This is a genomic window from Teichococcus aerofrigidensis, from assembly GCF_054073225.1.
The window spans coordinates 1-45,896 of sequence record NZ_JBSXMU010000021.1 but is presented as its reverse complement, the minus strand read 5'-3'; the positions used below and the strand labels follow the sequence as shown (position 1 = coordinate 45,896).

34 protein-coding genes are annotated in these 45,896 nt (G+C 72.0%); 26 read left to right on the top strand and 8 right to left on the bottom strand.

What is annotated here, in order from left to right; all coding sequences use genetic code 11:
• Positions 1-172 precede the first annotated feature (172 nt).
• The 14 genes from ACVMLK_RS07270 to ACVMLK_RS07205 all read left to right on the top strand — a co-directional run bounded on the left by ACVMLK_RS07270 (position 173) and on the right by ACVMLK_RS07205 (position 21,084).
• A complete protein-coding gene (locus ACVMLK_RS07270) occupies positions 173-628 on the top strand; it encodes a periplasmic heavy metal sensor (protein ID WP_457486013.1) in 456 nt (151 codons plus the stop codon).
• 3 nt (positions 629-631) lie between these two features.
• Positions 632-2,026: an efflux transporter outer membrane subunit gene (locus ACVMLK_RS07265; RefSeq protein ID WP_457486012.1), complete on the top strand. Its 1,395-nt coding sequence runs from the start codon at positions 632-634 to the stop codon at positions 2,024-2,026.
• A 22-nt stretch (positions 2,027-2,048) separates the two neighbouring features.
• Positions 2,049-3,311 (top strand): efflux RND transporter periplasmic adaptor subunit, encoded by a 1,263-nt coding sequence (locus tag ACVMLK_RS07260; RefSeq protein WP_457486011.1) that lies wholly within the window; start codon positions 2,049-2,051, stop codon positions 3,309-3,311.
• Positions 3,308-6,400 carry an efflux RND transporter permease subunit gene (locus tag ACVMLK_RS07255; protein ID WP_457486010.1) on the top strand — a complete coding sequence of 1,031 codons (3,093 nt, stop codon included), beginning with the start codon at positions 3,308-3,310 and terminating at the stop codon, positions 6,398-6,400. The genes ACVMLK_RS07260 and ACVMLK_RS07255 overlap by 4 nt, the downstream gene beginning before the upstream one ends.
• Before the next feature lie 9 nt (positions 6,401-6,409).
• Positions 6,410-9,505: an efflux RND transporter permease subunit gene (locus tag ACVMLK_RS07250; RefSeq protein WP_457486009.1), complete on the top strand. Its 3,096-nt coding sequence runs from the start codon at positions 6,410-6,412 to the stop codon at positions 9,503-9,505.
• A 58-nt stretch (positions 9,506-9,563) separates the two neighbouring features.
• Positions 9,564-10,448, top strand: coding sequence for an alpha/beta hydrolase (locus ACVMLK_RS07245; protein WP_457486008.1), 885 nt, complete (start codon positions 9,564-9,566; stop codon positions 10,446-10,448).
• Between the two features lie 198 nt (positions 10,449-10,646).
• Entirely contained in the window at positions 10,647-11,717 is a 1,071-nt protein-coding gene (locus ACVMLK_RS07240; protein ID WP_457486007.1) for a YncE family protein, read from the top strand.
• A gap of 4 nt (positions 11,718-11,721) precedes the next feature.
• Positions 11,722-12,948, top strand: a complete 1,227-nt coding sequence (locus ACVMLK_RS07235) for an isochorismate synthase (RefSeq protein ID WP_457486006.1) — start codon at positions 11,722-11,724, stop codon at positions 12,946-12,948.
• Complete coding sequence (locus ACVMLK_RS07230) at positions 12,945-14,603, top strand: (2,3-dihydroxybenzoyl)adenylate synthase (protein ID WP_457486005.1); 1,659 nt, start codon at positions 12,945-12,947, stop codon at positions 14,601-14,603. Before ACVMLK_RS07235 ends, ACVMLK_RS07230 begins: the two co-directional genes overlap by 4 nt.
• Positions 14,600-15,241 carry an isochorismatase family protein gene (locus ACVMLK_RS07225; protein WP_457486004.1) on the top strand — a complete coding sequence of 214 codons (642 nt, stop codon included), beginning with the start codon at positions 14,600-14,602 and terminating at the stop codon, positions 15,239-15,241. Before ACVMLK_RS07230 ends, ACVMLK_RS07225 begins: the two co-directional genes overlap by 4 nt.
• A complete protein-coding gene (locus ACVMLK_RS07220; RefSeq protein ID WP_370591999.1) occupies positions 15,238-15,516 on the top strand; it encodes a phosphopantetheine-binding protein in 279 nt (92 codons plus the stop codon). Before ACVMLK_RS07225 ends, ACVMLK_RS07220 begins: the two co-directional genes overlap by 4 nt.
• Positions 15,503-19,480, top strand: coding sequence for an amino acid adenylation domain-containing protein (locus ACVMLK_RS07215; RefSeq protein WP_457486003.1), 3,978 nt, complete (start codon positions 15,503-15,505; stop codon positions 19,478-19,480). Before ACVMLK_RS07220 ends, ACVMLK_RS07215 begins: the two co-directional genes overlap by 14 nt.
• 4 nt (positions 19,481-19,484) lie before the next feature.
• Complete coding sequence (locus ACVMLK_RS07210) at positions 19,485-20,246, top strand: 2,3-dihydro-2,3-dihydroxybenzoate dehydrogenase (protein WP_457486002.1); 762 nt, start codon at positions 19,485-19,487, stop codon at positions 20,244-20,246.
• Positions 20,239-21,084, top strand: a complete 846-nt coding sequence (locus ACVMLK_RS07205; RefSeq protein ID WP_422925322.1) for an alpha/beta hydrolase — start codon at positions 20,239-20,241, stop codon at positions 21,082-21,084. The genes ACVMLK_RS07210 and ACVMLK_RS07205 overlap by 8 nt, the downstream gene beginning before the upstream one ends.
• Before the next feature lie 23 nt (positions 21,085-21,107).
• Here ACVMLK_RS07205 and ACVMLK_RS07200 read toward each other — a convergent pair whose 3' ends face one another.
• Positions 21,108-22,400, bottom strand: a complete 1,293-nt coding sequence (locus tag ACVMLK_RS07200; RefSeq protein WP_198366695.1) for an MFS transporter — start codon at positions 22,398-22,400, stop codon at positions 21,108-21,110.
• A 318-nt stretch (positions 22,401-22,718) separates the two neighbouring features.
• On the opposite strand from ACVMLK_RS07200, the gene cyoA reads away from it, so the two are divergent.
• The 7 genes from cyoA to ACVMLK_RS07165 all read left to right on the top strand — a co-directional run bounded on the left by cyoA (position 22,719) and on the right by ACVMLK_RS07165 (position 29,559).
• A complete protein-coding gene (gene cyoA, locus ACVMLK_RS07195) occupies positions 22,719-23,801 on the top strand; it encodes a ubiquinol oxidase subunit II (protein WP_457486001.1) in 1,083 nt (360 codons plus the stop codon).
• A gap of 95 nt (positions 23,802-23,896) precedes the next feature.
• The gene (cyoB, locus tag ACVMLK_RS07190; RefSeq protein ID WP_198366697.1) at positions 23,897-25,897 is read left to right on the top strand and encodes a cytochrome o ubiquinol oxidase subunit I; all 2,001 of its coding nucleotides are present in this window, start codon (positions 23,897-23,899) and stop codon (positions 25,895-25,897) included.
• A gap of 5 nt (positions 25,898-25,902) precedes the next feature.
• A complete protein-coding gene (cyoC, locus tag ACVMLK_RS07185) occupies positions 25,903-26,532 on the top strand; it encodes a cytochrome o ubiquinol oxidase subunit III (RefSeq protein ID WP_198366698.1) in 630 nt (209 codons plus the stop codon).
• Positions 26,529-26,930 carry a cytochrome o ubiquinol oxidase subunit IV gene (cyoD, locus tag ACVMLK_RS07180; RefSeq protein ID WP_457486000.1) on the top strand — a complete coding sequence of 134 codons (402 nt, stop codon included), beginning with the start codon at positions 26,529-26,531 and terminating at the stop codon, positions 26,928-26,930. The genes cyoC and cyoD overlap by 4 nt, the downstream gene beginning before the upstream one ends.
• Positions 26,927-27,682, top strand: a complete 756-nt coding sequence (locus ACVMLK_RS07175) for an SURF1 family protein (protein WP_422925360.1) — start codon at positions 26,927-26,929, stop codon at positions 27,680-27,682. The genes cyoD and ACVMLK_RS07175 overlap by 4 nt, the downstream gene beginning before the upstream one ends.
• A 22-nt stretch (positions 27,683-27,704) precedes the next feature.
• The gene (locus ACVMLK_RS07170; RefSeq protein WP_198366700.1) at positions 27,705-29,036 is read left to right on the top strand and encodes an ATP-binding protein; all 1,332 of its coding nucleotides are present in this window, start codon (positions 27,705-27,707) and stop codon (positions 29,034-29,036) included.
• Entirely contained in the window at positions 29,026-29,559 is a 534-nt protein-coding gene (locus ACVMLK_RS07165) for a response regulator transcription factor (RefSeq protein WP_198366701.1), read from the top strand. The genes ACVMLK_RS07170 and ACVMLK_RS07165 overlap by 11 nt, the downstream gene beginning before the upstream one ends.
• A 24-nt stretch (positions 29,560-29,583) precedes the next feature.
• On the opposite strand, the gene dinB is transcribed toward ACVMLK_RS07165, so the two are convergent.
• The 5 genes from dinB to ACVMLK_RS07140 form a co-directional block, all read right to left on the bottom strand.
• Entirely contained in the window at positions 29,584-30,678 is a 1,095-nt protein-coding gene (gene dinB / locus ACVMLK_RS07160) for a DNA polymerase IV (RefSeq protein WP_422925326.1), read from the bottom strand.
• Between the two features lie 56 nt (positions 30,679-30,734).
• On the bottom strand, positions 30,735-31,790 hold the full coding sequence (locus ACVMLK_RS07155; RefSeq protein ID WP_457485999.1) for a DUF2332 domain-containing protein: 1,056 nt from the start codon (positions 31,788-31,790) through the stop codon (positions 30,735-30,737).
• Between the two features lie 69 nt (positions 31,791-31,859).
• Positions 31,860-33,485, bottom strand: a complete 1,626-nt coding sequence (locus ACVMLK_RS07150; protein WP_457485998.1) for an ABC transporter substrate-binding protein — start codon at positions 33,483-33,485, stop codon at positions 31,860-31,862.
• 89 nt (positions 33,486-33,574) lie between these two features.
• A complete protein-coding gene (locus ACVMLK_RS07145) occupies positions 33,575-35,338 on the bottom strand; it encodes a GMC family oxidoreductase (RefSeq protein ID WP_457485997.1) in 1,764 nt (587 codons plus the stop codon).
• A complete protein-coding gene (locus tag ACVMLK_RS07140) occupies positions 35,335-36,891 on the bottom strand; it encodes an ABC transporter substrate-binding protein (protein ID WP_457486014.1) in 1,557 nt (518 codons plus the stop codon). The genes ACVMLK_RS07145 and ACVMLK_RS07140 overlap by 4 nt, the downstream gene beginning before the upstream one ends.
• Positions 36,892-37,083: 192 nt before the next feature.
• Here ACVMLK_RS07140 and ACVMLK_RS07135 point away from each other — a divergent pair, with 192 nt between their 5' ends.
• A complete protein-coding gene (locus tag ACVMLK_RS07135; protein WP_457485996.1) occupies positions 37,084-37,974 on the top strand; it encodes a LysR family transcriptional regulator in 891 nt (296 codons plus the stop codon).
• Here the strand turns inward: ACVMLK_RS07135 and ACVMLK_RS07130 are convergent, their stop codons facing one another.
• Positions 37,975-39,672 carry an acyl-CoA dehydrogenase family protein gene (locus tag ACVMLK_RS07130; protein WP_457485995.1) on the bottom strand — a complete coding sequence of 566 codons (1,698 nt, stop codon included), beginning with the start codon at positions 39,670-39,672 and terminating at the stop codon, positions 37,975-37,977. It abuts the gene before it with no gap.
• Between the two features lie 125 nt (positions 39,673-39,797).
• Between ACVMLK_RS07130 and ACVMLK_RS07125 the strand changes: the two genes are divergently transcribed.
• The gene (locus ACVMLK_RS07125) at positions 39,798-40,682 is read left to right on the top strand and encodes a LysR substrate-binding domain-containing protein (RefSeq protein ID WP_457485994.1); all 885 of its coding nucleotides are present in this window, start codon (positions 39,798-39,800) and stop codon (positions 40,680-40,682) included.
• Positions 40,683-40,711: 29 nt separating this feature from the next.
• On the opposite strand, the gene ACVMLK_RS07120 is transcribed toward ACVMLK_RS07125, so the two are convergent.
• Entirely contained in the window at positions 40,712-41,794 is a 1,083-nt protein-coding gene (locus tag ACVMLK_RS07120) for a PDDEXK nuclease domain-containing protein (RefSeq protein WP_457485993.1), read from the bottom strand.
• A gap of 248 nt (positions 41,795-42,042) precedes the next feature.
• Between ACVMLK_RS07120 and dctP the strand changes: the two genes are divergently transcribed.
• The 3 genes from dctP to ACVMLK_RS07105 all read left to right on the top strand — a co-directional run.
• Positions 42,043-43,722: a TRAP transporter substrate-binding protein DctP gene (gene dctP, locus ACVMLK_RS07115; protein ID WP_457485992.1), complete on the top strand. Its 1,680-nt coding sequence runs from the start codon at positions 42,043-42,045 to the stop codon at positions 43,720-43,722.
• Positions 43,719-45,083, top strand: coding sequence for a TRAP transporter large permease (locus ACVMLK_RS07110; protein ID WP_198366712.1), 1,365 nt, complete (start codon positions 43,719-43,721; stop codon positions 45,081-45,083). Before dctP ends, ACVMLK_RS07110 begins: the two co-directional genes overlap by 4 nt.
• 33 nt (positions 45,084-45,116) lie before the next feature.
• Positions 45,117-45,896: hydantoinase/oxoprolinase N-terminal domain-containing protein (locus tag ACVMLK_RS07105; protein WP_457485991.1), on the top strand; the 780-nt coding region annotated here is incomplete at its 3' end.

The following is a 45,896-nucleotide window of genomic DNA, read 5'->3' as shown; positions in this document are numbered from 1 at the left end:
GCCCGCCGGTGCTGCGCTGGCTGCGGCCGCTGGTGCCGGCGGGCTGCGGCGCGCTGGCGGCGCTGGCCACCTGCCTGCTGCTCATGGGCCTCTCCTCCTGGCCGCGCGGCCCGGCGCCGGAGGAGGTGCTGGGCGCGCCGCGCCTGCTGGCGATGATGATGGAGAGCGGGGAATGAGGCCGTCCCGCTCCTGGCTGCTGCGGGGCGCCCTGGGTGCTTCCCTGGGCGCCTCCCTGGCGCTGAACCTGGTGCTCGGCTACCTGCTGCAGGCCGGGCCGCAGCGCGGGCCGGATGTCGATCGGGCGCAGGCCCGCATCGAGCGCGTCCTGTCCGAGCCCGACCGTCTCGTCTTCCACCGCGCCATGGAGGCCGGCCGGCCGGAATTCCAGGCCGCGCTGCGCGAGCACCGCCAGGGCCGGCCCGCCGTGGCCGAGGCGCTGGCGGCGGAACCTTTCGACCCCGAGGCGTTGCGCGCCGCCATGGCGCAATCCCGGGCACGCTGGCAATCCTTCAGCACATCGTTCGAGAACAGCATGATACAAGGCTTTGCCGCCATGTCGCCCGAGGGACGCAGGCGGGTCGCGGAGGATATGCGCGGGCGCGGCGGCCAGCGGAGTGGGCAGAAGTAAGGCATGCCCCTGTTGCCGGTACCGGGCCGTTTTCCGGCCATCCCGCTGCTGCTCAGCCTGCTCGCCGCCTGCGGCCCACGCCCCGAGCCGGTGCTCTCCGGCCTCGGCCCCGCGCCGGCCTTCCGGGCGGCCGATCCCGCCGCGCCGGTGCATTGGCCCGATCCCGAATGGTGGCGCGGTTTCCGCGCGCCGGAGCTGGACCGGCTGATGGCGCTCGCCATGCAGGGCAATTTCGATCTCGCCGCCGCCGCGGCGCGGGTGCGGCAGGCCGATGCCCAGCTCCGCATCACCGGCGCCGCCCTGCTGCCCACCGTGGGCGTCGATGCCGGCGTGACGCAGGCCCGCTCTGTGGCCAGCGGCGCCGCGCGCGACCGCAACTCGACGCGCTACGACGCCACGCTCTCGGCCAGCTACGAGGTCGATTTCTGGGGCCGCAACCGCTCCCTCGCCGAGGCGGCGGCGGCGGATGCGCGGGCCAGCCGCTTCGACGTCGGCACCGTGCTGCTGACCACGGAGGCTTCCGTCGCCAACACCTACTTCCAGGTCCTGGCGGCGCGCGAGGAATTGCGCACGCAGCAGGAGAACCTGGCGGCGGCCCGGCGCATCCTGGGCATCATCCGCCAGCAGGTGAACTTCGGCACCGCGACCGGCCTCGACCTGGCGCAGCAGGAGACCGTGGTGGCGCAGCTGGAGGCCAGCATACCGGGACTGCGGCAGACCGCCGACCAGGGGATCAATGCCCTGGCGCTGCTGACCGGGCAGCCGCCCGCCGCGCTGCGGGTGACGCCGGATGCCTTCGACCGGCTCGCGGTGCCGGCGGCGGCGCCCGGACAGCCGGCGGAGCTGCTGGCGCGGCGGCCGGACGTGCTCGCCGCCGAGGCCGCCCTGGCCGCCGCCAATGCCAATGTCGCCGCCGCCCGCGCCGCGCTGCTGCCGAACCTGACGCTCAGCGCCTCCGGCGGCGTGCAGTCGGCCGCTCTCGGAACGCTGCTGCGGCCCGAGGCGCAGTTCTTCTCCCTGGTGGCCGGGCTGGCGCAGACCGTCTTCGACGGTGGGGCGCTGCGCGGCCAGGTCGCGCTCAGCCGCGCCCAGGCCGAGGCGCTGCTGGTGGAGTACCGGCGCGCCATCGTCACCGCCCTGTCGGACACGGAGGACGCGCTGGTGGCGCTGCGCGACACCGCCGAGCAGGAACGGCTGCGCGGCGAGGCCAATGCGCGGGCGCAGCGCGCCTACGACATCGCCGAGGCGCAGCTGCGCGCCGGCACCATCGACCTGATCACCCTGCTCAACACCCAGCAGACCCTGTTCTCCACCCGCGTCAGCCTGGTGCAGGCGCGGCTCGCCCGGCTGCAGGCCGCCGTCGCGCTGTTCCGCGCGCTCGGCGGCGGCTGGCGGTGAGGACAGCGCCGCGGATGTCCCGATGACACGCTCCCGTATCCTCATCCTCCTCCTGCTGGTGCTCGGCCTCGCGGCGGGCGGCTGGTACTTCTGGCAGCAGCGGCAGGCGGCCTCGCCGGCGAGCCGCACGGCGGCGGGGACGGCGCCGGGACGGCCCGGCCAGGCCGGCAGCGGCCGCGGCGCCGCCATGGGGGGCATCCCGATCCCCGTCGCCGTCGCGGCCGCCGAACGGCGCGACCTACGGCTGACCCTCGATGTGCTGGGCACGGTCCAGGCGCTGAACGCCATCACCGTGCGCTCCCAGGTCAGCGGCATCCTGACGGAGGTGCCGTTCCACGAGGGGCAGGAGGTCGAGGCCGGGGCGGTGCTGGCCCGCATCGACGACCGCACCTACGCCGCCGCCCTGGCCCAGGCCGTCGCCAAGAAAGCCTACGACCAGGCGCAGCTCGAGAATGCGCGCACCGACCTGCGGCGCTACCAGGGACTGCTCGCCGCCAATGGCGTGACCCGCCAGCAGGTGGACACGCAGCGCGCCCAGGTGGCGATGTACGAGGCGCAGGTGGCGCAGGACCAGGCCGCCATCGACACCGCCCGCACCCAGCTCGACTACACGGTCATCCGCGCCCCCATCGCCGGGCGCGTCGGGCTGCGGCAGGTCGATCCGGGCAACCTCGTCGGCGCCGGCGACAGCACCGGCATCGTCTCGGTGACGCAGATGCGGCCGATCGGCGTGAACTTCACCATCCCGCAGGGCGAGCTGCCGCGCCTGCGCCGCGCCATGGCGGCGGGGCCGGTGACGGTGGAGACCATCCCGGAGGCGGGGCCAGGCCGGAGCGCCGCGCCGCTGCGCGGCACGGTGCAGACGGTGGACAACCAGGTCGACGCGGCGACCGGCACGGTGAAGGTCAAGGCGGTCTTCCCCAACGAGGAGACGAGCCTCTGGCCCGGCGCCTTCGTCAGCCTCCGCCTCGCCGTCGAGACCGTGCCGGACGCCGTGGTGGTGCCGCTGGTGGCCGTGCAGCAAGGGCCGAGCGGCCCCTATGCCTTCGTCGTCTCGCCCGAGGGCGACAGGGTGGGGCAACGCCCGCTGGTGCTCGGCGCCGTGACGCAGACGGAGGCGGCGATCCGCGACGGGTTGCAGGCCGGCGAGCGGGTGGTGATCTCGGGCGGGCTCCGGCTGAACGATGGCAGCAGCGTCGTCCTGGCTGACCCGGCCGCGCCGGCCGCGCCCACCGCCGGCGGCAGCCAGCCCCGCCGCCAGCGCCGCGCCGAAGCCGCGCCGTGAACATCTCCGCCCCCTTCATCGCCCGCCCCGTGGCCACCACGCTGCTGGCCGTCGCGGTGCTGCTAGCCGGCCTGTTCGGCTATCTCCGGCTGCCCGTGTCCTCGCTGCCGGAGGTGGATTTCCCGACCATCGAGGTGACCACCCAGCTGCCCGGCGCCTCGCCGGACACCGCCGCCGTGCTGATCACCGCGCCGCTCGAACGGCAGTTCGCGCAGATCGCCGGGCTGCAGGTGATGTCCTCCGTCAGCGGGCCGGGGGTCAGCCGCATCACCCTCCAGTTCCGCCTCGACAAGGATCTGGACGAGGCCGCGCAGGACGTGCAGGCGGCGCTGGACGCGGCGCGTGGCACGCTGCCCTCCACCCTGCCCTACCCGCCGGTCTACTCCAAGGTGAACCCGGCGGACCCGCCGGTCATCACCCTGGCCCTGACCTCCGACAGCCTGCCGATCATGCGACTGTCGGACCTCGCGGACACGCTGCTGGCGCAGAAGCTTTCCCAAGCGAGCGGCGTCGGCCGGGTGACGGTGCAGGGCAATATGCGCCCGGCGGTGCGATTGCAGGTCGATCCGCTGCGGCTCGCCGCCTATGGCATCAGCCTGGAGACGGTCCGCGCCGCCATCGCGGCCGCCAACCAGAATTCGCCGAAAGGCTCGCTGGACGGGCCGCGCCAGGCCTCGCAGATCCTGGCCAACGACCAGATCGCCAGCGCGGCCGAGTTCGCCGAGGTCATCATCGCCTGGCAGAACGGCGCCCCCGTGCGGCTGCGTGACGTGGGCGAGGCGGTGGAATCGCTTGAGAACGAGCGCAACGGCGCCTGGTTCAACGGCCGCCCCGCCGTGCTGATCGACGTGCAGCGCCAGCCCGGCGCTAATATCGTGCAGACCGTGGAGCGCATCCAGGCGGTGCTGCCGGAGCTCACCGCCGCCATGCCGGCCGGCGCGCGGCTGGCCGTCGTCTCGGACCGGACCGAGACCATCCGCGCCTCGGTGCACGAGGTGCAGTTCACCCTGGTGCTCTCGGTCGCGCTCGTCGTCGGCGTGGTCTGGCTGTTCCTCGGCAGCGGGCGCGCCACGCTGGTGCCGGCGGTCTCGCTGCCGCTCTCCATCATCGGCACCTTCGGCGTCATGGCCATGATGGGCTACTCGCTCGACAACCTGTCGCTGATGGCGCTGACCATCGCGACCGGCTTCGTCGTCGATGACGCCATCGTCATGATCGAGAACATCGTCCGGCTGATCGAGAAGGGCGAGCATCCGCTGGCCGCCGCCTATGCCGGCTCGAAGCAGATCGCCTTCACCATCGTCTCGCTGACGCTGTCGCTGATCGCCGTCTTCATCCCGCTGCTGTTCATGGAAGGCGTCGTCGGCCGGCTGTTCCGCGAGTTCGCCGAGACGCTGACCGCCGCTGTACTGGTCTCCATGGTGGTCTCGCTGACGCTGACGCCGATGATGTGCGCCCTGCTGCTGCGTCCCGGCCACCATCCGGGCTGGCTGTCGCGCCGCTTCGAGGCCGGCTTCGAGCGGCTGCGTCTGGCCTACGGGAAGGCGCTGGACCTGACCCTGCGGCACCAGGGGCTGACCCTGCTGGTGGCGGCGCTGACGGTCGCGCTGACCGCCTGGCTCTACGTCGTCATGCCCAAGGGCTTCCTGCCGCTGCAGGACACCGGGCTGATCACCATCACGACGGAAGCGCCGCAGGATGCCTCCTTCGCCCGCGCCGCCGAGATCCAGTCGCGCATGGCGGAGGTGGTGCGGGCCGACCCCGCGGTCGCCGCCGTCACCGCCGTGGCCGGGGCCAGCACCGTCAACCCGGCGCAGAACAGCGGGCGCATCACCGCCGTGCTCAGGCCGCGCGCCGAGCGCGACCTCGATGCCCAGGGCATCATCGCCCGCCTGCAGCCGCAGCTCGACGCCATCCCCGGCGGCACCGCCTGGCCGCAGGCCGCGCAGGACATCCAGATCAGCCCGCGCGTCAGCACCACCCAGTACCAGTACACCCTGACGGATTCCGATGCCGCCACCCTCTCGCTCTGGGCGCCGCGGGTCCTGGAGCGGCTGCGCGACATTCCGGGCCTGCGCGATGTCGCGACCGACCAGCGCCAGAACGGGCTGCGCCTCGTCGTCGAGGTCGATCGCGACCGCGCGGCGCGGCTCGGCATCAGCATGCAGGACGTCGACAACGTCCTCTACAACGCCTATGGCCAGCGGCAGATCTCGACCATCTATGGTCAGAGCAACCAGTACCGCGTGGTGCTGGAGATTGCCGACCGGCTGCGCGGGGATCCGACCGCGATCGGCCAGCTGCGCGTGCCGGGCACCGACAACGCCCAGGTGCCGCTGGCCGAGATCGCCCGCTTCGACCGCGCCAGCGGGCCACTGGTGGTCACGCGGGAGAACCAGTTCCCCGCCGTGACCATCAGCTTCAACCTGGCCGAGGGCGTGTCGCTCGGGCAGGCGGTGAGCGCCATCGCCGCCGCCGAGCGCGAGATCGGCCTGCCCGACAGCGTCACCGGACGCTTCGCCGGGGATGCCGCCGAGTTCAACACCAGCCTGGCCGGCCAGCCCTGGCTGATCCTGGCCGCGGTGGTGGTGATCTACATCGTGCTCGGCGTGCTCTACGAGAGCCTGATCCATCCGGTCACCATCCTCTCGACCCTTCCCTCGGCCGGAATCGGCGCGCTGCTGGCGCTGGAGTTCGCGGGGCTGGATCTCTCGGTGGTCGGGCTGATCGGCATCATCCTGCTGATGGGCATCGTCAAGAAGAACGCCATCATGATGATCGACTTCGCGCTCGAGGTGCAGCGGGATCATGGCATGGCGCCGCGCGAGGCGATCCGCGAGGCGGCGCTGCTGCGCTTCCGCCCGATCATGATGACCACCGCCGCCGCGCTGCTCGGCGCCCTGCCGCTGGTGCTGCAATCCGGCACGGGCTCCGAGCTGCGCCTGCCGCTCGGCGTCTCCATCGTCGGCGGGCTGCTGCTGTCGCAGCTGGTCACGCTTTTCACCACTCCGGCGGTCTATCTCGCCATGGAGGCGGTGCATGCTTCGGTGATGCGGCGCTGGCGCGGCGCGCCGGCGGCGGCGGAATAGGACGGGGCGGTGTTCTCCATCTCGGGGCCCTTCCTGCGCCGGCCCATCGCCACCCTGCTGCTGGCGCTCGGCCTGGCGCTGGCCGGGCTGGTGGCGCTGCGGGAGCTGCCGGTCTCGGCCATGCCGCGCGTCGATATCCCGACCATCTTCGTCAGCGTCAGCCAGCCCGGCGCCAATCCGGAGACGCTGGCGGCCACGGTGATCGCGCCGCTGGAGCGGCGCATCGGCGAGATCGCCGGCATCACCGAGATGACCTCCAACGCCAGCAGCGGCAGCGGCAACATCATCATCCAGTTCGATCTCTCGCGCCGGCAGGCCGATGCGGCGCGGGACGTGCAGGCGGCGGTCAACGCCGCGCGCCAGGACCTGCCCTCCGGCCTGCCCAATCCGCCGCAGGTGCGCAAGGTGAACCCGGCCGACGCGCCGGTGCTGATCCTGGCCATGACCTCCGACACGCTGCGGCCCACCGCGCTCTACGATGTGGCCGACAGCATCGTCGCCACGCGGCTGTCGCAGGTGAAGGGCGTGGCGCAGGTGCAGGTGGGGGGCGCCGACCAGCCGGCGGTGCGCGTCGCGGTCGATCCAGCCGCCGCCGCCGCCGCCGGCGTCTCCTTCGAGGAGATCCGCACCGCCATCAACGAGGCCAATGTCACCCAGCCGCTCGGCCATATCGAGGGGCCGGCGCAGTCGATGAGCCTCGCCGCCAACGACCGCATGAGCCGTGCCGCGGAATACGCGACGGTGGTGGTCAAGACCGCGGACGGCGGCATCCTGCGCCTGTCGCAGATCGCCTCGGTGACGGACGCCACGCGCTCGCGCCGCCAGGCCGCCTGGTTCAACGAGCGGCCGGCCATCCTGATGATGGTCTTCAAGCAGGCGGATGCCAATGTGCTGGAGGTGGTGGACGGCATCCTCGACCAGCTGCCGCGGCTGCGGAGCTGGGTGCCCGGCGGCATCGACGTCGAGATCATGAGCGACCGTTCCGGCACCATCCGCGCCAGCGTGGAGGAGGTCGAGCTGACGCTGCTGCTCACCGTGGCGCTGGTGATCGCCGTCGTCGCCCTTTTCCTGCGCCGGACGGGCCCCGTTCTGGCGGCCAGCGCCACGGTGCCGCTCTCCTTGCTCGGCACGCTCTTCATCATCTGGCTGATGGGCTACTCGCTCAACAACTTCTCGCTGATGGCGCTGATCGTGTCGGTGGGCTTCGTGGTGGACGACGCCATCGTCATGATCGAGAACATGGCCCGGCTGCGCGAGCGCGGCATGCCGCCGATGCAGGCGGCGCTCGAGGGGGCGCGGCAGATCGGCTTCACCATCGTCTCGATCACCCTCTCGCTGGTCGCCGTCTTCATCCCCCTGCTGGCCATGGACGGCATCGTCGGGCGGCTGTTCCGCGAGTTCTCGGCCACGCTGGCGATCGCCGTCGGCATCTCCGCCGTCCTCGCCCTGACCCTGACGCCGGTGATCGCGGCCTTCCTGGAGCGGCCCGGCCACCAGCGGCCGCCCGACCGGCTCTCACGCGGCTTCGAGCGGCTGCTGGCGGGCGTGGTGCGCGGCTACCTGCGCTCGCTCGCCGTGGCACTGCGCTGGCGGCGCAGCATGTTGCTGCTGAGCCTGGGCCTGGTGGTCCTGACGGTCTGGCTCTACGTGGTGGTACCCAAGGGCTTCTTCCCCGAGCAGGACACGGGATTGCTGGCGGGCACCGCCCAGGCGGCGCCGGACACCTCCTATGCCGCCATGACGGCGCTGCAGCAGGAGGTGACGCGGATCATCCTGCGCGATCCGGCCGTGGCGACGGTCGGCGCCTCCGTCGGCGGCAGCAGCTTCAACGCCGGCACCAACTCCGGCCAGCTCTACATCTCCCTGAAGCCGCGCGAGGACCGCGACGCCTCGGCCACCCAGGTCATCGACCGACTGCGCGCGCCGCTCTCCCGGATCCCGGGGGTGAACGTCTTCCTGCGCTCGCAGCAGGATCTCTTCGTCGGCGGCCGGCCGGGCAATGCCGCCTATTCCTATGTCCTGCTCGGGACCGACCTCGAGGAGCTGCGGCGCTGGACCAATGTCATGGTCGAGAAGCTGCGCACCGTCCCCGGGATCAACGATGTCTCCAGCGATCAGGAGCGGTCCGGCCTGGTGAACCGCCTGGTGATCGACCGCGATGCGGCGGCGCGGCTCGGCGTCTCCATCACCGATATCAGCGCGGCGCTCAACAACGCCTTCTCGCAGCGGCAGGTCTCCACCATCTACGGTGCGCGCAACCAGTACAAGGTCGTGCTGGAGATCGATCCGGGGCTGCAGCGGGACGCCACCCAGCTGCAGCGCATCTTCCTCCCCGGCACGGACGGCGCGCAGGTGCCGCTCGGCGCCGTGGCCCGCGTGGAGCGCGATGTGGCGCCGCTCCGGGTCACGCATCGCGGCCAGTTCCCGGCGACCACGATCAGCTTCAACCTCGGCCCCGGCCTGGCGCTCAGCGACGCGACGGCGCTGGTGCAGCAGGCCGAACGGGAGGCGCTGCTGCCCGGCTCGATCCGCTCGCAGTACGGCGGCAATGCCGCGGCCTTCCAGGACTTCACGCGCTCCCAGCCGCTGCTGATCCTGGGCGCCATCCTGGCCATCTACATCGTGCTCGGCGTGCTCTACGAGAGCTACATCCATCCGCTGACCATCATCTCCACCCTGCCCACGGCCGGGCTTGGCGCGCTGCTGGCCCTGTTGCTGACCGGCCTACCCTTCTCGGTCATGGCGCTGATCGGCGTCATCCTGCTGATGGGCATCGTCAAGAAGAACGCCATCATGCTGGTCGATTTCGCCCTGGAGCACGAACGGGAGGAAGGCCGCGGCAGCGAGGCCGCGATCCTCGCCGCCTGCCAGGATCGCTTCCGGCCGATCCTGATGACCACCCTGGCGGCGCTGCTGGGCGCCGTGCCGCTGGCCATCGGCATCGGCACCGGCGCCGAGATGCGCCAGCCGCTCGGCGTGACCATCATCGGCGGCCTGATCGTCTCGCAGCTGCTGACGCTCTACACCACCCCGGTGATCTTCCTGGCGCTCGACCGCTGGCGCCGCCGCCCGGTGATGGCGCCGCAACCGGCGGCGGGCGAATGAACCGGCCTCCCGTGAAGGTGAGATGCCACCCAGGCCGGATCGGGCGATAGGCGCGCGCATGATCCCGATCCGCCGCTCCCCTCTCCTGCCGTCCCGCCGCGCCCTGCTGTCCGGTGCGGCAGGGCTTGCCCTGGCGCAGCGCGCGGCGCTCGCAGGGCCGGCCTCGCCGCCGCGCCCCTATGCGCCTCCGCGCGCCGAGGAATGGGCCGTGTCCAGCCGGGCCGGGCGCGACTACCGCATCCTGCTCTCCTGGCCCGAGGGGCCGCCGCCCGCCGCCGGCTTCCCCGTCCTCTACGCCCTGGACGGCGCGGCCTTCTTCGACGTGCTGACAGCGAGCATGCGCTGGCGGCCGGCGGCGGCCCAGGGCATCGTCGCCGCCATCGATTTTCCCGAGGACGAAGCCGACCGGCGCCGTCGGGACCGAGAGTTCCTGCCCGGAGGCCCGCAGAACGCGGCGGCCCTGCTGGACTTCATCGCCACGGAGCTGGAGGCCGCCCTCGCCGCGCGGCTGCCGCTCGATGCCGCGCGGCGCGGCCTGTTCGGCCATTCCTATGGCGGCCTCTTCGCCCTGCACGCGCTGTTCACGCGGCCCGCGCTGTTCCGCACCGTCCTGGCCGCCAGCCCTTCGGTCTGGTGGAAGGACCGCGCCATCGAGCACGAGGCGGAGGCCTATCTGCGCGCACCTCCGCCGCCCGTGCCGCCCCGCCTGCTGCTGACCTATGGCAGCGAGGAGCGGCGGCGCGGCGACACCACGCGGCTCGGCATGGGCGAGGGCGTGGAAGGGCTCGCCGCCCTGTTGCGGGATCATCCCGCGCATCTGGAGACGTTGTCGGTTCAGGCTTTCCCGGGTGAGGGGCATGGCAGCGTGCGCGCGGCCGCGGCCAACCGCGCCATCGATTTCTGCTTCCCCGCCACAGGCGTTCCGCGCCGGCCGGCGCCTTGACTTGCGGAGCGAAAGGACTAGCCTGGGCATTATTAAGAACGATTGTCATTTGCATGCTCTGAAGCGCGTCCCCGCGGCGCGCTGCCCCTCATCCGATCTCTCGGGTAAGCGGTGCGGCCTTCGCGGACACGCTTGAGCACTCCTTCCCGCGTGAAGCGGGCCTGTGCTTCAGGCCCCACAACCAGGAGCTTCGCTTTCGTGACCCATTCGCCGCGCCTCTCGCGCCGACACGCCCTCGCCCTCTTCGCCGGTGCCTTCTGCGCCACGCGCCTGACGGCCGCGCGGGCCCAGGCACAGGGCCAGGCGGCTGTCGAGCAGAACGCCAGGTTCGCCGCCGGCCTCTACGAGATCGTCTTCAGCGCGTCACAGAACCGCCTCTATGTCGCCGCCGCCGGCGTGCGCGGCGCCGATGACGCGCGTCTCTTCGCCGTCGATCCGGGCACGCTGGAGGCGAAGAGCTTCCTCGAGCTGGGCGACGAGCCGGCCTTCGGCCTCGGGCTGGACGACCGCCGGCACCGGCTCTACACCACCAACACGCGCAGCGGCAGCGTCTCGGTGATCGACACGCAAAGCGGCAAGCTGCTCGGCAAGCTGGCCGAGGGCGAGAAGGCGCATGTCCGCCAGGTGGTCGTGGATGACGAGAAGGACGCCGTCTATGTCTCGGTCTTTGGCGCGCGCGGGGCGCCGAGCCAGGTCTGGGTGATCGACGGCGCCACGCAGAAGATCGCGCATGTGCTGCAGGATGGCCTGGACGGCGGCATCACCGGCCTGGCGCTGGACCGCGCCGGCAACCGCCTCTTCGCGACGGCGCTGCAGAGCAACGAGATCGTCGAGATCGATCTGGGCAGCCGCGCGGTGAAGCGCCGCTTCGCCTCCGGCGGCGAGGGCGCGGTCAACCTCGCCTACGACCCCGCCGGCCGGCGTCTCTTCGTCACCAACCAGAAGAGCGGCACGCTGACGGTGCTGGACGCCGGCAGCGGCGCGCTGGTGAAGAGCATCGAGACCGGCGCGGGCGCCCTCAGCCTGGCGCTGAACCCGCCCCGGGGCCTGGTCCTGGTCGCCAACCGCCAGGCCGGCACGGTGAGCCTGGTCGATGCCGCCTCGCTGACGGTGCGCGACAGCCTGGTGACGGGGACGCATCCGCAGACCATCGCCGTCGATCCGGCGGGCGGCCGGGCCTGGGTGACCAACAAGGCGCGCTCGGCGCCGCGCGGCCAGCCGCCGGTCGAGGACCCGCAGGGCGACACCGTCAGCCTGATCCGCCTCTGAGGTGATGATGATGGGAGGCTTCTCCATGCCGGAGGCGGACGGGCGGACCGCTGGCCCTGTCCCGGCGCCCGAGCCGCCTCCCCTGGCCTTCCTCTCGGGCGAGAGCAGCCTGCTCGGCTGGGGTTGCCGGCGCCGTCTGCCGCCCGGGGGCGCCGACAGCCTGGGCGAGCGGGTGGCGCGGTTCTTCGCCGCCGCGCCGGACGGCCCGGCGGTGGTGGCCGGCGCCTTGCCCTTCGACCGCGCGGCACCGGACCACCTGCTGCAACCCGACCGGCTGGAGCGTGGCGGGCGCGTGGCCGGTCTCGCCACCCCCGCTCCCGCCGCATCCGGCGGAGCCTGGCGCCTGGTGCCGCGGCCCTCGGCCGCCGCCTATGCGGATGCGGTGCGCCAGGCGCTGGCCCGGATGGCGGCCGAGATGGAGCGGCCCGGGACGCTGGCCGAGGGGGCGCTGACCAAGATCGTGCTCTCCCGCGGGCTGCTGGCCCGCTCCGAGGGCCCGATCGATACCGTGGCGCTGCTGGACCGGCTGGCCGCCGACCCCGCCGTGACCGGCTTCCGCCTGCCTCTGCCCGCGGGGCCCGGCGGCGCGCCGCGCTGGCTGATGGGCGCCACCCCGGAGCTGCTGCTGCGCAAGCGGGGCGGCGCCATCCTCTCGCATCCCCTGGCCGGCTCCGCGCGGCGCCACGCGGATGCGGCGGCCGACCGCGCCGCCGGGGAAGCCCTGCTGCGCTCCGAGAAGGACCGCCGCGAGCATCGCATCGTGTCCGACTACATCCTGGACACCCTGTCCCCCTGGTGCCGCCGCCTCGCCGCGCCGGACGGCATCACGCTGAGCCGCACCCGCACCCTGTGGCACCTCGGGACCCGGATCGAGGGGGAGCTCAGGGACCCGGCCGTGCTCTCGGCCACCCTGGCGGCGGCGCTGCACCCGACACCCGCCGTCTGCGGCCAGCCGCGCGCCCGCGCCGCGGCGCTGATCCGCGAGATCGAGCCGGAGGATCGCGGCTTCTATGCCGGCGCGGTCGGCTGGTGCGACGCCTCGGGCGATGGCGACTGGTTCGTCACCATCCGCTGCGCCGAGATTGCCGGCGACACCGCGCGGCTCTATGCCGGGGCCGGCATCGTCCCCGGCTCCAGCCCGGAGGGCGAGGCTGACGAGACCGCCGCCAAGTTCGGCGCCCTGCTCGATGCGCTGGGCGCTGGCGATGCCGCCAGGGAGTGCCCACTGTGAATCCGCCCGGCCCGCCCCCCACCGGACTGCGCCCTCTGCGCCAGGACTGGCCCGCTGAATTCGCCGAACGCTACCGCGCCGCCGGCTACTGGCGCGGCGAGACCTTCCCGGGCTTCCTGCGGCAGCGCGCCGCGGAGCGGCCGGAGGCCATCGCCATCGTCGACCGCGAGCGGCGCTGGAGCTATGCCGAGCTGTGGCGGCGCGCCGAGGCGCATGCGGCGGGCTTCCTGGCCCGCGGCCTGCGGCCCGGGGAGCGGGTGGTGGTGCAGCTGGGCAATATCGCCGAGTTCTTCTCGGTGGTCTTCGGCCTGTTCCGCGCCGGCCTCGTGCCGGTCTATGCCCTGCCGGCGCACCGCATCACCGAGATCGCTCATTTCGCCCGCCGCGCCGAGGCCAGCGCCTATGTCGTCGCCGACCGTCAGGACGGCTTCGACTACCGCGACCTCGCCCGCGCCCTCCAGGCGGAGGTGCCGGCGGTCCGGCACGTCGTCGTGGTCGGCGAGCCGGGGGAATTCACCGCGCTGGAGGATTGCGTCGCCGCGCCCGAGGGCCTGCCGCCCGACCCCGACCCGCAATCCGTCGCCTTCCTGCAGATCTCCGGCGGCAGCACCGGCCTGTCGAAACTGATCCCGCGCACGCATGACGACTATATCTACAGCTTCCGCGCCAGCAACGAGATCTGCGGCGTCACGGCGGACAGCGTCTTCCTCGTGGCCCTGCCGGCGGCGCACAACTTCCCGATGAGCTCGCCCGGCCATATGGGCGCGCTCCATGCGGGCGCGCGCGTGGTTCTCAGCCCGGCCCCCGACCCTGCCACCGCCTTCCCCCTGATCGAGCGCGAGCGCGTCACCATCACCGGGCTGGTGCCACCCCTCGCCCTGCTCTGGCTGCAGGCGGCGCCGGCGCGGCGGCACGACATCTCCAGCCTGCAGGTGCTGCTGGTCGGCGGCGCCAAGTTCACGCCCGAGGGCGCGAAGCGCGTCCGCCCGGTGCTGGGCTGCACCCTGCAGCAGGTCTTCGGCATGGCGGAGGGGCTGGTGAACTACACCCGGCTGGACGACCCCGAGGAGATCATCGTCAACACCCAGGGCCGGCCGATCAGCCCGGATGACGAGGTGCTGGTCGTCGACGACCTCGGCAACCCCGTCGCGGAGGGCGAGGCCGGGCATCTTCTGGCGCGCGGACCCTATACCATCCGCGCCTACCACAATGACGACGCGGCCAATGCCCGCTCCTTCACGGCGGATGGCTACTACCGCACGGGCGACATCGTGAAGCGGCTGCCCGGCGGCTATCTCGTCGTGCAGGGCCGCGCCGGCGATCACATCAACCGCGCCGGCGAGAAGATCTCCGCCGAGGAGATCGAGGATCACCTGCTGGCGCATCCGGATGTCTTCGATGTCGCCATCGTCTCCATCCCGGACGACTTCCTCGGCGAACGGAGCTGCGCCTTCGTGATCGCGCAGGGCAGTGAGCGGCCGCGGCCGGCGGCGCTGAAGGCCTGGATGCGGCAGCGCGGCATCGCCGACTTCAAGGTGCCGGACCAGATCATCTTCGTCGAGCGCTTCGCCACCACGGCGGCGCTGAAGATCAGCCGCAAGGAGCTGCGCGCCCGGCTGCGCGCCGAATTCCTGCAGGCGGGAGGCGCGGCATGAGCCGGCCCGGACTGCCGCAGATCGCGCCCTATCCCCTGCCCGATGCCGCGGAGATTCCCGCCGCCCGCGCCTCCTGGTCGCTGCAACGCGACCGCGCGGCGCTGCTGGTGCACGACATGCAGCACTACTTCCTGCGCCCCTACGCCCAGGAGGCCGATCCGATCGCGACGGTGATCCGCAACATCGCGCGCCTCGCCGGGGCCTGCCGCGCCGCGGGCATCCCGATCTTCTACACCGCGCAGCAGGGCGACCAGGACCAGCGCGACCGCGGCCTGCAGGCCGATCTCTGGGGGCCGGGCATGAGCGGCGCGCCGGAGCATCAGCCGATCCTGCCCGCCCTGGCGCCGCAGCCGGGCGACTTCGTTCTGGTGAAGCACCGCTACAGCGCCTTCCAGCGCAGCAACCTCGAGACGCTGATGCGCGCGCGGGGCCGCGATCAGTTGGTCATCTGCGGGATCTACGCCCATATCGGCTGCCTGCTGACCGCTGCCGAGGCCTTCATGCGCGACATCGAACCTTTCTTCGCCGCCGACGCGGTGGCTGATTTCTCGCGAGACAAGCACGACATGGCCCTGTCCTACATCGCCGGAGTCTGCGGCGTGCCGCGCAGCACCGACCAGCTGGTGGCCGCGCTGTGAGCGCGCCGCCCCTGACGCGCGAGGCGATGCGCGCCGATATCGCCCGTCTGCTGCACGAGGAGCCGGAGGCCATCGCCGGCGACGACAACCTGCTCGACCTCGGCCTGGATTCCATGCGGGCGATGAACCTGCTGACGCGCTGGAACGAGGGCGGCCTCGACCTCGACTTCAGCGAGTTCGCCGAGACGCTGACGCTCGACGCCTGGTGGGCCATCGTGCAGCGCCGCGTCGCCCAGCGGGACGTTCAGCGGAACGTGCAGCATGGATGCGGCTGACCAGCGCGGGATCGCACCGGCCGCCGGACCCGTCGCCGCGCCGCTGACCGAGGCCCAGGCCGGCCTCTGGTACGCGCAGCGGCTGGATCCCGCCAACCCGATCTTCAACACCGGCCACTACCATGACATCCGCGGGCCGCTGGATGTCGCCGCCTTCCGGCGGGCGGTGGATACCACCGTGGCCGAGGCCGACGCCCTGGCGCTGCGCATCGGCGAGGAGGCCGAGGGCCCGGTGCAGAGCCTGGACGAGAGCCTGCGGCCCTGGCTCGAGGTCATCGACCTCACCACCCTGCCCGACCCCGAGGCGGCCGCCCGTGCCTCCATGGCGCGTGACATGGCGGCCGCCGGCGGCGAGCGCCTGGCGGCGATGCGGCTCTACCGCCTGGGACCGCAGCGCTTCTTCTGGTACCAGCGCGTGCATCACCTGGCGGTGGACGCCTTCGGCGCGGCGCTGCTGGCCCGCCGCGTGGCCCGGCTCTACGCCGAGGCGTCGCGTCAGGGACCGGCGGGCGTGGAGGCGGGCGCCGATCCTCCGCTGCCCGGCTTCGCCCTGGCGCTGGAGGAGGACGCCGCCTATCGCGCCTCGCCCCGCCGGGCGCAGGACGCGGCCTATTGGCGTGACGCCCTGCGGGGGCTCGGCGAGGTGGTCAGCCTCTCGCCCCTGCCGCCCGCCGCGCAGGCCGGCGCCTCGGCCCACTTCGTCCATCGCCATGCGATGCCGATCGGGCAGGAGGTCGAAGCCCGCCTGCAGCAGGTGGCGGCGGAGGCCGATGTCCCCTGGCCGGACGTGCTGGCGGCGCTGATCGGCGCCTATTGCCAGCGCCATGCCGGGGCGGAGGAGAGCGTCGTCGGCATCGCCTTCATGGCCCGGCTGGGCAGCCGCGCGGCGCGCGTCCCGGCCATGCTGATGAACGTCCTGCCCCTGCGCCTGCGACTGGACGAGACGGCGCCGCTCGGCACCGTCCTGGCGGAAGTGGCGCGCCAGCTCACGCGGCTGCGGCGCCACGGTCGCTACCGCGGCGAGCAGATCCGGCGCGATCTCGGCCGGCTGGGTGGCGGCCGGCGGCTGCACGGCCCCATCATCAACCTGCTTCCCTTCGAGGAAAGACTGGTGCTGCCCGGCCTCGCCGCCGAGCTGCACATCCTCGGCACCGGGCCGGTGGAGGACATCACCTTCAACATCCGCGGCGGGGCGGCGGGGCTGCGGCTGGAGATCGAGGCCAACCCGACGCTCTACGAGGCGGCCGATCTCGCCGGTCATGCCGCGCGGCTGCGGCACTTCCTCGGCGCCGCCCTGGCCGCCCCCTCCCTGGCCGCCCCCTTCCTGGCCGAGGTGCCGACCGTCACGCCCGGGGAGGCGGAATGGCTGGTGCACGGCCTGAACGCCACGGCGCACCCGCTGCCGGAAACCACGCTCGCGGCCCTCATCGAGGGCCGCATGGCGGACAGTCCGGAAGCCGTGGCGGTCGTCGAGCCGGGCGGCCGGCGGCTGAGCTATGCCGCGCTCCAGGAACGCTCGGCCGGCCTCGCCGAGGCGCTGCGCCGCCGGGGCATCGGGCGGGGCGACCTGGTGGCGGTGATGCTGGACCGCTCCCTGGAGCTGATGATCGCGCTGGTGGCGGTCCTGCGCGCCGGTGCCGCCTATCTGCCGCTCGACGCCGGGCACCCGCCGGAGCGGGTGGCGCGGGTGCTGGCCTCGGCCCGGCCGGCCCTGGCGCTGGCGCCGGCCGCCGCGCCGCATCTCGCCGGCCACATGCCGCTGGTGCCGCCGGAGGACTGGCCGCGTTTCCCCACCCGCCCCCTGCCGCCCGGCCCGGCGCCGCAGGACGCGGCCTATGCCATCTTCACCTCCGGCTCCACCGGCGAGCCGAAGGGCGCGGTGATCGGCCACCGCGCCATCGTCAACCGCCTGGAATGGATGCGGGCGCAGTACGGCATCGGCGCCGCCGACCGCATCCTGCAGAAGACGCCGGCCACCTTCGACGTCTCGGTCTGGGAGTTCTTCCTGCCGCTGCTCAGCGGCGCCACCCTGGTGATGGCGCCCCCCGGGGCGCATCGCGACCCGGCGGCGATGGCGGCGCTGATCCGGTCCGAGGGCATCACCACGGCGCATTTCGTGCCGTCCATGCTGGCGGCCTTCCTGGCCGAGCCCGCCTCGCGCGGGCTGTCCCTGGCGCGCGTCTTCTGCAGCGGCGAGGAGCTGACGGCGGCCCTGCGCGACCGCTTCCACGCCACCCTGCGCGCCGACCTCCACAACCTCTATGGCCCGACCGAGGCGGCCGTCGATGTCAGCCACTGGAACGCGGGGCCGGAGGACCGCTCCAGCCCGGTGCCGATCGGCTTTCCCGTCTGGAACACCCGCCTCTACGTGCTGGACGAGCGGCTGCGGCCGGTGCCGCCGGGCGTCACGGGTCATCTCTTCATCGCCGGCGTGCAGCTGGCGGAGGGGTATCTCGGCCAGCCGGCGCTGACCGCGCAGGCCTTCATCCCCGACCCCTTCCATCCCGGCCAGCGCATGTACCGCACCGGGGATCTGGCGCGGCTGCGGCGGGATGGCGCCATCGTCTTCCTCGGCCGCTCCGACCAGCAGCTGAAGCTGCGCGGCCTGCGGATCGAGCCGGGGGAGATCGAGGCCGCCCTGTCCGCCTCCCCCATGGTCGCGCAGGCCCGCGTCATCGCGCGCCAGGACGGCAGCGGCGAGAAGCGGCTCGTGGCCTATCTGGTACCGGGGCCGGCCTACGACCCGGCGGCACTGCGCGCCCATGTCGCGGCCCGTGTGCCGGACTACATGGTGCCGGCCGCCTTCGTGGCGCTCGACGCCCTGCCGGTGAATTCCAGCGGCAAGCTGGACCGCGCGGCCCTGCCGCAGCCGGAGTTCGGCGGCACCGCCGGCCGCGCGCCGCAGACCGCGACGGAAATGCGGCTCGCCGGCCTCTTCGCCGAGGTGCTGGGACTGCCGCGGGTCGGCGCGGAGGAGGATTTCTTCGAGCTGGGCGGGCATTCGCTGCTGGCGGTGACGCTGGCACGGCGCCTGCGCGAGAGCTTCGGCCGCGACCCGGGCCTCGGCGCCATCTTCGAGAACCCGACCGTCGCCCGGCTGGCGCCGCTGATGGAGGGCACCGGCGAGGCCGATCACGGCCTCGGCGCCCTGATCCGGCTGCGGCGGCAGCACGGCCAGGACGAGACCCGGCCGCCGCTCTTCACCATCCATCCGGCCGGCGGCATCGCCTGGTGCTACGCCACCCTGGCCCGCGCGCTCAGCCCCGGACGCGACGTCTACGGGCTGCAGGCGCCCCAGCTGGAAGGCGCCGCGCCGCCCGACAGCCTGGAGGCCCTGGCCGCCCGCTATGTCGAGACCATCCTGCCGGCGGCCGGAGAGGGGCCGGTCCACCTGCTGGGCTGGTCGGTCGGCGGCATCATCGCCCAGGCCATGGCGGCGCGGCTGCAGGCCCTGGGGCACAGGGTCGGCCTGCTGGCCCTGCTCGACGCCTATCCGAGCGACTGCTGGCGCGCCGAGCCGGAGCCGGACGAGGCCGCCGCGCTGCGGGCCCTGCTGGCCATCGCCGGGCACGACCCGGAGGCGCATCCCGAGCTGCGCGACCGCGCCGCCGTGGTGGCCTTCCTTCGCCGGGGCGGCAGCCCGCTCGGCCAGCTTCCCGGCTCGGTCCTCGACGGCGTGGTGCGCGTGGTGGAAGGCAACAACCGGCTGGTGCGGGCGCATCACCACGCCCGCTACGACGGGCCGGCCCTGCATGTCCGCGCCGCGCTCGACCACGCCGGACGCGACATCCGGCCCGAGTTCTGGGCGCCCTATGTCGGGCGCTTGGAGGTGATCGACATTCCCGCCCTGCATGCCGAGTTGCCCGGCGCGGCGGCAACCTCGCGCATCGCCCCCCTGCTCGCCGCCGCCATGACCCGGCGCGAAGCACCGGCGGAAAGCGGGGCGAGGGACAGGAGGGATTGAGGCGATGCGACCCAGCGGACTTTCCGGGCGGATCGCCCTTGTGACCGGCGCGGCGGGCGGTATCGGCGCCGCCCTGGTGCGGATGCTGCGGTCCGAGGGGGTCACGGTCGTCGCGACCGATCTCGGCACCGACGGCATCCCGGTGCTGGACGGCGTCCACCGCGAGGCGCTCGATGTCACCCGGGCCGCGGATGTCGAGGCGCTGGTGGCGCGGATCGAGGCCGGGCTCGGGCCGATCAGCCTCGGCGCCAATGTCGCCGGCGTGCTGGCCACCGGCCTGGTGGCGGAGACCAGCGATGCCGAATGGGCCCGTGTCTTCGCCGTCAATGCCCAGGGCGTGTTCCATGTCGGCCGGGCGCTGGCGCGGCGCATGACGCCGCGTCGGCATGGCAGTATCGTCACGGTCAGCTCGAACGCGGCGGGGGTGCCGCGCCACGGCATGGCGGCCTATGCCGCCTCCAAGGCGGCGGCGACCATGTTCACCCGCTGCCTCGGGCTGGAACTGGCTCCGCATGGCATCCGCTGCAACATCCTGGCCCCCGGCTCCACCCTGACGCCGATGCAGACCGGGATGTGGGCCGATGCCGAGGGGGCCAGCCGGGTGATCGCCGGGGCGCCCGAGATCCACAAGACCGGCATTCCGCTGGGCAAGCTGGCCACGCCCGAGGATGTGGCGGAGGCCGCCGTCTTCCTGCTGTCCGACCGCGCCGGCCATATCACCATGGCCGACCTGTATGTCGATGGCGGCGCGACGCTCCGTGGCTGACGGCCTGGTCACCCTGCCCGGCACCGCCATTCTGCCGGCGCAGGGCGCCTCCGGCGCGTACCGCCTGCTGACCGCCATCCCCGAGGGCCCGCCTCCGCCGGGCGGCTTTCCCGTGGTCTGGCTGCTGGATGCCAATGCCTGCTTCGGCATGGCGCTGGAAATCCTGCGCCATGGCATGCTGCGCCAGAAGACCACGCGGATCGCCCCCGCCATCCTGGTCGGCATCGCCTATCCCGGCGAGGGGCTGTTCGACCGCCGGCGGCGCAGCCTGGACTATACCGCCGCCGCGCCGGCCGGCGAGCCGCATCCCGGGCCGCATGGCGGCCGGGACGCCTTCCGGGACTTCCTGCGGGACGTGGCGAAACCTCTTCTCGCCGCCCACGCGCCCGCCGATCCAGGGCGCCAGGCCGTGATCGGCCACTCCCTGGCGGGCTATCTGGCGCTCGATCTGCTGGCCTGGGACAGCGCCCTCTTCCAGGGCTATGGCGCCATCAGCCCCTCGGTCTGGTGGGACCGGGAGCGGCTGCTGCGCGGCCTGGCGGCGGCCGCCCCGGCGCAGTCGCCGCCGGTCTATATCGGCGTCGGCGAATGGGAACAGCGCCTGGCCCCCTGGGAGGAGCACGGTCCCGACAGCGCCGGCATCGCCGCCCGCCGGACGAGACGTGGCATGGTGGAGGGCGCGCGGGAGATGGCCGCGGCCATCCGCCGGGCGCTTCCGGCCTCCCGGACCGGCTTCGAGGTCCTGCCAGGAGAGAACCATGCCTCCATGCTGCCCATCGGGATCAGCCACGCCCTCCGCGCCCTGCTGGCACCGGAAGCCCTTGGCGGCGCCGGCTGAACCCGGCTACCGCCCGGCCGCCTTCAGTTCCGTTGGCCGTCCCGCTGGCGGCTGTAGTCGAGCTGGCGGTTGGCGGTCAGCGCCAGCAGGGTGCAGGCCGCGCCGGAGAGCAGGTAGACCGTCACCGCGCCCAGGCCGAAGGTGTTGGAGAGTGCCAGCGCCACCAGCGGCGCGAAGCCCGCGCCGATCAGCCAGGCGATGTCGGAGGTGACGGCGGCGCCGGTATAGCGGGTGCGGGCGAAGAAGTTCGAGGCCAGCGCGCCGCTGGTCTGCCCGAAGGACAGGCCGAGCAGCGAGAAGCCGATGATGACGAAGGCGGTGCTGCCGCTGAGCCCGGCGCCGAGCAGGAAGGGCACGCTGAAGCTGAACAGTGCGATCAGCACCGCGCCGATGCCGAGCAGGCGGCGGCGGCCGATCCGGTCGGCGATCAGGCCCGAGAGGGGGATGGTCAGCAGGGAGCAGGCCGCGCCGATCATCTGGACCGAGAGGAACTCGGCCGGGGAATGATCGGAGTTCAGGTTGATCCAGGCGATCGGGAAGACCGTGACCAGATGGAAGAGGGCGAAGCAGACCAGCGGCACGAAGGCGCCGATCAGCACGTTGCGGCCCTGCTCCCGCAGCAGCTCCGGCACCGGCATCGGTTCCAGCTCGCGCTCCTCGATCAGGTTCGAGAACTCGCGGGTGGCCACCAGGCGCAGCCGGGCGAAGAGGGCGACGACGTTCACCGCGAAGGCGACGAAGAAGGGATAGCGCCAGCCCCATTCCAGCAGGTCATGCATGGAGAGGGTGGAGAAGAGGAAGGCGAAGAGGGCGGCGGCCAGAAGGAAGCCGAGCGGCGCGCCGAGCTGCGGCACCATGGCGTACCAGCCGCGCCGGTGCGGCGGCGCGTTCAGCGCCAGCAGCGAGGCCAGCCCGTCCCAGGCCCCCCCCAGCGCGAAGCCCTGGCCGAGCCGGAACAGCGCCAGCAGGGCGATCGACCAGCCGCCGATCGAGGCATAGGAGGGCAGGAAGGCGATCGAGGCGGTGGAGCCGCCGAGCAGGAAGAGGGCGATCGTCAGCTTGACGCCACGGCCATAGCGCTGGTCCACGATGGCGAAGACGAAGGAGCCGACCGGGCGCGCGATGAAGGCCAGGGAGAAGATGGCGAAGGAATAGAGCGTGCCGGTATAGGGGTCGGTGTCCGGGAAGAAGAGCGAGGGGAAGACCAGCGCCGAGCCGATCGCATAGACGAAGAAGTCGAAGAACTCGGACATGCGCCCGATGACGACACCGAGGGCGATCTCCCCGGATGAGACGGCGTGGCCGTCGTCATGCATCCGCCGCGCGTCCCGTTCAAGGCCGCGTGAGTTGGGCGCGTCATGCGATTTGACGTCGGTAATCAATGTAGTCTCCCAATACGGCCCGGCTCGTCCTGGCCCTTCATCGGCCGGCGGCGAGGATGACGCAGTTTTCCGGTCCTGCCCAGCCGGCCGGTCCGGACGGTGTCCCGGCCAACTGAGGCGCAACGGTTACAGGCTGCCATGAGAAAGAGCATAGCCCCTCCCGCCCTGCCGATAGGACAAAACGTCCTATCCCCATCCCCATCCTTCGCCACTAAGAGGGCGCACATCAATATGGTTTCCTGAGCGGTGTGCATGCGCCACAAGATCTCGCGCCTCCTTGTCCTGGTGCCGCTGGCGGCTCTGCTCGCCGGCTGCAACCTGGTCGTCATGAATCCATCGGGCGACATCGCCGTTCAGCAGCGCGACCTGATCGTCGCCTCGACGGTGCTGATGCTGCTGATCATCGTCCCGGTCATCCTGCTGACGCTGTTCTTCGCCTGGCGGTACCGGGAGTCGAACACCAAGGCCACCTACGCGCCCAACTGGTCGCATTCCACGACGCTGGAAGTGGTGATCTGGGCGGCGCCGCTCGTCATCATCGTCGCCCTCGGCGCGCTGACCTGGGTCGGCACCCATCTGCTCGACCCCTACCGGCCGCTGGACCGCCTCGATGCCGAGCGGCCCATTCCGCAGGGTACCCGGACCCTCGAGGTCGAGGTGGTGTCGCTGGACTGGAAGTGGCTGTTCATCTACCCGCAGCAGGGCATCGCCACGGTCAATGAGCTGGCCGCGCCGGTCGATACGCCGATCGCCTTCCGCATCACTTCCGCCTCGGTGATGAACGCCTTCGCCATCCCCGCCATGGCCGGCATGATCTATTCGATGCCGGGCATGGAAACCAAGCTGCACGCCGTGATCAACCGCGAGGGCATCTATGACGGCTTCTCCGCCAACTACAGCGGCGGCGGCTTCTCGCAGATGCGCTTCAAGTTCCACGGCCTGAGCCAGGACGGCTTCGACCGCTGGGTCGAGCAGGCGCGGGCGGAACAGGGCACCCGGCTTGACCGCTCGGCCTACCTCGAGCTTGAGAAGCCGAGCGAGCGCGAGCCCGTCCGCCGCTACGGCGAGGTCGATCCCGAGATCTTCTCGCTGGTCGTCAACCGCTGCGTCGACCCGGACAAGATGTGCATGAGCGACATGATGGCCATCGACGCGCGTGGCGGCCTCGGCATCGCCGGAGGGGCGTTGAACATCGCCCGTGGCAAGGCGCCGGCGGCGCCGGGCCGGGGGCAGAGCCGTCCCTACGTGCCGGCGCTGTGCAATCCGGACGACCCCTTCGGGACGCTGCAGCTGGCCTCGATCCGGGCGGAGCCGCCGAAGCCCGCGGTGAACTGACCGCCCGGACCCTCGCCCGTGCCGCCATGGCGCGGGCCTTCCCCTCCCCCCTTGGCCGCCGTGGCGGACAAGGGATGGCATGACAGAGTAGAGACATGTCCCCAGCTCCGGACTCCACCTCCTTCCTCTTCGGCCGCCTGACCTTAGCCGCCCTGCCGCTGCACGAGCCCATCCTGGTCGCGACCTTCGCGGCCGTGGCGCTGGGCGGGGTGGCCCTCCTGGCGGCGATCACGCGCTTCGGGCTCTGGGGCTATCTCTGGCGCGAGTGGCTGACCACGGTCGACCACAAGCGCATCGGCATCATGTACATCATCCTGGCGCTGATCATGCTGCTGCGTGGCTTCGCGGACGCGCTGATGATGCGCGCCCAGCAGGCCATCGCCTTCGGCGCCTCGGAAGGCTACCTGCCGCCGCACCACTACGACCAGATCTTCACCGCCCATGGCGTGATCATGATCTTCTTCGTGGCCATGCCGCTGGTCACGGGCCTGATGAACTTCGTGGTGCCGCTGCAGATCGGTGCCCGCGACGTCTCCTTCCCCTTCCTGAACAATTTCAGCTTCTGGATGACCACGGCCGGCGCCATCCTGGTCATGATGTCGCTCTTCGTCGGCGAATTCGCGGCCACGGGCTGGCTGGCCTACCCGCCGCTCTCGGGGCCGGTGCACAGCCCATGGGTGGGCGTCGACTACTACATCTGGGCCCTGCAGATCGCGGGCGTGGGGACGACGCTCTCCGGTATCAACCTGATCGTGACCATCGTGAAGATGCGCGCGCCGGGCATGAGCCTGATGAAGATGCCGGTCTTCACCTGGACCTCGCTCTGCACCAACGTGCTGATCGTCGCCACCTTCCCGGTGCTGACGGCGACGCTCGTGCTGCTGACGCTGGACCGCTACGTGGGGACCAACTTCTTCACCAACGATCTCGGCGGCAATCCGATGATGTACGTGAACCTCATCTGGATCTGGGGCCATCCGGAGGTCTACATCCTGATCCTGCCGGCCTTCGGCGTCTATTCGGAGGTGGTCTCGACCTTCTGCCGCAAGCGCCTCTTCGGCTACACCTCCATGGTCTACGCGACCGTGGTCATCACCATCCTGTCCTACATCGTCTGGCTGCATCACTTCTTCACCATGGGCTCCGGCGCCAGCGTGAACTCCTTCTTCGGCATCACGACGATGATCATCTCGATCCCGACGGGCGCCAAGCTGTTCAACTGGCTGTTCACCATGTACCGCGGACGCATCCGCTTCGAGGTGCCGATGATGTGGACCGTGGGCTTCATGGTCACCTTCGTCATCGGCGGCATGACCGGCGTCATGCTCGCCATTCCGCCCGCCGACTTCCAGTTCCACAACACGCTGTTCCTGATCGCGCACTTCCACAACGTCATCATCGGCGGCGTGGTCTTCGGCATGCTGGCCGGCATCACCTACTGGTTCCCGAAGGCCTTCGGCTATCGCCTCGATCCCTTCTGGGGCAAGCTCTCCTTCTGGTTCTGGCTGGTCGGCTTCTACTTCGCCTTCATGCCGCTCTATGTCCTCGGGCTGATGGGCGTCACCCGCCGCGTCAACCACTTCGAGGACCCGTCGCTGCAGATCTGGTTCGTCGTCGCCGCCTTCGGCGCGGTGCTGATCGCCTGCGGCATCGGCTGCTTCCTGGTCCAGCTCGTGGTCAGCTTCCTGCGGCGCGACCAGCTGCGCGACGTGACCGGCGACCCCTGGGACGGCCGCACCCTGGAATGGGCCACCGCCTCGCCGCCGCCGGCCTACAACTTCGCCTTCACGCCGGTGATCCAGGACCATGACGCCTGGTGGGATATGAAGCAGCGCGGCCACGCGCGGCCGCTGGCCGGCTTCCGCCCGATCCACATGCCGAAGAACACTGGCACGGGCGTCATCCTCTCGGCCCTTTCGCTGGTGCTGGGCTTCGCGCTGATCTGGCATATCTGGTGGCTCGCGGTGCTGGCCTTCGCCGCCGTGCTGTACGTTTCCATCGAGCACACCTTCAACTACGACCGGGACTACCACATCCCGGCCGAGGAGGTGGCGCGGAGCGAGGACAGCCGCACCCGCGCGCTGGCCGGGGAGTAAGCCTGATGTCGATGCACACGCCGCAGCCGGCGGAAGGTCCGGCCTCCTTCTACGTCCTGGAGGAGGAGCACGCGCATCCCGGGTCCGGCACCATGCTGGGCTTCTGGATCTACCTGATGAGCGATTGCCTCATCTTCGCGGTGCTCTTCGCCACCTACGGGGTGCTCGGCCGCAACTACGCCGCCGGACCCTCGCCGGCCGATCTCTTCGACCTGGGCCTGGTGGCGATCAACACCTCGATGCTGCTCTTCTCCTCGATCACCTACGGCTTCGCCATGCTGGCCATGGTGAAGGGGCGGAAGGGCGCCACCCTGACCTGGCTCGGCATCACCGGCCTGTTCGGCGCCGCCTTCCTCGGGCTGGAGCTCTATGAGTTCCACCACCTGATCCATGTCGGCGCCACGCCGCAGCGCAGCGCCTTCCTGTCCGCTTTCTTCACCCTCGTCGGCACCCACGGGCTGCACGTCTTCTTCGGCTGCGTCTGGCTGGTCACGCTGATGCTCCAGGTGGCGAAGCACGGGTTGATCGCCGAGAACCGCCGGCGGCTGATGTGCCTCAGCCTGTTCTGGCACTTCCTCGACGTCATCTGGATCGGCGTCTTCTCCTACGTCTACCTGATCGGGGTCCTGCCATGAGCGCTCATCCTGAGGCGGCCGGCCAGCATGCCCATGCCGCCCACCATGACGACCATCACGACGAGGGTGCCCATGGCTCCCTCAAGGGCTACCTGATCGGCTTCGGCCTCTCCGTCGTCCTCACCGCCATCCCCTTCTGGCTGGTGATGGGCGAGGTGCTGGAGAGCAGCGTGGCCACCGCCCTGCTGATCATGGGCTTCGCCGTGGTGCAGATCGTGGTGCACATGTTCTTCTTCCTCCACATGAACAGCCAGTCGGAGGAGGGCTGGAACATGCTGGCGCTGATCTTCACGCTGGTTGTCGTGGGGATCACCATCGCCGGCTCGCTCTGGGTCATGTATCACCTGAATGCCAACATGATGCCGCTGATGCTCCACGACATGCGGAGCGTTCCCTGAGACGAGCGGAGGCGGGGCCCGCCGGGGAGGAGACCCCGCGGCGCGGCCTCGCCACCCGCCTGCTGCTCGGCCTGGCGGCGCTTCTCGTCTTCCTCGGCCTGATCGGGCTGGGCAGCTGGCAGTTGCAGCGCCGGGCCTGGAAGCTGGACCTGATCGCCCGGGTGGAGGCGCGTCTCCACGCCGCCCCGGCCCCCGCGCCCGGCCCGGCCGAATGGCCCGCCCTCTCCGCCGCGCGGGACGAGTATCGCCGGGTCTCGCTGCGCGGCCACTTCCTGCCGGTGCCCCCGGCCCTGACCCAGGCGACCACCGCCCTCGGCGCCGGCTTCTGGGTGCTCAGCCCGCTGCGGGACGAGGCCGGCTTCACCGTGCTGGTCAATCGTGGCTTCGTCGCCTCCGGGCAGCGGTCGGAGATCGTCACGCCGGTAGGGCCGCAGGAGATCCTCGGCCTGCTGCGGCTGAGCGAGCCGGGCGGCGGCTTCCTGCGCAGCAACGACCCGGCGGCGGACCGCTGGCATTCGCGCGACGTGGCGGCCATCGCCGCCGCCCGCGGCCTGGCGGGCGTCGCGCCCTATTTCGTCGATGCCGAGGCCGGGCCACCGGGGACGCTGCCGGTTGGCGGCCTGACCGTGACCAGCTTCCGCAACACCCATCTGGTCTATGCCCTGACGTGGTATGCCCTGGCACTGATGGTGGCCGGCGGCACCGCCTATGCGATCCGCGAGGAGTGGCGGGTGCGGCGGAGCGCCGCCTGAAGGTAGGGAGGGCATCGGCGGCATGAGGGAAGGCGGGAACACGGCACCGCCGGATGGCGCGCCGGCCTCGGGCTCGCGGGACACCACGGGCGGCAAGAACCTGTCGCTGCTGATCCAGCTCCGCTGGCTCGCCGTCATCGGCCAGGTGCTGACCATCGGCGTGGTGCATTGGGGCCTCGGCATCGCCCTGCCGCTTCCGGCCATGTCCATGGTGCTGGGCGGGCTGGTCCTGCTCAACCTGGCCAGCCAGCTTCGCCTTCTGCTGCGGCCCCCGCCGGGCTCGCCGGAACTCTTCCTGACCCTCGCCGCGGATGTGATCGCCCTGACCGTGCAGCTCTATCTGAGCGGCGGCGCCACCAATCCCTTCCTCTCGCTCTACCTGCTGCAGATCACCCTGGCCGCGGTGCTGCTGGAGATGCGCTGGACCTGGGCCCTGCTGGCCCTGGCCAGCCTCTGCGGGCTGAGCCTCGCCCTGGTGCACCATCCGCTGGCGCTGCCGCCTGGGATGCGGGAGGACTTCCTGGCCCTGTACCTCCGCGGCGCGCTGGTCTGCTTCCTGCTGGACGCCGTCCTGCTGGTCATCTTCGTCACCCGCATCAGCGGCAACCTGCGGGAGCGTGACGCCAATCTCGCCCGCATGCGGCAGCAGGCCTTCGAGGAGGACCATATCGTCCGCATGGGCCTGCTGGCCTCGGGCGCGGCGCATGAGCTGGGCACGCCGCTGGCCACGGTCTCCGTCATCCTGGGCGACTGGCGCCGGATGCCGGCCTTGCGGGCGATGCCCGATCTGGTACAGGAGATGGAGGAGATGCAGGCGGCGGTGCAGCGCTGCAAGTCCATCGTCGGCGGCATCCTGCGCTCCGCCGGGGAGGCGCGGGGCGAGGCGCCGGCCCTTATCCGCCTCAGGAGCTTCCTGGCGGCCACCGTGGCGGAGTGGCAGGGAAGCCGGCCGGGAACCGCCCTCGCCTATGCCGACAGGATCGGCGAAGACGTCCCGATCATCGCCGATCCGGTGCTGAAGCAGGTCATCGCCAATGTGCTCGACAATGCCCATGAAGCCTCTCCCGCCGGCATCCGCATGGCCGCCCGGCGCCGGGATGGCGATCTCGTCCTCACCGTCAGCGACGACGGACCGGGCTTCCTGCCGGAAATGCTGGCGCGGCTCGGCCGTCCCTACCACAGCAGCAAGGGGCGCGAGGGGCGCGGCCTCGGCCTCTTCCTGGTGGTGAACGTGATGCGCAAGCTCGGCGGCAGCGTCGCCGCGGTCAACCGGCCGGGCGGCGGCGCGACCGTGACCCTGACGCTGCCGCTGGCGGCGCTGGCCCTGCCGGCCGGGGCCCAGCATGGCGGATGAGCGGCTGCTGCTGATCGTTGAGGACGATGCCAGCTTCTCCCGCACCCTGCGGCGCTCCTTCGAGCGCCGCGGCTACGAGGTGCTGCTGGCGAGCGGCCTGGACGAGACCCTCGCCCTGCTGCAGCACCGCTCGCCGCATTACGCGGTGGTCGACCTGAAGCTGGAGGGCGCCTCCGGCCTCGCCTGCGTCCAGGCGCTGCACGCGCATGATCCGGAGATGCTGATCGTCGTGCTCACCGGCTTCGCCAGCATCGCCACGGCGGTGGAGGCGATCAAGCTCGGCGCCTGCCACTATCTCGCCAAGCCCTCCAACACGGATGACATCGAGGCCGCCTTCGGCAAGGCGGAGGGCGATGCCGAGGCCGAGCTGGATGGCACGCCGACCTCGATCAAGACGCTGGAATGGGAGCGCATCCACCAGACCCTGGCGGAGACCGGCTTCAACATCTCCGAGACGGCCCGGCGGCTTGGCATGCACCGGCGCACCCTGGCGCGCAAGCTGGAGAAGCGGCAGGTCCGCTGAGGCACCCTCCGGGACCCGCCTGCCTCACAACCCCAGCGCCAGTTGCCGCGGCTGTCCTTCCACGGCCTCGGCGCCGAGATTGGAGAGGGTGATGCCGAGCAGCCGCACGCCGCCCGGCGCGGGGAAGACCGGGCGCAGCAATTCCTCGCCGATGCGGGCCATGGCCTCGCGCGAGGCGATCGGCACCGCACCGGAGCGGCTGCGGGTGATCTGGCGGAAATCGGCGAACTTGACCTTCACCGTGACGGTCCGGCCGGCATGCCCCTTCCCGCCGGCCGCCTGCCAGACCTTGTCCAGCAGGGGTTGCAGAGCCTGCCACGCCGGCTCCCACTGCGTCAGATCGCGCTCGAAGGTGGTCTCGGCGCCGATCGACTTGCGCAGGCGGTCGGGGTTCACCGGCCGCTCGTCCTCGCCCCGCGCCACGCCGTAGTAGAAGCGGCCGGCCTTGCCGAAATGCTGCGTCAGGAAGGCCAGGTCGCGGTCGCGCAGATCCCGGCCCGTATGGATGCCGAGGCGGTGCATGCGCGCCGCCGTGGCCGGGCCGATACCGTGGAACCGCTCCACCGCCAGATCCTCGACGAAGCCGGGACCCAGGCGCGGGGTGATGACGAAGAGGCCGTCCGGCTTGCGGTGGTCCGAGGCTAGCTTGGCCAGGAACTTGTTGTAGGAGACGCCGGCCGAGGCGGTCAGCCCGGTCTCGGCGCGGATCGCGGCGCGGATCTCCTCGGCGATGGCGGTGGCCGAGCCGAGGTCGCGCAGCGGGTGGGTGACGTCGAGATAGGCCTCGTCCAGCGAGAGCGGCTGGATCAGCGGCGTGTAGCGGGCGAAGATGTCGTGGATCTGCCGGGAGACCGCCCGGTAGACGTCGAAGCGCGGCTTGACGAAGACCAGCTCCGGGCATTTCCGCCGCGCCGTGACCGAGGGCATGGCCGAGCGGACGCCGAACCGGCGCGCCTCGTAGCTGGCCGCCGCCACCACGCCCCGCTCCCGCGCCCCGCCGACGGCGAGGGGAATGCCACGCAGGGCCGGATTGTCGCGCTGTTCCACGGATGCGTAGAAGGCATCCATGTCGATATGGAGGATGCGGCGATACGCCGCCAGGGCTGCGGGGGCGGACATCGGACAGCCAGCCTAGCACCGCCTGCCCGCGAGAACAAAGAGGGACCTTCCGCCCGCTAGCCGCCCGTCCAGTCGACGGTCTGGCCGTGCGCCTGCGCCGTGGCCAGCAGGCTCTCGCCGCCGCCGGGCCACAGGGTCAGCCGCAATTCGGGGCGGGCCTCGGCCTGTGGCGGCTCGAAGCGCAGCCAGGCCAGCGGGGCGGCGGCCGTGGCGCGGGCACCGGCCTCGGACAGGGCGCCGGCGATGCGCGCCCGGGTGGCGGCTGGCATGTATTGCCACATGATCGAGTGGTAGAGCACGGTGGCCTGGCCCTCCGCCGGCTCGGCCAGGCGCGCCGCCACCCAGTCGCCCGCATCGGCGGGCTCGACCCGCGACCCGGCGCCGAGCGCCAGGGCGATCGCGCCGTCGAGCCGCGCCAGCCGGTCCCGCTGGTCCGGCCAGACATAGGCGCGCAGGCGCAGCCTCTGGGCCGGGTCGCGGAGATCGACCGGGCTGCGGTCGCAGGCGCCACGGCTGGCGACGCGGACCGGCGCCGCCAGGCGCGGCAGGGGCCCGGTCCATCGCGGCGCGAGACGGACCGGGCTCGCCGGATCGCCCCAGACGGCATCGCCCAGGGTGTAGTGAAAGCGGTCCCAGAGCAGGTTCAGCCCCGCGCTCGCGCCGATCTCCAGCAGGCGCAGGGGCAGGCCGGCCCGATGGGCGATCTCCAGGAAGCCGCCCAGCAGCACGCCGGAGCGGCCGACCTCGTTGGTCTGCGGCGGCGAGGCCAGGAAGGCGGCGATCTCCGCCCGCCGCGCCAGGAGCACGACGCGCAGGGCCGCGGCATCCGGCGCATCGGCCCGCGCATCGGCCTGGGGCGGATAGCAGGCGGCCAGCGCCGGCGCCTCGCCGGACAGGACCAGGGCATGCAGGGCGCCGGCCAGGCGCAGCGCCAGGGCATCGGCGACCGGATCGCCGGACCAGTGCCCGGCCAGGTCCGCCGCGGGTCCGCCCGCCGCGAGATCCTCCGCCAGCAGGCCGAGCAGGCGGGCGGTGAAGGGCGAGCCCAGGCGCTCGCACCAGGCGATCTGCTTCCTGAAGGCCTCCAGCACCGCGGCGCGCCGTTCCGTCATCGCGACCCTCCTTCCCCCGGCCCTTCTCCCCGGCCAGGGAAGGGCGCGGCGGCGGTGCCGTCAACCGCCTCAGGGCGCCGTCTTCTCCAGATTCCAGAACACCGGCACCGGCGTCTGCAACAATCCGGTGACCGTGCGGCGATAGGCGATGGGCGCGAAGAACTGACCGAGCGGGACGATCGGCACCAGAGCCGAGGCTTCCTGCTGGATCTGGTCCAGGAGCGCCGCGCGCCTCTCCGGCGCGCTCTCCCGCGCCCAGGCATCCTTCAGCGCCTCGATGCGCTTCGAGCAGGCCCAGCCGGCGTAGGAGGCATCGGTGCAATTGGTGCTGAGCGCCACATTGGCCACCGGATTGTCCAGCTCGAAGCCGTAGGACCACATGGGAAAAATGTTCCAGCCACCCTGCGCCGGTGCGTCCTGGCGGTTGCGGCGGGACATCATGGTGGCGAAGTCCATGGTCTGCAGATCGACCGTCAGCCCGGCGGCGCGCATCCGCTCGGCGGCCAGCATGCCGAAGCCGCGGATGATCTCGTTGTCGCCCGGCGCGATCAGCACCACCGGCCGGCCGTCATAGCCGGCCTCGCGGAACAGCCGGGCCGCCGCCGCCGCATCCCCCTGGCGCAGCCACTCGGCGTGCTTCTGGTTCTCGTTCAGCCCGCCGCAGGACAGGAAGCTGTAGCATTCCCGCCAGTACTTCCCGTCGCTGCCCGCGGTGACGGCCATGAAGTCCGGCTGCCGCATCAGCATGGCCAGCGCCCGCCGCGCCTCCGCCCTGTCGAAGGGGGGCTGGCGATGGTTGGGGCGGAGGAAGCCGTACTGCCCCTGCCGGCCATGCACAGCGACGACGATCTCCCGGTTGCGCTCCAGCACCGGCAGCAGATCCAGCGGCGGGGTCTCGTAGATGTCGATCTCGCCGGTCTGCAACGCGGCCACCGCGGAGGCGGAATCCGGCAGGATCAGCCAGTCCACCCGGTCGACCCGCGCCACCTTGCCGCCGGCGAAGCCGCTGGCCGGCTCCGGGCGCGGCCGGTAGTCGGGGTTGCGGCGATAGACCAGCCGGTCGCCCGGGCGGTGCGCGGCGCTGTCGAAGCGGAACGGGCCGGAGCCGATGATCCGCTTCACCGGCGTGGTGATGTCGCTCTCCGCCTCCTCGGCGCGCATCACGAAAAGCGCGGTGGAGGTCGGCTTGGCGAAGGCCTCCAGCAGCAGGGGCGTGTCGCTGTCGAGGGTGACGGCGAAGCGGCGCTCGTCGATCACCTCCAGCGCCATGCCCATCTCGGCCAGCTTGCGGCCGCTGGTGTCGCGCCGCGCCCAGCGGCGGATCGAGGCCACGGCATCGGCGGCGGTGACCGGCCGGCCGTCGTGGAACAGCAGGCCGGGGCGCAGCGTCAGGGTGCGGCGCCGGCCGTCCTCGCTCGCCTCGACACTCTCCACCATCTGCGGCCGCGGCGTCAGCGTCTCGTCCAGCGCGAAGAGCGTGTCATAGACGAGATAGCTGTGCTGATGGGTGATGGAGAGCACGTTGACGATGGAGTCGAGCGTGCGCGGCTCGGCCGAGGCGGCGTAGCGCAGCACCGTCTCGGCGCGGGCCGGGACCAGCGGCGCCGCGAGACCGGCGAGCAGGAGGGGGGCAAGCAGGATGGGGGCGAGCCGGCGGAGCCGGAGCCCGGGCTTGCAACGGACAGGCAGAGACATCGCAACCTCCTTGAGGCGTGGTACGTCATCCTCGCCGTGCTTCCGGCGCGTTTCGCTCCCTCTCCCCTCCCCGGCGGCTGTCCCTGGCCTCAGCCGCGGCCGGCCAGGGCCATGAGGGGGATGGCCTTTTCCTGGCCGCGCAGCATGTCGGCGATCTTCTCCGCCATCATGATCACCGGCACGTTCAGATTGGCGCAGGGAATGGTCGGCATGAGCGAGGCATCGCAGACCATCAGCCCCTCCACGCCGATCACCCGCCCGGCCGGGTCGCACACCGCCCGCGGGTCGGCCTCGTCGCCGAGGCGGCAGGTGCCGCAGGGATGCCAGACGCCGCCGACATGCCGGCGCAGATGCAGCCGCAGCGCGTCCTCCTCGGCCAGCAGCAGGTCGAGGGGCGCCACCCCCTCCTGCGCCATGGCGAGGATGCGGCGGCGGATCGCCGGGCTGCGGTCCATCGCCGGCCCGGCCAGGGCGGTCAGCAGGCCGTTGCGGCGCGAGGGGCGGAGCAGCCTCTTCACCTCCTCGGAATAGGTCGAGGGAAAGGTCTCCAGCACCGTGCCAGCCAGGCCCGGCGCCCGCAGCACCCCGGCGGCCAGGCGGAAGGCGTCGGCCAGCCGCTCCAGGTCGCGCGCATCGGAGAGCATGCGGAAATCCACCAGCGGCGGCCGGTCGGGGTCCGGCGTGGCGAGCGTGACCTGGCCCTGGGAATAGGACTTGTTGACCCAGGAGAAGAGGGTGGCGATGCGGTGGCCGACGGCATGCCAGCCGGAGCGGGTGTTGACCGCCGTGTGCATGTCGCCCGGCGGCGTGTCCTCCATCCGGGAGGACCAGCGCAGGATCGACTGGATGTGGTAGCGCTCGCCGCCGGGCAGCCGCGCCTCGGGGCGGATGAAGGCCGACATGCCGATCGAGGGGTGTTCCAGCAGGTTGCGCCCCACCCCCTCCCGGGCCGCGACCACGGCGATGCCGAGGCCGGCCAGGGCGCGGCCGGGGCCGATGCCGCTGCGCATCAGCAGCGCCGGGGCATGCAGCGCGCCGCTGCTGACGATGACCAGCCTGGCCGCCACCTCCAGCAGCTCGGCGCCGCGCCGCAGCCGGGCACCCCTGGCACGGCGGCCCTCGAAGAGGACGGCCTCGGCGCGGGTCCCGGTCCAGATCGTCAGGTTGGGGCGCCGCCGCACCGCCTCGGTCAGGTAGACCGTCGCCGTCGAGGTGCGGAGGCCGTCACGGTCGAGGTTGACGGTGATCGGATAGACCCCGTCCTCCCAGGCACCATTCTGGTCCTCCCGCGAGGCGTGGCCCTGGCGGTTCAGCTCGGCTTCGACCTGACGGGCGAAGCCGGTGTGCAGGGCGCGCGGGATGCGCTGGATGGGCAGCGGCCCCTCGGCGCCATGCAGCGCCGTGTCCCCGGCCAGGTCGAGATCGGTCTCCAGCTTGCGGAAGTAGGGCAGCACCGAGGACCAGCCCCAGCCGGCGGCGCCCGCGGCCTCCCACTCGGCATAGTCGTGCGGCGAGCCGCGATTGGCGCCGATGCCATTGATCGAGGAGCCGCCGCCCAGGATGCGCGCCTGCTCGTAGGGCCGCTCGGTGACGCCGCCCTGGTTGCCGGGGTCCCGCCCCATGCCGACGCGCAGCCCGGGCCAGGTGTTGGCGGCGTTGAAATAGGCGCGGCCGGGATAGGGCGAGGCGATGTCGCGCGGCATGGCGCCGGGGCGCAGGTCGCGCCCGGCCTCCACCAGCAGGACGCGGCGCTGCGCGTCCTCGCTGAGCCGCGCGGCCAGGACGCAGCCCGCCGAGCCGCCGCCGAGGATCACGACGTCGAAGCGGCCGGCGAGGTCGGGAGCCTGGCTCATGCCGCGTCCTTGCGGACATTCCAGAAGAAGGCGGCGGAGCCGGGCCGCACGCCCTGGATGCCCTTGCGATAGGCCATGCTGGAGAAGTACTGCCCGAGCGGCAGGCTCGGCACGTCCTCGAAGGCGAGCGCCTGGATGCGGTCTATCAGCCCCTGGCTGGCGGCGGCGTCGGGCGCGGCGAGCCACTCGGCGGTCAGCCGCTCCATCTCCGGACTGGCGTACCAGCCGGCCCAGCCCTTCTCGCCCTGGCCGCGGATGGTGGCGTTCATCGCCGGATTGGCGATCGACACGCTGGGCCAGTTGGTGTGGTAGAGGCTCCAGCCGCCCTGCCCGGCCGGCGCGCGGGAGAAGCGGCGCTGCAGCACGCTGCCCCAGTCCATCTCCTGCAGGTCCACCTTCATCCCCAGCTCGCGCAGCAGCGCCGCGGTGACCTGGCCATGCGGGCCGATCGAGGGGTAGTCGGTCGGGTTGATGATGACGACGGTCTCGCCCTGGTAGCCGGCGGCCTTCACCGCGGCGCGGGCGGCGTCGAGGCGGCCCGGCATGGCCTCGGTCCAGGGCTGCTTCACCTCGGGCAGGCCGCAGGGGAACATGGCGCGGCATTCGCGCCAGCTCTCGCGGTCATCGCCCATGATGGCGCGCATGTAGTCCTCCTGCCGGATGGCGGAGAGCACGGCGCGGCGCATCGCCGGCTTGTCGAAGGGCGGTTGCAGGTGGTTGAAGCGGGCCACCGAGATGAAGCCGTAGGGGTCCTGCCGCTGCAGCGTGATGGCGCGGTTGCGCGCCAGCAGGGGCACCAGGTCGGGCAGCACCTGCTCCCACCAGTCCACCTCGCCCGACTGCAGCGCCGCGGCGGCGGTCGCCGGGTCGGGCATGACCATCCATTCCAGCCGGTCGAGTTCCGCGCGCTTGCCGCCCGCGGTCCAGTCCGGCGCGCCCTCGCGCGGGACATAGCCCTCGAAGCGCGCGTAGACGCTGCGGCTGCCGGAGACATATTCGTCGGCCAGGAAGCGGAAGGGCCCCGAGCCCACCATCTCGGTCACCGGCTTCGTCGGGTCGGTCCGGGCCAGCCGCTCGGGCATGATGAAGGCGGGCGAGGAATGCGGCTTGCCGATCGCCTCCAGCAGGCGGGGGAAGGGCCGCTTCAGCCGCACCACGAGGGTCCGGTCATCCGCGGCCTCGAAGGCCTCCACGGCGGCGCCGAGGGTCTGGCCGAAGGTGTCGCGCTGGCTCCAGCGCGCCAGGCTGGCGGCGCAGTCCCGCGCCAGCACCGGCTCGCCGTCGTGGAAGCGCAGCCCCTCGCGCAGGCGGATGCGCCAGCTCAGCCCGTCCGGCGCCGCCTCGGCGCCTTCCGCCATCTGCGGTTGCGGCCGCATCTGCCCATCGACGCCGTAGAGCGTGTCGAAGACGCAGTAGCCATGCGTGATGGTGACGGCGGCGGTGGTGAAGACCGGATCGAGCGTGGAGAGGTTGGCCTGGGGCACGAAGCGCAGCACGCGCCCGCTGGCCGCCCGGCCCAGGCGGGGCGCGGCCAGCGGCAGCCCGGCCGCCATCGCGGCCCGGAATACGTCACGACGTCCGATCAAGACAGAACTCTCCCTTCCTGGGCCGCCCCCGGCATCCCCATCCCGGCGCGCTTCTCCGGCGCGGCCGGAAGGAGGCTAGTCCCGCCCGCCACGGCTCGACAAATCGGCAGCTTTGTGGAGGTCATAGGAAAATCCTATGCCGTTCGGAGAGGGCCGCGCATGAACCTGCGCCAGATGGAGGTCTTCCACGCCATCATGCACGAGGGTAGCGTCACCGGCGCGGCGCAGGCGCTGGGCGTGTCGCAGCCCTCGGTGAGCGAGATGCTGCGGCTGGCCGAGGCCCGCATCGGCCTCACCCTGTTCGAGCGCCGGCACGGGCGGCTGCATCCGACGGCCGAGGCGCGCAGCCTCTTCGCGGAGGTCGAGAAGGTCTTCGAGGCGGTCCGGCGGGTGCATCGCGCCGCCGCCATGCTGCGCGATGCCGAGACCGGCCTGTTGCGCATCGCCAGCATCAATGCGCTGGGCCTGGCCCTGGCCCCACGCCTGCTCGGGCGCTTCGCCGCCGCCGCCCCCGGGATCGAGGGCCGGCTCGCCATCCTGCGCCGGCACGAGCTGAGCGAGGCCCTGCTGAGCGGCGAGTTCGACCTCGGGCTGGTCTTCCTGAGCGGCCAGGATCCCCGGCTGCGGCGACAGGAGCTGGCGCGCCGCCCGCTGCGCTGTCTGGTGCCCGAGGGGCACGCGCTGGCCGGCCGCGCGGGCCTGACGCTGCGGGAGCTGGTGGCCGCCCCGCTGATCGGCTTCTCGCGGCTGCAGACCCTGCACACCCTGCTGCGCCGGATCTTCGCGGAGGCGGAACTGGCCTATCGCCCGGTGGCCGAGGTCGAGCACATCATCCAGGCCTGGACCATGGTGCAGGCTGGCGCCGGGCTCGCCATCGTCGATCCCTTCTCCGGCATCGGCCCGCTCTTCCCCGGCCTGCGCGAGATCCCGCTGCTGGCGCCGGCCGAGCTGGCGCTGGAAGCGATCCATTCCGCCGAGCGCCCGCTCTCCCTGGCGGCGCAGGCCTTCCTGCGCCATGCCGGGGCCCTGCTGGCCGAAGCCGGCGGTTGATCAGCCCGCGCCCGGATCGGGCAGCAGCGCCAATAGCTCCTCCCCCGTCCCGGCCTCCAGGGGGTCGCGCGGCAGAAGCCGGTGCCGCAGCACCAGCCGCGCCAGCTCGCCCCGCCGTTCCAGCCCGGCATGGCCGCCCTCCCAGGCCAGGGCCACGGCCGAGGTCAGGTGGTAGAGCGCCGAGGCGGCCTGCCGCGCCAGCGCCGGCTCCTCCTGCGCCCGCTCCGCCAGGGCCAGGGTGCGGCCGAGCAGCGGCAGCGCCTCCGGCAGGGCGGCGCCATTGCCGAGAAGGCTGCGGAGATGCCGCTCCAGCACCGGCAACGAGCCCTCCCGCGCGGCGGCGCGCAGCACGTCGAGCGCGACGATGTTGCTGGTGCCTTCCCAGATGCTGCCGAGATGCGCATCGCGCAGCAGCCGGGCATCGGGCCATTCCTCGATATAGCCGCAGCCGCCGCGCACCTCCATCGCGTCGCCCGTGACCTTGCGGGCATCGCGGCAGGCGCGGAACTTGATCAGCGGCGTCAGGATGCGCAGCAGGGCATAGGCGCCCTCCTCCCCCGCATCGGCGCGGCGCAGCGCCTCGGCGGTCTGGAAGACCATGCTGCGTGCCTGCTCCATCGGCAGCAGCATCTTGGCGAGCTGCCTCTGCATCAGCGGCATCTCGACGAGGCGCTTGCCGAAGGCCCGCCGCCGGTGCGCGACGAACAGCGCCTCGGTCATGGCGCGGCGCATCAGCCCGGCGGCGCGCACGCCGTTCGAGAGGCGGGAATTGTTGACCATGTCGGCCATCTGCTTGAAGCCGGCGCCGGGATCACCCACCAGCCAGGCCGTCGCGCCCTCCAGCCGCACCTCGCCGCTGGCCATGGAACGGGTGCCGAGCTTGTCCTTCAGCCGGACGATGCGGTAGCGGTTCGGCGTGCCGTCCGGCAGCATCCGGGGCAACAGGAAGAGCGAGACGCCCTTCAGACCCTCCGGGCCGCCCTCGCGCCGCGCCAGCACCATGGCCAGCCCGGCATCGGCGTTGGAGCAGAACCACTTGTCACCGGTGAGCGACCAGCTTCCGTCCGGCCGCTCGGCCGCCAGGACGCTGGTGGCGGCGATGTCGGAACCGGCGCCCTGCTCGGTCATGAACATGGCGCCCTGGTGCAGCGCGTCGAGGTCCTGGCTGGTCAGGGCCGGCAGATAGCGCGCGACCAGCTCCGGCGCGCCGAACTTGCGCAGCGTGCGCGTCAGGCTGTCCGTCATGCTGACCGGGCAGCAGAGGCCGAACTCGGCCTGCACGAAGAGATAGGTGATGAGATACTTGGCCGCCGGCGGCATCGGCTCCGGCCAGCCCAGCACGCCGCCGCGGTGCGAGAGCGCGGCGAGGCCGAACTCGCCGAAGGCCAGGCGTTCCATCTCGCGATAGGCGGGGTGGTAGTCGATATGCTGGTCGTCCTGGCCGCGCCGGTTGCGCGGATGCAGCACCGGCGGATTGCGGTCGGCGATGCCGGCCAGCTCGTCCAGCCGGCCGCCCGCCAGGCCGCCCAGCCGCTCGAGATGCGGCGCCAGATGCGCCAGCAGCGGCGCCGGCAGGTAGAGCGCGGCCAGCCGCGCCAGCTCCGGATCGGCCCGCCAGAGGTTGAGGTCGCGGCTGTCCGGCACCGCCTCGGCACCGGTGGGCTGAGGGGCAGGCGTGTGGAGGGGGCGGATGTGCATGTGAGCGGCCTCGTTCCCGGTGTTCCCGACAGGTGTCGTCCCTGGTGGGCGGACGCTGCGCGCGGCGGGCCGGCGCCGCAACCGATTTTCAGGACGGGAGCCGTTGCGCTAGGCTCAACACCCCCATGGTCTCCCGCCGGCTGCCTTCGCTCACCGCCCTGCGTGCCTTCGAGGCCACCGCCCGTCATGGCGGCATGCGCCGGGCCGCCGCGGAACTGCATGTGACGCCCGGCGCGGTCAGCCGCCAGGTCCGGCTGCTGGAGGAGGAGCTGGGCCGGCCGCTCTTCATCCGCGGCGCCCGCGGGCTCGACGCCACGCCCGCCGGCGCGGTCCTGGCCGCCGCCCTGCACGAGGCGCTGGGCCGCATCGCCACGGGACTGGACGACGCCCTGGCCCTGCCGCCGGCGCGGCGGCCGCTGACCATCGGCGCCTACGCCCATTTCGCCAGCCGCTGGCTGATCCCCCGCTGGGGGCGGCTGCGCGCGGCGCATCCGGACCTCGACATCGCGCTGACCACCAGCGCCGACCCGCAGGCGCTGCGGCCTTCCCGCTTCGACGCCGTCATCGCCGTGGCCGATCCCCGTCCGCGTCCGGGCCTGCTCTGCTGGCCGCTGGTGCCGATCGAGACCGTGCCGGTCTGCGCGCCGGCCCTTGCCGGCCCACCCTTCGACTGGTCCCGGCAGCATCTGCTGCATTCCCGCCAGCGGCCGCGCGACTGGGCCCGGTGGCTGGCGGCGGCTGGCATCGCCGGAGTGGATCCCGAGGGCGGCAGCCATTTCGAGAGCGTCGCGCTGGCGCTCGATGCGGCCGCGGGCGGGCTGGGCGTGGCGCTGGCGATCCGCGCCCTGGTCGCGCCGGACCTGGAAAGCGGGCGTCTGGTCGTCCCCGCGCCCTTCATCCGCCGCAGCCGGCGCTGCTTCGTGCTGCAGCAGGAGGCGGAGCGGGCGGCGGAACCGGGCCTCGCCCGCTTCCGGGACTGGCTCCTGGCGGAGGCCGGCGCGCCGGGCTGAGGCCCCCGGACGTCAGCGGCGGCGCCGGCTCAGCCCTCCCCGCCCGGCTCCGGCAGATCCCCATCCGGCAGATCCATGCGGCTGGCGATGTCCTCGCCGGAGGGCAGCGCCTCGGCCAGCGCGCCGGGCAGGGCCTCGGGCAGCATCACCCGGTACTGCGAGACGCCGATCGGGCTGCCCAGGCCGCGCAGGGCGTATTCCACCACCACGCGGTTGCGCTCGCGGCAGAGGATCAGGCCGATGCTGGGATTGTCGCCCGGCTGCCGCTCCATCTCGTCCAGCGCGGCGAGGTAGAAGTTCATCTTGCCGGCATGCTCCGGCTGGAAGGGACCGGTCTTGAGGTCCACCGCGATCAGGCAGCGCAGGCGGCGGTGGTAGAAGAGCAGGTCCACGTACCAGTCCTGGCCGCCGACCTCGAGGTGATGCTGGCTGCCGCAGAAGGCGAAGCCCTTGCCCAGCTCCAGCAGCACGTCCCGCACCCGCGCGATCAGCCCCTGCTCCAGCGCCCGCTCCTGCGCCGCCGGGCCGAGGCCGAGGAACTCGAAATGATAGGGGTCCTTCAGGATCTGCCGCGCCAGGTCGGACTGCGCGGGCGGCAGGGCCCGGTCGAAATTGGTCACCGCCTGGCCCTGGCGGGCATGCAGCCGGCTCTCGATCTGATGGACCAGCACGGGGCGGCTCCAGCCCTGCTCCAGCGCCGCCTCGGCGTACCAGAGCCGCTCGGCGGGGTCCTTCAGCTTGCTCAGCAGCTCGATGTTCTGCCCCCAGGGCAATCGTCCAACGACCCGTTGGACGACCTCCGCCTCCGGCCACGCCTCCGCGAAGGCGCGCATGTAGAGCAGGTTGGCACGGGAGAAGCCGCCGGTGCCGGGGAAGGCGGCGCGCAGGTCGGCGGCCAGGCGTCCGACCACCCCGGCGCCCCAGCCCAGGCGCTCCTGCCGCTCCAGGATCTCGCGGCCGATGCGCCAGTAGAGGCCGATCAGCTCGGCATTGACGGAGAGGGACGCGCGCAGCCGCGCCGCGCGGATCTGCGCCTTCAACGCCGCCAGCCACTCCGCATAGCCGGCGGGCACCGCCTCCTTCCCGGGGCGGATACCGCTGTCCTTCTCCATGCTCCCTGCTAGCATCGCCTCGCAGCGCTTGCGAGACGGCGCGGGGTCGATAAAGGAAATCTATCACCCCGATCAAAACTAACGATTCGACAGCCCATCGGGCTCTGGTTTCGATAAGCGCGACAGGACCGCCGAAAAGACGCGGCCAGGGAGAGACCGCCAGCAGCGGATGGAACCACTGCGGCTATGGGGGCTACGGAACTATGGAATTTTCACGCTGGATGGCCAGGGGCAGGTCTCTTGGCCTCGTGGCCCTGTTGGGCCTCGCCGCCCCTCCCGGCGCCCAGGCGCAGATGCCGGCGAGCCTGCCGGACGGGCCGAAGCTGCGCATCGTCGCGGTGACCCAGCCGCTTCCGACACAGCCGCAATACACCCGCGTCGACGTGCCCTATCTCCGCGAGGCGCTGACCCAGCGCTCGAACGGCCGGCTGACCGTGCAGCTCGGCACCCATGCCGAACGCAATCTCTCGGGCAATGAGATCGTCCGGCTGGTGCGTTCGGGCCAGGTCGATATCGGCGCCGGCACCCTCTCCACCCTCTCGGGCGATGTCCCGATCCTGGACGGCATCGATCTCTCGGGCCTGACGCCCGATATCGGCAAGGCGCGGCGGATCGCCGAGGCGCTGCTGCCGGTGGCCAACAAGGAGCTGGAGCGCTTCAACACCAAGCTGGTGCTGCTCTACCCCTTCCCGGCGCAGGTGCTGTTCTGCCGCCAGCCCTTCCAGTCGCTGGCCGACCTGAAGGGCCGCAAGATCCGCACCTTCGGCAATTCGCTGGTCGATCTGGTGAACACCATCGGCGGCCAGCCGATCAGCATCGGCTTCCCCGAGGTCTACAGCGCGCTGGAGCGCGGCGTCGCCGACTGCGCCGTGACCGGCACCGGCAGCGGCGCCTCGGCCAAGTGGCCGGAGGTGACGACGCATATCTCCGACCTGCCGCTCTCCTGGGCCGTCGCCGGCTACATGGTCAACCTCTCCTGGTGGAACCAGCTCGACCCGCAGGTGCGCGGCTTCCTCGAGGGCACCTTCGCCGAGATGAACGACAAGCTCTGGGCGCTCGGCGACGCGGGACGGCATCGATTGCAGCATCGGCAAGGCCGAGGCGTGCAAGATCCATCCCCTCGCCGCCAAGCCGATGACCGAGGTGAAGGCCACCGAGGCAGACCGCGCCCTGGTGCGGGAGGCGGTGCAGAGCACGGTCCTGCCGGGCTTCGTCAAGCGCTGCGGCGCGCGCTGCGGCGAGATCTTCAACCAGGTGGTCGCGCCGATCGCCGGGGTGGAGTACCGGCCGTGATGACCCGGGCCGGGGAAAGGACCCCGGCGCCGCTCCGCGCCGCGCGGGCGGTCCGCCACGGCATCTCCCGGGCCGTCGCGTTCATGGCCTACCTGGCCGGCTGGAACTACATCCTGTGCGCCCTTTTCATCACCGGCGACGTGCTCGGCCGCACCTTCCTGCAGGTCTCGAGCGCGGCGACGGTGGAAATCACCAGCTACATGCTCGCCTGCGGCATCTCCTGGTCCCTGGCGCATACCCTGGCCTCGCGGGCGCATATCCGCGTGGACGTGCTGGTGAACCGCATGCCGCTGCGGCTGCGCACCATCCTGCATGTCTTCGCGCTGGTCCTGCTCGGCGGCTTCGCCGTCTTCGTCGCCTGGGCCGCCTGGTCGCTGCTCGACGAATCGCTGATGTTCGACGCGCATGACAACAGTGCCCTGCATCTGCCCATGGCGATCCCGCAGGGAATCTGGGCCTTCGGGATGGCGAGCTTCGTCGTGATGATCGTGGCGCTGCTGGTGGAGGCCATCCTGGGCCTGCTCCTCGGCCGCTTCCAGGAGGTGGACCAGATGCTCGGCAGCCGCAGCATCGACGACGAGGCGGAGGAGGCGCTGGAGGCCGTCGCCATGGCACGCGAGGGGCATCCGGCATGATCGCCATCGTCTTCCTCCTCGGCCTGCTCGGCGTGCTCGTCTTCGCCGCCGCCTCGGGAGGGACGGCGCTGCCGCTGCCCGAGATCCTCGGCCTGATCGCCGTCTTCGTGGTCTTCTTCGGCGCCGGCGTGCATATCGCGGCAGTGCTCGGTATCCTGGCGCTGATCACCGGCGTGCTCTTCTCGGACCGCCCCTTCTGGCTCTTCGCCGGCCAGACCTTCTGGGGCCCGTCCAGCAATTTCGTGCTGATCGCCGTGCCCCTCTTCCTCCTGATGGGCGAGATCCTGCTGCGCGCCGGCCTGTCGGACCGGCTCTACCGCGCGCTCAACATCTGGCTGAACCGCCTGCCGGGAGGGCTGCTGCACACCAACATCGCCTCCTGCGCGCTGTTCTCGGCGATCTCGGGCTCCTCCGTCGCCACGGCGGCGACCATGGGCTCGGTCGCCCTGCCCTACTTCAACGACACCCGGTACAATCCGCGCATGGTGCTGGGCTCGCTCGCCGCCGGCGGCGCGATGGGCAACCTGATCCCGCCCGGCATCACCTTCATCGTCTACGGGCTGATCACCGAGACCTCGGTCGGCGCGCTGTACATCGCCGCCATCCTGCCGAGCATCCTGGTGACGCTGCTCTTCATCGGCGTCATCACCGTGCACGGGCTGCGCAACCCGCTCGACCGGCCGCCGCCGCTGCCATGGTCGATCAAGCTGCGCGCCCTTGGCGGCCTGGTGCCGACATTGCTGCTGATCATCCTGGTGCTCGGCTCGATCTATGGCGGCTACGCCACGCCGACCGAGGCGGCGGCGCTCGGCGTCGTCGGCGCCGCGGTCTTCGCCGTCATCGAAGGGCGGCTCTCGCTCAGGATGCTGAACGCGGCGGCGGAAGCCACGGCGCGCAACACCGCGCTGCTGGGGCTGATCATCCTCGGCGCCTACCTGCTGAACTACATCCTGACGGCGATCGACGTGCCGCAGACCGTGGCCGACACGATCAGCCACCTGCCGGTGCCGCCCTGGGCCATCATGCTGGCGATCATCGGCATGTACTTCGCGCTCGGCACCTTCATGGAGGGCTTCTCCATGATCATCACGACGGTGCCCGTGGTCTTCCCGATCGTCGTCGGCCTCGGCTACGACCCGATCTGGTTCGGCGTCGTCGTCACCATGCTGGTGGAGATCGCGCAGATCAGCCCGCCGGACGGCACGGTGATGTACGTGCTGCAGGGCATGCGCCCGAAGGGCGGGCCGATCACCGATGTCTTCGTCGGCGTGATGCCGTTCCTGATCGCCTACCTCATCGCCGTGGCCGCCATGATGGTCTGGCCCGGCCTCGCCACCTGGCTGCCGGCCGTGATGGGCTGAGCCGCCATGTCCTCCCCTTCACACGGAGCCTCCGTGAGCATCACTCCCTTCATCCGGATCGGCATCGACATCGGTGGCACCTTCACCGACCTGCAGATCCTGGACGAGCGCGACGGCGCCCTGCGCAGCCTGAAGACGCCGACCACCCCGGAAGATCCCTCGATCGGCCTGCTGGCCGGGCTGCGCGAGGCGGCTGAGCGCCATGGCTTCGCCCTCTCCGATATCCGCCTGCTGCTGCACGGCACCACCATCGCCACCAATGCCGTGCTGGAACGCCGGCTGGCGCGTGGCGTGCTGCTGACGACGGCCGGCTTCGAGGATGTCCTGGAGATCGGCCGCCACAGCCGGCGCGACATCTACGGCCTGAAGCCGGCGCATGAGGCGCCGCTGATCCCGCGCGACCGGCGCCTCGGCGTGCCGGAACGCATCCGCGCCGATGGCGGTGTGGAGCGCGCCCCGGAGCCCGCCGCCATCGCCGCGCTGATCGACCGCCTGGCGGCGCTGGAGGCGGAGGCCGTGGCGGTCTGCCTGCTCAACGCGCATGTCAACCCGGCGCATGAGCAGCTCCTGGCCCGGGCGCTGCGGCAGGCGCGGCCGGACCTTCCGGTCTGTCTGTCGAGCGAGATCAGCCCGGAGATCCGTGAGTACGAGCGCAGCTCCACCACGGTGCTGAACACGCTGCTGATGCCGGTGGTCGGCGCCTACCTGCAAAGGCTCACCGGCCGCCTGGCCGAGGCCGGGATCGGCGCGCGGCTGCTGCTGGTGCAGTCCAACAGCGGCGTCGGCCGCGCCGCGGCGGCGGCGCGGGCGGCG

Excerpts from the sequence above, each read along its gene's own strand:
- ACVMLK_RS07270 (WP_457486013.1), top strand. The coding sequence starts at position 173 with ATGAGGCCGTCCCGCTCCTGGCTGCTGCGGGGCGCCCTGGGTGCTTCC.
- ACVMLK_RS07265 (WP_457486012.1), top strand. The coding sequence starts at position 632 with ATGCCCCTGTTGCCGGTACCGGGCCGTTTTCCGGCCATCCCGCTGCTG.
- ACVMLK_RS07260 (WP_457486011.1), top strand. The coding sequence starts at position 2,049 with ATGACACGCTCCCGTATCCTCATCCTCCTCCTGCTGGTGCTCGGCCTC.
- ACVMLK_RS07245 (WP_457486008.1), top strand. The coding sequence starts at position 9,564 with ATGATCCCGATCCGCCGCTCCCCTCTCCTGCCGTCCCGCCGCGCCCTG.
- ACVMLK_RS07235 (WP_457486006.1), top strand. The coding sequence starts at position 11,722 with ATGATGATGGGAGGCTTCTCCATGCCGGAGGCGGACGGGCGGACCGCT.
- ACVMLK_RS07225 (WP_457486004.1), top strand. The coding sequence starts at position 14,600 with ATGAGCCGGCCCGGACTGCCGCAGATCGCGCCCTATCCCCTGCCCGAT.
- ACVMLK_RS07215 (WP_457486003.1), top strand. The coding sequence starts at position 15,503 with ATGGATGCGGCTGACCAGCGCGGGATCGCACCGGCCGCCGGACCCGTC.
- ACVMLK_RS07210 (WP_457486002.1), top strand. The coding sequence starts at position 19,485 with ATGCGACCCAGCGGACTTTCCGGGCGGATCGCCCTTGTGACCGGCGCG.
- ACVMLK_RS07200 (WP_198366695.1), bottom strand. The coding sequence starts at position 22,400 with ATGCATGACGACGGCCACGCCGTCTCATCCGGGGAGATCGCCCTCGGT.
- cyoA (WP_457486001.1), top strand. The coding sequence starts at position 22,719 with ATGCGCCACAAGATCTCGCGCCTCCTTGTCCTGGTGCCGCTGGCGGCT.
- cyoB (WP_198366697.1), top strand. The coding sequence starts at position 23,897 with ATGTCCCCAGCTCCGGACTCCACCTCCTTCCTCTTCGGCCGCCTGACC.
- cyoC (WP_198366698.1), top strand. The coding sequence starts at position 25,903 with ATGTCGATGCACACGCCGCAGCCGGCGGAAGGTCCGGCCTCCTTCTAC.
- cyoD (WP_457486000.1), top strand. The coding sequence starts at position 26,529 with ATGAGCGCTCATCCTGAGGCGGCCGGCCAGCATGCCCATGCCGCCCAC.
- ACVMLK_RS07170 (WP_198366700.1), top strand. The coding sequence starts at position 27,705 with ATGAGGGAAGGCGGGAACACGGCACCGCCGGATGGCGCGCCGGCCTCG.
- ACVMLK_RS07165 (WP_198366701.1), top strand. The coding sequence starts at position 29,026 with ATGGCGGATGAGCGGCTGCTGCTGATCGTTGAGGACGATGCCAGCTTC.
- dinB (WP_422925326.1), bottom strand. The coding sequence starts at position 30,678 with ATGTCCGCCCCCGCAGCCCTGGCGGCGTATCGCCGCATCCTCCATATC.
- ACVMLK_RS07155 (WP_457485999.1), bottom strand. The coding sequence starts at position 31,790 with ATGACGGAACGGCGCGCCGCGGTGCTGGAGGCCTTCAGGAAGCAGATC.
- ACVMLK_RS07150 (WP_457485998.1), bottom strand. The coding sequence starts at position 33,485 with ATGTCTCTGCCTGTCCGTTGCAAGCCCGGGCTCCGGCTCCGCCGGCTC.
- ACVMLK_RS07145 (WP_457485997.1), bottom strand. The coding sequence starts at position 35,338 with ATGAGCCAGGCTCCCGACCTCGCCGGCCGCTTCGACGTCGTGATCCTC.
- ACVMLK_RS07140 (WP_457486014.1), bottom strand. The coding sequence starts at position 36,891 with ATGGCGGCCGGGCTGCCGCTGGCCGCGCCCCGCCTGGGCCGGGCGGCC.
- ACVMLK_RS07135 (WP_457485996.1), top strand. The coding sequence starts at position 37,084 with ATGAACCTGCGCCAGATGGAGGTCTTCCACGCCATCATGCACGAGGGT.
- ACVMLK_RS07130 (WP_457485995.1), bottom strand. The coding sequence starts at position 39,672 with ATGCACATCCGCCCCCTCCACACGCCTGCCCCTCAGCCCACCGGTGCC.
- ACVMLK_RS07125 (WP_457485994.1), top strand. The coding sequence starts at position 39,798 with ATGGTCTCCCGCCGGCTGCCTTCGCTCACCGCCCTGCGTGCCTTCGAG.
- ACVMLK_RS07120 (WP_457485993.1), bottom strand. The coding sequence starts at position 41,794 with ATGGAGAAGGACAGCGGTATCCGCCCCGGGAAGGAGGCGGTGCCCGCC.
- ACVMLK_RS07110 (WP_198366712.1), top strand. The coding sequence starts at position 43,719 with ATGATCGCCATCGTCTTCCTCCTCGGCCTGCTCGGCGTGCTCGTCTTC.